The sequence below is a fragment of the Streptomyces sp. NPDC013457 genome, from assembly GCF_043089925.1.
Taxonomy (GTDB): domain Bacteria; phylum Actinomycetota; class Actinomycetes; order Streptomycetales; family Streptomycetaceae; genus Streptomyces.
The window spans coordinates 657998-715668 of sequence record NZ_JBICBL010000001.1 but is presented as its reverse complement, the minus strand read 5'-3'; the positions used below and the strand labels follow the sequence as shown (position 1 = coordinate 715668).

The following is a 57671-nucleotide window of genomic DNA, read 5'->3' as shown; positions in this document are numbered from 1 at the left end:
GCAGCCCTCCTTGTACGCGGGCAGCTTCACCTCCGTCATCGGCACCTTCTCGAACAGCCACTGGGGCTTGTACCAGTAGCTCAGGAAGGGCTTCTTCTCCTTGGCGAACTGCTTGATCTGCGTGATCTGCGCCGCCTCCGAGCCCGCGAACACGACCTGGTAGTCGAGGTCCAGGTTCTTCACGAGGGCCTTGTCGTTCGTGACGTAGGACGGCGAGCCGTCCAGCAACTGGCCCTTGCCGCCGCTCTCCGCGGTACGGAACTCGTCGGCGTACTTGTCCAGGTTCCTCCAGTCGGTGACGTCCGGGTGCTTCTCGGCGAAGTAGGTCGGCACGAACCAGCCGATGTGGCCGGTCACCCCGAGATCGCCACCGCGCTCGATGGTCCCCTTGTCGTCGATGTACCGTTTCTCCTGCTCCGGGTGGCCCCAGTCTTCCAGGATGGCGTCCACCCGGCCCTGGCTGAGCGCGTCCCAGGCGGGCACCTCGTCGATCTGGACGGTGTCCACCCGGTAGCCGAGCTCGTGCTCCAGCAGGTACTGGGCGACGGCGACGTTGGCCTGCGCTCCCACCCACGACTGCACGGACAGGGTCACCGTCCGGGAGCCCTTCGCGTCGGCGTACGGGGAGGCCTGGCGGGTCATGTCGGCGGCGCCGCAGCCGGTGAGCCCGGCCGCCAGGGCGGCGGCGGTCACGAGTGCGGCGATGCGGGTACGAGCCATCTCAGGCCCCCTTTCCGGCGAGTGCGCTGCGTTCCGTCGGCTGGGTGACGCGGTCGAGCATCAGGCCGAGGCAGACGATCGCCGCTCCGGCGACCAGACCGGTCGCGAGGTCGCCCTGGGCGAGGCCGAAGACGGCGTCGTATCCGAGCGCGCCACCGCCCACCAGGCCGCCGATGACGACCACGGCGAGCACGAGCACCACGCCCTGGTTGACGGCCAGCAGCAACGCCGGCCGGGCCAGGGGCAGTTGGACCTGGAACAGCTGCTGACGCCCGGTCGCGCCCAGCGAGCGCGAGGACTCCATCGCGGCCGGGTCCACTCCGCGCACGCCCTGGGCGGTGATCCGTACGACGGCCGGCAGCGCGTAGACCACGGCGGCCGCGACCGCCGGGGCGCGGCCCACGCCGAACAGCGCGACCACCGGGATCAGGTACACGAACTGCGGCATCGTCTGGAAGACGTCCAGCACCGGCCGCAGCGCCCGCCCCAGGCGGTTGCTGCGCGCCGCGGCGACGCCCAGGGCGACACCGAGCAGCAGCGTCACGGCGACGGCGGCCAGCACCTGGGACAGCGTGTCGAGCGCCGGGCCCCAGACTCCGAGCACCCCGATCCCCGCCATGGCGAGGACGGCCGTCGCGGCGGTGCGCCACGTGCCGATGAGCAGGGCGAGCGCGCCGACCGTCAGCAGGACCGCCCACCAGGGGAGCCACTGCAGGCCGTCGCGCAGGGGGTTGAGGACCCATGTGGTGAACCGCGCCGCCCAGTCGGCGGTGCCGCCGACGACCGGCACGCCGGAGTAGAGGTGCGCGGTCATCCAGTCGACCGCCCCGTTGACGGACTCGGCGATGCCGACCGTCCACGCGTCGGGCCAGGAGAGCCGGCCGGACAGCCTGCCCGCGACGGCGACGACGGCGGTCACCGCGAGAGCGACGGCCCAGCCGAGTCCGGCCCGGCGGGCGGGCGCCGCACCGATGCGGTCGCCGGCCGCGGCCGTGACCCTGTCGAGGACGACGGCGAGCATCACGATCGGCACACCGGCAGCGAGCGCGGCGCCGACGTCGACGGAGGCCAGCGCCTGGTAGACCCGGTCTCCGAGCCCGCCGGCGCCGATGACCGAGGCGATCACGGCCATGCCGAGCGCCATCATGATCGACTGGTTGACGCCGAGCATGAGCTCCTTGCGGGCCAGCGGAAGCCGGGCGGTCAGCAGGCGCTGCCGACCGGTGGCACCGAGCGACTCGGCGGCCTCCATGACCCCGGCGTCCGCTCCGCGCAGCCCCAGCGCGGTGAGACGGGCCATGGGCGGGGCCGCGTAGACGACGGTCGCGAGGACGGCCGCGGGCACGCCGATGCCGAAGACCAGGACGACCGGCAGCAGATACGCGAAGGCCGGCAGCACCTGCATGGTGTCGAGCACCGGACGCAGGATCCGGTGCATCCGGTCCGACAGGCCCGCGGCGAGGCCGAGGAGGCCTCCGAGCAGCACGGACGCGGCGACGGCGACCACCATCAGGGCGAGCGTCTGCATCGTGGGCACCCACATGCCGAGCACTCCGCACACGGCGAAGCCGGCGACGGAGGTCAGCGCGAGCCGGACGCCCGCGACACGCCATGCCACCAGACCGGCGGCGGCGGTGACGCCGGCCCAGCCGAGGGCGAGCAGCAGCAGGTACACCGCGCGGACGGACACGACCACGACGTTGCTGACGTGCCCGAGGAAGTAGAGGAACAGCGGGTGGCCGTCGCGGTTGTCGATGATCCAGTCGCTGGTGCGCTCCAGCGGCCCGGACAGGTCGACGGCGAGCGCCGCGGGCCAGCTTCCGCCGCCCAGGAGTACGGCTCCGAGGACGAGCGCGAGGGCCGTGCCGGCGCCGATCAGCCCGCCGCGGTGGCGCGCGAGCGCGCGCAGTGCACCGGACCCGGCGTCGCGGGCGGCCGTGGGACGGGGAGGGACGGGAGTGACGGTGGTGGTCATCGGCCCCACCGCCCGGCGGTCATACCGGCGCGGCGCGCCGCCAGGACCGAGGCGCCGCTCGCGGCGCCCGGCGCGGAGGTCGTGGCACGGCTCGTGGCACCGCTCGTGCCGCTCGGCGCGGAGGTCGTGGCACGGCTGCTGGCACGGCTCGTGCCGCCCGGCGCCGACGTCGTCGCACCGTACGTGCCGCCCGGCGGCGGCCAGGTCGTATGGGCGTACATCAGGCCACCGCCTTCCCCGTCGCGGCCGGCACCCCGGCGACGACACCGAGCAGGCCCGCGTGGTCGACCACGCCCAGGCACCTGCCGTCCTCGACGATCCGCGCGTTCTCGCCCGTACGGGCGACGGCCTCGATGGCCTCGTGCACGGTGGCGCTCGGGGCGAGCGAGGGACCGGCCTCGTGCTCGCCGACGAGCGCCGGGCGCATCGCCGAGCGGACGGTCAGGACCTGCTCGCGCGGCACGTCCCGGACGAAGTCCCGGACGTAGTCGTCGGCGGGGGTGCCCACGATCTCCTCCGGTGTGCCGAGCTGGACGATCCGGCCGTCGCGCATCAGCGCGATGCGGTCGCCCAGCTTGAGCGCCTCGCTCAGATCGTGGGTGATGAAGACCATCGTGCGTCCCTCCTCCCGGTGCAGGCGGACGACCTCCTCCTGCATGTCCCGGCGGATCAGCGGGTCCAGCGCGCTGAACGGCTCGTCGAACAGCAGGACTTCGGGGTCCACGGCGAGCGCGCGGGCCAGCCCGACCCGCTGCTGCTGACCACCGGACAGCTGGCTCGGCCTGCGGTGCTCCATACCGTCCAGGCCCACCTTGGTGACGAACTCCGCTGCCCGCTCGCGCCGTTCGCCTCGCCCCACACCCTGGATCTCCAGGCCGTACGCGATGTTGTCGAGCACCGTGCGGTGCGGCAGCAGCCCGAAGTGCTGGAAGACCATCGCCGCCCGGTGCCGGCGCAGCTCGCGGAGGCGTCCGGTGTCCATGGACAGCACGTCCTCGCCGTCGATGGCGATCGTGCCCGAGGTCGGCTCGATGAGCCGGGTCAGACAGCGGACCAGCGTGGACTTGCCCGAGCCCGAGAGGCCCATGACGACGAAGACCTCGCCCTTGCGGACGTCGAACGAGACGTCGCGGACGGCCGCGGTGCAGCCGGTGCGCTCGCGCAGCTCTGCGGCGTCGAGCGACCCGAGTTCGCGGTCCGCGGGCACGCGGTCGGCCTTCGGACCGAAGACCTTCCACAGGTCGCGTACCGAGAAGACGGGGTCGGCGGGGTTCCGCGGCGGAGTGTGCGGAGTGTGCGGAGTGCTCATCGGACCGTGCCTCCCAGCAGGTCGGCGCATTTCTCGCCGACCATGAGCACACCGATCATCGGGTTGACGGCGGTCATGGTCGGGAAAACGGACGCGTCGGCGATCCGGATGCCGTCGAGGCCCCGGATCCTCAGATCGGGCGCGACGACGGCGAGTTCGTCGTCGACGGCCCCCATCCGGCACGTACCGGCCGGGTGGTAGACGGTGTGGGCGACCTGGCGGGCGTACGCGCTGAGCTCCTCGTCGGAGGTCACCTCGGGCCCCGGGCACACCTCGCGCTTCAGCCATCCGGCCAGCGGCTCGCTCGCCGCGATCTGCCGGGCGATGCGGATGCCGTCGACGAGGGTCCGGCCGTCGTAGTCGTCCTCGTCGGTGAAGTACCGGAAGTCCAGCGCGGGCTTGACCTCGGGGTCGGCGCTCGTGAGGTAGAGCCGGCCGCGGCTGCGCGGCTTGGGGATGTTCGGGGTCATCGACACGCCGTGCGCGGGCCGTTCGTAGCCCAGGCGCTCGGGATTGTCGGTGAAGGGGATCTGGTAGAAGTGGAACATCAGGTCCGGACCCTCGGACTCCGGGTCTCGGCGGACGAACAGACCGGCGTCGGAGTCCATGGCGGAGTTCTCCGGGATCGGGCCGTGCGTCTCCCACACGATGACCGACTCGGGGTGGTCGAGCAGGTTCTCCCCGACGCCCGGCAGGTCGTGCACGACGGGGATGCCGAGCTTCTCCAGGTCGGCACGGGGTCCGACCCCGGAGTGCAGCAGCAGCCGCGGGGTGTCCACGGCGCCCGCGCAGACGAGGACCTCGCGCCGGGCGCGTACGACGTGCTCCTCGCCCTCCTTGGTCCGGATGTGCACGCCGGTGGCCCGGGTGCCCTCGAACTCGAGGCGGAACGCCCAGGTCTCCAGCGCGATGTGCAGGTTCGGCCGGTCCAGGAACGGGTGCAGATAGGCCACCGAGGCGGACGACCGCTTGTTGTTCTCCGGGTGGTACGCGAGGTCGAAGAAGCCGACGCCCTCGTGGAAGGGGCGCCTGTTGAAGCCCTCGACGCGCGGCACACCCAGCGTGGTCCGCGCCGCGTCGACGAAGTCCCGCGCGATCGCGTTCCGGTCGGCCTCGTCGACCGGCACGATGTTGTTGCGCAGCCGGGCGAAGTACGGATCCATCGCCTCCGCGCCCCAGCCCTCGGCGCCGGCCTCGGCCCACTCGTCCCAGTCGGAGGGCAGGGGCTTGAAGGCGATGAGGGTGTTGTGCGAGGAACAGCCGCCGAGCACCCGCGCACGGCTGTGGCGGATGTGCGAGTTGCCGCGGGGCTGTTGGGTCGTGGGGTAGTCGTAGTCCAGCTCGCCGCCGAGCAGGCCCATCCAGCGGCGCAGGGTGAGGACGTCGTCACGGCCGACGTCGCTGGGGCCGCCCTCGATGACGGCGACGCTGACGTCCGGGTCCTCGGTCAGCCGGGAGGCGATGACCGAGCCCGCCGTACCGCCGCCGACGACGACGTAGTCGTACACGTGCTGGTCGTTCATGCCTGGTCCTTCTCCGCCGTGCCCGCGAACCAGCGCACGGGGCGCGGAGCGAGGTTCTGGTAGATGTGCTTGGCCTCGCGGTACTCGGCGAGACCGCTGGGGCCCAGTTCGCGGCCGATGCCGCTCTTTCCGAAGCCGCCCCACTCCGCCTGCGGCAGGTAGGGGTGGAAGTCGTTGATCCAGACGGTGCCGTGGCGCAGCCGGGCCGCGACGCGCCGGGCACGGTCCTCGTCGGCCGTCCACACCGCTCCGGCGAGGCCGTACTCGGTGTCGTTGGCGAGGGTGACGGCCTCATCCTCGGTGCGGAAGGTCTCCACGGTGAGGACGGGTCCGAAGACCTCCTCACGGACGATCCGCATCCGGCGGTGGCACCGGTCGAGGACCGTGGGCCGGTAGAAGTAGCCGGGACCGGCCGGGCGCTCGCCGCCCGCACGGAGGACCGCGCCCTCGCCGAGGGCGGAGGCCACGTACTCCTCGGTCCTCGCGACCTGGGCCGCGGAGACCAGCGGGCCGCACTCGACGCCCGCGTCGGTGCCGCGGCCGAGCCGGATCAGTTCGGCCCGGCGGGCGAGTTCGGCGACGAAGCGCTCGCGCAGGGGCTCCTCGACGATGAGGCGGGAGCCGGCGGAGCAGACCTGCCCGCTGTGGATGAAGGCGGCGTTGAGGGCCTGGTCGACGGCGGTGTCGAACCCCTCGGCCGTCGCGCACGCGTCGGCGAACACGACGTTGGGGTTCTTGCCGCCCAGTTCGAGGGCGACCTTCTTCACGCTGTCGGCGGCCGCGTGGGCCACCTTCGTACCGCTGACGAGACCGCCCGTGAACGAGACGAGGTCGACGTCGGGGTGTTCGGCGAGCCGGGCGCCGACGGTGTGCCCGGGGCCGGTGACGATGTTGGCCGCGCCGAGCGGCAGACCGGCCTCCAGGAGCAGTTCGACGAGGACGACCGTGCTCAGCGGGGTGATCTCGCTGGGCTTGATCACGAAGGTGTTGCCGGCGGCGAGGGCGGGCGCGATCTTCCAGCTGGCCTGGAGCAGCGGGTAGTTCCACGGCGTGATCAGCGCGCAGACGCCGACGGGCTCGTGCACGACGACGCTGCGGATCTCGTCCGATCCGGCGTCGACGACGCGTGCGCCGCTCTCGCTCTCCACGAGGTCGGCGAAGTAGCGGAAGGCGTCGCGGACGCAGTCGACGTCGACGCGGCCCTCCTCCAGCGTCTTGCCCGCGTCCTGGCTCTCCAGGGCACCGATGCGCTCGCGGTCGCGCTCGAGCAGGGCGGCGACCCGCCGCAGCAGGTTCGCCCGCTCGGCGACCGGGGTACGCGGCCAGGCACCGTCGTCGAACGCGGCGCGCGCCGCGGCCACGGCGTCGTCGGTGTCCGCGACATCGCCTTCCGACACGACGGCGAAGGCGGTCGCGTCGACGGGGTCGATGATGTCGCGCGTGGCACCGGAGACGGCGGCTCGCCATTCTCCGCCCACATGGATGGTCTGTTGTTCTGCGGTCACGTCGCGTCTGGCCCTTCGTTCCTTGAATCCCCCTGCCGGTTGCGCCGGCGGTCCGGCCGCCTGCCCCGACCGGGGGGATCCATGCGCAATGCTTCACGGAGAGTGCGTTGTCTCACGCGCGATAGCAGTGCGAAACAGGACATACGACGCAGATCGCAAGCACTGGAAGGTGCGGATGCCCGGCCGGAGGTCCCGGCCGGGCATCCGCGGCGGAGGCTCGGTTACGGAGCGTCCACCAGGACCCGGCCGTCGGCGGGGAGCCGGAGGGCTGCTCCGCCGGCGTAGGCGGACTCCACCCGGCTCCGCTCGGTCGCGTTCGGGACCGCGTTGGTGCAGCTCGTGCCGGCGCTCGACCCGGACATCAGCTGGGAGCACGGGCCGGGCTTGGTGTCCGGCAGGCCCAGGCTGTGACCGAGCTCATGGGCGGCGATGCGGGTCTTGTCGTAGCCCTGCGTCACCGCCTGGCTCCCGAGCTCGACACGGACCTGCCGTCCCGGGCGGACGGGGCCGAGGGTCGCCTGGGGCCATCCGGTCGTGGCCACGATCACGATCTCGGCCCGGGTTCCCGGGGCGGCCTCGACCAGCTTGACGTTGCCGACGTTCGCGTTCCAGGAGGCGACTCCGGCCGCGATGGCCGCCTCCCAGCCGCCGGCCCTGCTGTCGTCGTAGCGAAGTGTCACCGCCGCCGACGCGCTCGCCGTCGACGGTTCAGGCGCGGTCGCCGGCGCCGCGGTCGCCGCCGTCGCGGTGGCCAGGACGACAGCGGCGGTGGTGGTGCCTGCCTTCAGCCATGTGGAGAGGGGCATGCTTCTCCTTCACTCGTGGGGGCTCGGAGCCGGCGCGGAAGACGTGCGGATCCGAGAGTGCGGGAAGTTCGAAGGTATGCCCCCGCACCCCGATCCGTCATGTACCTGTCACTATCTGATCGGCCGTCAACTTCCTTGTCAGGTAGCGGCGTCGAGGGACGCGCGACCCTCGCACCGGGGCGAGGTTCCGAAATCCTCGCGTGTTACTTGGCGGTAAGGAATGATGGCGGGCAACCATCCACACGGTCGGGGGCTGAGGCAGCGGTGACGACTTTCGACGAACGAACCACGGTGCACGCGTTCCGGGACGACTCCCTGGGGGACCACGACGCCGTCGGACTCGCCGCGGCGATCCGGCGCGGCGAGGTCGGCGCCGCCGAGGCGGCACGGGACGCGGCCGGGCGGGTACGGGCCGTCGAGGAACTCCACGCCGTCCAGGTCCACGTCGACCTCCCGGCGCACGCCGCGGGCGGCGACGGCGCCCTCGCCGGGGTGCCGACCTTCGTCAAGGACAACACCGACCACCAGGGGCTGCCGACCGGCCACGGCAGCGCCTCCTTCACCCCGAGGGCCGCCCGCCGGCACGCGCCGTTCGCCCGGCAGTTCCTCAGCAGCGGCGTCACCGTGCTGGGCAAGACCCGGCTGCCCGAGTTCGGGTTCAGCCCCACCACCGAGTACGAGGGCGCCGAGCCCGTCCGCAACCCCTGGAACACCGCCTACTCTGCCGGTGGTTCCTCCGGGGGCAGCGCCGCGCTCGTCGCCGCCGGGGCCGTCCCGATCGCCCACGCCAACGACGGCGGCGGGTCGATCCGGATCCCCGCCGCCTGCTGCGGACTCGTCGGACTCAAGCCGACCCGCGGCCGGGTCGTGGGGAACGCCCAGAGCCGTCAACTGCCGCTCGACATCGTCTCCGACGGGATCGTCAGCCGCTCCGTGCGCGACACCGCCGCGTTCCTCGCCGCCGCCGAGACGCACTGGCGCAACCCGAAGCTGCCGCCCCTGGGCCTGGTCGAAGGCCCCTCGGAACGGCGGCTGCGCATCGGCCTCCTCCTCGACTCGCCGGCCGGCGTCCGCACCGACGCCGCCACCCGCGCGGCGGTCACGGAGACCGCGGCCACCCTCGAACGGCTCGGTCACACCGTGGAGCCGGTGGAGCTGGCCATCGACCCCAGGTTCACCGAGGACTTCCTCACCTACTGGGGGATGCTGTCGTTCCTCCTCGGCATCACCGGCCGGACGCTCGGCACGGACTTCGACCGGCGCCGCATGGACGGCCTCAGCCGCGGCCTGCGCGAGACGTACCTCGCCACCTGGCAGCGCACCCCGGGCATGCTGCGGAGGCTGAAGCGGACGGAACGCGCGTACACGGCGGCCTTCCGCGGTCTCGACCTCCTCCTGTCGCCCGTGCTCGCCCACACCACGCCGCGGATCGGCCACCTCAGCCCGACCGTCCCGTACGCGACACTCATCGAACGGATCCTCGCGTACGTCGCGTTCACCCCGGTCAACAACGTCGTCGGCACGCCCTCGATCTCGGTGCCCGCCGCGAGAGCCACCGAGGACGGACTCCCCATCGGCGTCATGTTCTCCGGCCGGCCGGGCGGTGAACGGACGCTTCTGGAGGTCGCGTTCGCGCTGGAGGCGGAGCAGCCCTTCCGGCGCATCCAGGACGTGTGACGCCACGTCCCCGACGGGGCCCCGCCGGTCTGGCATGCTGCCCGGGTGCGCGTGTTGATCGTGACGGCGGGAAGCTGGGGCGACGTCGCTCCCTACACCGGCCTCGGTGTGCGGCTGCGCGCGGCGGGCCACGACGTGGCGCTCGCCACCCATGAGCGCTTCGAGCAGGCGGTGACGACGCACGGGCTCGGCTTCCGGCCGCTGCCCGTCGACCCCCGGGCAGAGCTGGCGTCGGAGCACGGACAGGGCCTGGCCCGAGCGGCCGCCGCCCCGGTGGAGCTGGCGCGGATCGTACGGATGGCGGCGGCGTTCATGCCCCGGCTGAGCGCCGGTGTCGTGGACGCCGTACGCCAGGGGGCCGACGTCCTGCTCAGCTCCACGGTCACCGAACCCGTCTGCTCCGTTCTCGGCGAAGGCATGCGCCTGCCGGCCATCGGACTTCCCCTCCAGCCGCTCCACCCCACGTCGGCGTTCCCGCCGATGATGACGGGGCTCCGGTCGTTCGGACCGTACGGGAACCGGCTGGCCACCCAGGCCCTGTGGGCCGCGACCGACCGGATCTTCGCGCCCGCCGTCACCCGGCTGCGACGCGAACTCGGCCTGCCGCCGCGACGGTGGGCAGGCCCGCTGGCCCTGCCGCGCGACCGCACGGTCCTGCACGGCTTCAGCACGCGGATCGTCCCCCGGCCCGCCGACTGGCCCGACGGCCACCGGGTCTGCGGCTACTGGTGGCCCCCGACACCCCCCGGCTGGCGGCCCGACCCACGTCTCGTGGACTTCCTCGACTCCGGCCCGCCGCCGGTCTTCGTCGGCTTCGGCAGCTGTGTCACAGCCGAGGCCGACCGGCTGAGCGAGCTGCTCGCCGAGGCCCTGCGCCGGGCCGGGGTACGCGGGATCGTCCAGGCGGGCTGGAGCGGGCTGCACGCCGAAGGAGACGACCTGCTCACCGTCCAGGAGGTCCCGCACGCCTGGCTCTTCCCACGGACCGCCGCCGTCGTCCACCACGCCGGCGCCGGTACGGCAGCGGCCGGCCTGCGCGCCGGGGTCCCGGCCGTAGCGGTCCCGGTCCAGCTGGACCAGCACTTCTGGGCGGCCCGCCTCGCCCGCCTCGGGGTCGCCCCGGCACCCCTGCGCCACCAGCGGATCACGGCCGAGCGCCTGGCGGCCGCGATCACCACCGCGACCCGCGACCCCGCACTGCGCGCACGCTCCCGCCTCCTCGCCGCCGACCTGACCGGGGAGGACGGCGCACAGCCCGTACTGGACACCCTGGCGCGCCTCGCCTGACACCCTCGTCGAACGCCGCGGGACGGACGCCGGGGGCCGTATATCGCGGGCGTATCGAAAATCGCATACGCCACCACAACGGCCCCCGGCTTCCAATGAGGGCATGAACCACGACGCATCCCTGTCGGCACCGCCGCGCCGCACGCGCAGGACCGTGCTCCTCGGCCTGGCGGCCCTCGGACTGGCCGGCGTCCTGTACGTCATCAGAGGGCCGCTCCTGATGTCCGCCCCGAGGTGCGTGGCCGGGCGGTGGCACGGCTGTCTCGACACGTTCAACGGCGTGGTGCTCATGACGCTGGTCACCGTGCCCCTGGCCGTCCTGGTGGCCTGGGCCCTGGCGCGCCGACGCCGGGCCGCGGGTATCGCCGGGGCCTGGCGGACGTCGCTGGCCGAGGTGGGCATGGTCCACGGCACGGTCCCCTTCGTGTGGCTGATCCTGATGCCGGGCGCCGCGCCCGGCACCGCCCCCGCACGGGTGAGCCTGGTGCCGCTGCGGGACCTGGTCACGATGGGCCCGCTCGGGATCACCGGCAACCTGCTCGTCTTCGCGTCCCTGGGCTTCTTCGCCCCGATGCGGTACGCGGCGGTGGCGTCCGTGCCGCGGATCCTGGCGCTCGGGGCGGGCTGCTCGGTCCTGGTCGAGACCGCCCAGTACGTTCTGCGGCTCGACCGGGTCTCCTCGGTGGACGACGTCCTGGTCAACGCGACCGGCGCCGTACTGGCGGGGCTGGCGTCGCGCCGCTGGTGGCGTACGAAGGCGCAGACGCCGTCGGACCGGTCCCGGTCCCGGCCCCTGCCGGCACCGGCCGGCCGAGCCGGGCGTCCGACCTAGGCTTCTCCCATGCGCGTACTGATCGTGGAGGACGAGCCCTACTTGGCCGAGGCCGTCCGTGACGGCCTGCGGCTCGAGGCGATCGCCGCCGACATCGCAGGCGACGGCGACTCCGCCCTGCAACTGCTCAGCGTCCACTCCTACGACCTCGCGGTCCTCGACCGCGACATCCCCGGGCCCTCCGGCGACGAGGTCGCCCGGCGCATCGTGGCCTCCGGCAGCGGCATCCCGATCCTCATGCTCACGGCGGCCGACCGGATCGACGACAAGGCCTCCGGGTTCGAGCTCGGCGCCGACGACTACCTCACGAAGCCGTTCGAGCTGCGGGAGCTCGTCCTGCGGCTGAGGGCCCTCGACCGACGGCGCGCGTACGCCCGGCCCCCGGTCCGCGAGATCGCGGGCCTGCGACTCGACCCCTTCCGCCGGGAGGTCTTCCGCGACGGGCGCTACGTCGCGCTCACCCGTAAACAGTTCGCGGTGCTGGAAGTCCTCGTCGCCGCGGAGGGCGGGGTCGTCGGCGCCGAGGAGCTGCTGGAGAGGGCCTGGGACGAGAACGCCGACCCCCTCACCAACGCCGTACGCATCACGGTCTCCGCACTGCGCAAACGGCTCGGCGAACCGTGGCTCATCGCCACCGTGCCGGGTGTCGGCTACCGCATCGAGACCGGCTCCACCACCACCCGCCAGGGCAGCACGCGTGCCTAGACGCTCCGGGCTCAGCGTCCGGCTGAAGCTCACCCTCAGCTACGCCGGGTTCCTCGCCGTCGCCGGTGCGCTGCTTCTGGCCGTCGTGTGGGGGTACCTGCTGCGCTACGTTCCCGACAACCCGCAGGGCCTGCTCGGGGTCTCGCCCAACCGCTACCTCCTCGTGCGCACCTTCTTCCCCGCCGCGGCCGTGGCGATGGCCTTCCTGCTGCTGTTCGGCCTCGTCGGCGGATGGATCCTCGCGGGCCGGATGCTCGCACCCCTCACGCAGATCACGGACGCGGCACGGATGGCCGGGAACGGGTCGCTGTCCCATCGCATCCGTATGAAGGGCCGCCAGGACGAGTTCCGTGAACTCTCCGACGCGTTCGACTCGATGCTCCGGCGTCTGGAGTCCCACGTCGCCGAGCAGCAGCGGTTCGCCGCGAACGCCTCCCACGAACTGCGCACCCCGCTGGCGATCTCACGGACGCTCCTCGACGTCGCCCGCAAGGACCCGACGCGGGACCGGGACGAGGTGATCGAACGCCTGCACGCGGTCAACGCGCGGGCGATCGACCTCACCGAGGCCCTCCTGCTGCTCAGCCGCGGCGACCGAGGAACCTTCACCCGCGCGCCCGTCGACCTCTCCCTCCTCGCCGAGGAGGCCGCCGAGACGCTGCTGCCCCTCGCCGAACAGCGCGGGATCACGCTCGACGTCACCGGCGGGGAGGCGCGGGCCGACGGCTCCGAGGAGCTCCTGCTGCGGATGGTGACCAACCTCGTCCAGAACGCCGTCGTCCACAACCTCCCCACCGGCGGCACGGTGACGGTCCAGACCGAGTCGCGGGGCGACACCAGCGTGCTCCGGGTCGAGAACACGGGCCGCCGGCTCCCGCCGGAACTGGTGCCGACCCTCACCGAGCCCTTTCAGCGCGGAACGGAACGCGTACGCACCGACGAGCACGCCGGCGTGGGCCTCGGCCTGGCCATCGTGCAGAGCGTCGTCCGCGCACACGACGGAACCCTCGACCTCACCCCGCGCCCCGCCGGCGGCCTCCTCGTCACGGTCCGGCTGCCCGTCACGCCACGTCGGTGATCTCGATCCGGCGTGGCCGCGGCGGCGGCGGCCTCGGCCTCGATGCGTACGGCGTCGGTGAGGGCGGCGCGGCTGCGCCTTCTCGCCCTCACCGGCGAGGCGGCCGCGCTCGGCGGCCGCCTCGGCCTCCTTGACCACCGCGATGCGACGGGAGGAGGCCCGGCACGCGGGCGGGCCCGGCGCAGCCAAACGGGGGAGTTGGCGGCACCGGGCCCTACCCACCACGGTACTAGGCGCGGAGCGGTATGGGGGCCTGATTCGGCCAGGACATGCACGTGATGTGGAGCTCAGGCCGCGTGAGGTGCCCGGCGCTCCTGCTCCATGCTTTCCCGCTCCATGCGTTCCTGCATGTGTCCGAAGAACTCCTCCGGCCGCGTCACACCGGCCGTCACCCGGATGAACTCGTCCTGGGCCGAGCGGCTCCGGGTCACGGCCTGGAGCATCTCCTGCATCTCGGGCGGCGGCGGTTCCATCGTCGCGAAGTCGGCCGTGAACTCGTACATGCTCATGACCGCGGAGTCCCTCTCCTCCTGGCAGGAGCGCATGGCCTCCCCGAAGTCCCGGCGGCCGGCGAACACGTCGTCGAGTGCTCCGGCGCACCGCTCCGCGTCCCGGAAGGCGTCCTGGATGCCCTGGGCGGTGATGGGATCCTTCAGGTACCCCGCGTCCCCGACGAGGATCCAGCCGGGCCCGTAGGGTCTGCGGAAGTAGTTGGGGATGGCCGTGCCGACGAACCGCTCGGTCCGCGTGGCCTTCGAGATCCGCTCGGCGAAGGCCGGCGCGCGGGCCAGCGTGTCGTGGTAGTTGCCTTCGACGTCACCGCGGTTGGCCTCGAAGTCGCGCATGGGCCAGGCACAGATGACCATCGTCAGATCGTCGTTGGTGGGCCAGGCCGCGAAGGCGCGGTCCTCGCGGTCGTACGCCTCGAACGTCCCGTCCATCGGCAGCCCGGACCAGTACGTGTAGTAGTAGGCGTTGATCTTCGGCTTCTCCGCGTAGCCCGTGGTGTCCGTCGCCTTCGCGACGGACGAGTGGAGCCCGTCGGCGCCGACGACGATCCGGGCACGGTCGACGGAGGTCGTGCCGTCCTTGCCGTGCCCTTTGACTCCGGTGACCGTCCCGCCGTCGAACAGGATCTCCTCGACGGTGAAGCCCTCCCGGACCTCGGCACCCGAGGCGGCGGCCGCGTCGACCAGGATCTTGTCCAGCACCGTGCGGCGCGGGGCGTACGAGACCTCGAAGCCCTCGCCGGCGGGGGACCCGGCGATGACGAAGGGACCCAGATCGAACGTGTAGGTGTCGATGGCGGGGCAGCCCGTCCCGATCATGCGGTCCAGCAGCCCCCAGCGTTCGAGCGCGGCCAGCCCGGGCGGATGGATCATGTGGGTGGAGATCGTGTCGCTCGGGAACGTCGCCCGGTCGACCAGGAGGACCCGGTGACCGAGACGGGCCAGGAGCATGGCGGTCGGCGCGCCCGCACACCGTGCGCCGACGACGATCACGTCGTGATCGTGGGTGGTGGCACCGGACGTGCCGGCCGTGCTGGTCATGGACCTCACCTGCCGATCGAGCACACCGCAGGGCGGGACCGGCCATGGGCAGACGCGGGTGTCTGCCGCTGCCGCGGCGCCTCACTTCCACGCTAGACCAGGCCGGCGCCCCGTTCCAGCAGCGTCAGGACGGCGCGGAGACCGGGCGGCCGCCCGCCCCGTCGGCGAGCGCGCGTGCCGGACCCCGCGGGGCGGGCGGGAGTTCCGCAGCACGCCTAGGGGGTGTCTCGCCGGTCATGCCGGGCTCGCGGGGCCTGGCACGCACTCCCCCGTAGCGCTTCGGGCACGGGAGGTGCCCCCCCCGCCGCGTTGTCGTCGGTCGCCGACGCTCCGCGTCGGCTCCCTCCTCCGCCTTGCGATCGCACGCACCAGACTCCGCTCCCTGATCCGGCCTGATCGACGAGACACCCCCTAGCTCCCGCCGGACTCGGCTTAGTGGAGGGTGATCGCGCCGGAGGGGCAGACGCCGGCGGCCATCCGTGCGGCCGCCCGGTCGGCGGCGCGCGGTTCGGTGTCCAGCAGGAGCACGAGGCCGTCGTCGTCCTGGTCGAAGACCTCGGGGGCGGTCATGGCGCACATCCCGGCGCCGATGCAGCGCCCACGGTCCACGCTCAGCTGCGCGGTGCTCACTTCTTGTCCCAGGTGACCGGGAGGCTCTTCACACCGAAGATGTCCGCCGTCTCCGGGCGCAGGCCGACCTCCTCGGCCGGGACGGCGAGACGCAGCGTGGGGAATCGGTCCACCAGCGCGCGGAACGCGACCCGCATCTCGACACGTGCCAGCTGCTGCCCCAGACACTGGTGGATGCCGTGGCTGAAGGCCAGATGCCCGGTGGCCTGCCTCCCGAGGTCGAGCACGTGCGGGTCGGCGAAGCGCTCGGGGTCGCGGTTGGCGGTGTTGTACGACAGGACGACCGTCGTGCCGGCCTCGATCGTCTGCCCGCCGACCTCCACGTCCTCCAGCGCCGTCCGCATGAACGTCTTGGCGACACTGAGATACCGCAGCAGCTCCTCCACCGCCCCGTCGGTGAGTGCGGGGTCGGCACGCAGCGCGGCGAGCTGCTGCGGGTTCCGCAGCAGCGCGAAGGTGCCGAGCGACAGCATGTTCGCGGTGGTGTCGAACCCGGCCGCCAGCAGGATCAGGCTGATCCCCTTCAGCTCCTCGTCGGTCAGGTCGCTGTCGGTGAGTTCGCTGAGCACGTCGTCCGTGGGGTCGGCGCGCTTGGCGGCCACCAGCTGCGCGAGGTACTCCTGGGTCGCGGTGTAGGCCGCGATCAGCTCCTCGTCGCTCACCTCGCCACCCATGAACGTGTCGATCTGCTCCTGGAAGGACGCCCGGTCCTCGTAGGGCACGCCCAGGATCTCGCAGATCACCATGGTGGGGATCGGCTTGGCGAACGCGGTCACCAGGTCGGCCGGCGGCCCCATCTTCTCCATGGCGTCCAGGCAGTCGGCGGTGATCTGCTCGATGCGCTCGGTCAGCATCCGCATGCGCCGAACGGTGAACTTGCCCACCAGCGGCTTCCGGTAGCGGCTGTGCTGCGGCTCGTCCATGAGGAGGAACTCGCCGGGCGGCGCCGGAGGCAGCTCGAAGTCGACGACGTTCAGCAGCTCCTTGCGCGAGCTGAACCGGGGGTCGGCGAGGACCGACCTGACCAGGTCGTACCCGGTGATCAGCCAGCCGGGTTTCCCGCCGGGGTGGGTGTAGCGGCTGATGGGACCGTGTCCGCGGGCCTCGATCAGCTCTGCGGGCGGGTCGAAGGGGCAGCCGGCCGGACGCTCCGTCGGCAGCGTCGCAACGGTGTGGAGGGACTCGCCCATGACCATTCCTCGTCTCGCGATATGACGTGCTTGCCTGTGTCGGAAAGCTACGTTGCATTCATAGTGTGGTCAATCGCATGGTCGCGTAACTGCAGCTAGTTGCAGGTGAATCGATGCAATGGCCTGCAGTCGAATGCAATGCTGCATTGCAATGAATGCAAGCGAAGGCAATGTGGGGGAGGGTGGGTGTATGACGTACGACGAAGGTCTGGCCCAGCGGATCAGGGAGCGGTTCGGGGATCGGCCGGGCATTACCGAGAAGCGGATGTTCGGTGGGCTGCCCTTCCTGCTGGACGGCAACATGAGCGTGGGTGTGGTCGGCGACGAGCTCATCGCCCGGGTGGGTACGGACGCTGCCGAGGAGGCGCTCACCCGGCCCGAGGCCCGGCCGATGGACTTCACCGGCCGGCCGATGCGCGGCTGGGTGACCGTCTCGGGCCCCCTGCTCGCCGAGGACGCGGTCCTGCGGCACTGGGTGGCGGCGTCGGTCGCCTTCGCCGGCACCCTTCCGCCGAAGTAGCCCGTACGTACGGTCCTCGGCCGCCGGGAGATTCGGTCGTCACTCCGAAACCGCGGGCTCCTCCAGCAGCGCTTCGAGGCGGGCGAGATCCTTGCGCTGGGCGCGCCGCATGGCGGCGGCCACCACGGGCGCGGCGACGGAGGTGAAACCGCAGGGCTCCCCGCGGTTGCGCAGCGCCATGCGGGTGTGGTCCCCGGCCGGCGCGTGCGGCTCCCAGGTGTACGTGGTCTCCATCGGGAAGGGCCCCTCGGAGGTTCGCATCACCAGGCGCCGGCCCGGTTCGTACGCGGTGATCACGTGCGTGTAGGCCAGGCGGCGGCCGAGAAAGCGGGCGACGAAGGCCAGCCGCGATCCGATCACGGCGGGTGGCGGGGTCCGCCACTCGACGGACGCGATGTTCTCGGACCACGACCGGCGCGTGTGACGGGTCGGCCGCGTAGGCCGCGACCCGCGCACACGGGGCGGCGATCACGGTCTCGGCCAGGACGTCGACCTTCATCGGTGCCTCAGACGCTGAAGTAGGGGCGGGGCTCACCGGTCTCGGCGAAGTCTTTCAGCCGGGTCATCAGGATGCCCCAGGTCTCGCTGATCATCGGGATCCCGGCCTCACCGTCGGGGAGGCCGGCGCGCGAGGCGGCGCGGGTGCCCTTCGGGGTCTCCGTCAGGCCCCAGGTGATGGTGGCGCCGGCCCAATGGGGCGGGAAGGCGCCGACGTTCACCCTGCGCCTCTTGCAGCGATCCTTGTCGAAGGCGGGCGGTCGGAGACACCCCTGTCCGCCCGGGCCCCGGGCCCGGCGACTGCACCGACCCGGCCCGCGGCGGGGAGCCGGATCGCTCCACGCTCGTGCACCGGATCGCGACGGCCCTCGTGGCGCGAACCGACCGACGCAGCCCGGTACACCGTCGTCGGCTCACCCACCCTCGCCACCCACGCACCCGGTCTGCTGGGAGCCCTCGCCCGACTGTCAGGGGAGCGATCCCGGCCCCTGGCGGGGCCGTCAACCGAGGCCCGCCCCACCAGGCCCGTCGATGAACTGCGCCCCCTTCACGCCCCCCATTCGCGCTAGGAGTGCGCGGGGGGCGTACTCATGTCACCCTATTTGAAGGGGGAGTTGGCGGCTGGTGGCGGTCCGCCGAAACCGACCGCGCCGCCGTTCCCCCGATCGACGGGCAATCGCGGACCACTCGGACCATTGGCTCTTGTCCACGAACAGCGACCGTGCGTCGCTGGTGACGTCAGCGAGACGCGTCGCCGGAGGAGCCGGTCATGGCTGTGGTTCAGGACAAGGCGTTGCGGCAGCTCACCGACGCCACCGCGCTGGCCCAGGCGCTCACCCCGCACGCCCTCCTCCTCGTGACCGGCACGCACGACCTGGAGTACGAGCGCGTCGATTCCGTCCGGCAGCTGCGCGTCGTCCGGACCACCCTCGCCGAGCCGCTCTTCGCCCCCCGCCGACGGCAGGGAGCCTGGAACCAGGTGACGCCGACCCCGACCCGTACCGAGTTCTGCTGGGACGACGAGTCCACCGAGCCCGTGTGGATCGACGTCACCGCCGAGCTGGAGATCGACGTGGTCGCCGAGACCGACCCCGGCGGCCTCGAATCGGTGGTCGCCCGGGCCATCGGCGCCTACCGGACGCTCGACGAGTTCCGGGCGCACTTCACCTACCTGGACCTCGACGCCTTCATGGCCGCCCACGGACTGACCACCGTCGAGGACCTCAGGGAAGCCGGCGAGTACCTCCGCACGGAGGTACGGCTGCGCCGCCCGCCCCCCTTCGACCCCGCCGACCCGGACAACGTCCGCACCGTGGCCGTCACCGCCGCCGTGCTCGTCTCGGACCCCACCGACGTCAAGGCGGCCCTCCGCGCCGCGGGCCTCGTGGCGGCGGCGGCCCGCGACCGACCCCTGCCGCCGAGCACCTTCGGCGTACGCACCGCTCCCTACGCCCTGGTCGCCGCCTTCACCCCGCATCCGCAGGCGGCGAACCAGGCGCTCACCAAGCCGGAGATCACCACTCTGCTCACCGGCGCGGGCATCGCCCCGCTCTTCCTCACCTGAACGCCGGAAGGAAGCACGCTCCATGACCACCCCCGTCCGCTACATCCGCGTCAAATCCACCGTCAACCTCTTCTCGCCCGCCAACCGGCCCACCGGCAACATCGCGATCATCGGCACCGTCACCCCGCCCACGACCGGGGGCGGGACCGTCATCCCCGAGAACGTACCCACGCTCTTCTCCGACCCCGACGACGCCGAGAAGCGCGCCCCCGGGGCGCTGGGCACGGCCGTCGCGCTCGCCATGCGGCAGGAGCCCGGCCCGGGGCTCGTCTTCGGGGTGCGCCTCGCCACCACGGCGGACGTCGCGGACACGCTCTCCAAGATCGCCACCCTGCCGGTCCAGCTCGTGGTCGTCGCGAACACCCCGCTGGAGCCCGGAACCGGCGGAGGGACACCGACCGCCGACATCGTGGCGCTGGCCAACCACGTCAAGGGCCCGTTCGGCGACGGCCTGGAACGCATGGGCGTCGCCATGCTCGGCAAGGGCGACACCGACACCTCGATCATCACGGGTGCCCTCAACAGCGACCGCATGGTCTACGTGGCGCACAAGAGCGACGAGGACGTCGCGGCCGCCGTAGCCGGCACCATCGGCGGCTACGACCCGCATATCTCCCTGCTCCTCAAGAAGGTCGGCGTCACCTCCGCCCCCTTCACCGCGCAGGAACTCTTCACGATCAACGGCTCCGAGGGCGAGAGCTCGCCCCCCGGCGGCCAGAACGTCAACTGGCTGGTGAACCCGGCCCTCATCCCCGGCGAAGGCGTCTACCTCGGCGAGGGATACACCGGGGCCTCGGGCACGACGGACAAGAAGTACATCGACATCGTCCGCACCCTGGACGACATCACCTACCGCCTCAAGGCCTCGCTCATCGCGAGCATCGGCGAACTGCGCATCAGCCGGACCGGCCTGCGCGCCCTCGCCGGAGAGATGGAGGCGGTCCTCGAACCACTGCGCCGCAGCGAGGTGATCGACGACTACCTGGTCGTCGTCCCGGTCCTGGCGCTCTTCGACAAGCCGCAGCCCACCCCCGAGGACCTGGAGCTCATCGCCAAGGCCCGCCGCGAACGGTTCGCCGAGGCCATGGTCCGGATCACCTACGCCGGCGCCATCCACCGTCTCACCATCAACCTGACCTTCGAGTAGGGAGCCCCGCATGTCCGACTGGAACACCCGCCTCGAAGTGAAGCTCGGCGGGCGCACCGTCACCCCCATCAGCAACTTCTCCCCCTCCTTCAACGTGCCGCACACGGTGCTGCACAGCCTGGAGGCGGACGGCGTCGGATACGTGCGCCAGCCGTTCACCTTCACCTTCACGATGACCGTGCCCGCCGTGGCGTCCGCCGTCGCCGACCTCACCGAACTCGCCGTCACCGGCAAGGAGTTCTCCATCGCGGTCGCCGAGAAGCAGGGCAACGACTGGGCCTTCTCCGCCCTCAAGTTCGGCCGCTGCGTCGTCAGCGCCGTACAGCCCAGCACGGTCACCGTGGACGGCGTCCCCCAGGCCAACTTCACCTGCATGGCGCTCAACGTGGGTGTGGAGGAGTGACATGGACGGCGACGACGAGGAGTTCGCGCGCATCGACGCCTTCGCCGCCGGCGGCCGGGTCGACAGGACCGGCCTCGCACTCGTCCACGAGGGCGAGTACATCGTGCCTGCGGCGGGCAGCGAAGCCGTCGTCAGCCACCGGTCCGGCACCGGCACCGTGATCCACTACCACTTTCCCGTCGAGGTCGAGGTGATCGGCGACCTCGGCGACCACCACGTCCAGCGGATCGCCGACCACGTCTTCGCCGAACTCGACCGCGAACTCGGCAGCCGGGGGTGACCCGTGACGGAAAAGGTACTCGTCGGCACGGTCCCCCTGCTGTACGTGCAGAGCGTCACCATGACCGAGGGGTACCGCGTCGAGCGGATCCTGGGCAGCCGCTTCGCGCAGGCCACCCAGCCGTCGACGAAGACGATCGTCATCGAGGCGGTCCTCATCGGCCCGGAGCGGCACGCGACCAAGAAGGCCCTGGAGGTCCTCGCGCTCACCTCGCGGGCGCTGCTCGCCGCCGTCGCGCCGGTGCTCGCCGTCTCCGGGATCCCCGTCGTCTGCGGTCTGACGCTCAGCCTCGACATGCAGATCACCGATCTGCGGTTCACCCAGAGCGTGCAGAAACGGGATGCCTTCGACGTCTCCCTCACGCTCCAGCACGTGCCCCGCTCCAGTCTGACCGCGCTCCTCGGCGAGATCGCCGACCTCGCGATGAGCGCGGGCAGCGCGGGCGTGCCGAGCCTGCCGGTCCCCGGCCCCGTACCCCGATCACCGCTGTAGGCAGAGCCGGAGAGGAGACGCGATGCCCCTGCTGCCCGTCGACCCCGACGAGGGCTTCCCGCAGAGCTTCCGGCTGCGCTTCGGCCCGCACGTGTACCGCATCGGCCTGTACGTGAACGCCGACGAACGGACCGTCGCCGCGAAGGACGTCCTCGACCTCCTGGAGGACGAGGCCTTCCTCGTGGTCGTCGTCGGCCGGGAGGACCCCGACGGCCTCGTGCCGCTCGTGCGCCGCAAGGCGGTGCGCGGGCTGCCCTGCCCCGCTGGGCCGCTGCGGCTGGACTTCCGGGAGGCCCGCGTGCACGTACAGAACCTGAACGGCGCGGGGAGCCACGGTTCGAAGGTCGTCGTGGAGGTGTCGGCGTGAGCATCGCGATCCGCTACGGCGTGACCGTGAACGAGGACAAACCCCCGGAGGACTCCCCGTTCGGCGCGGTGGTCGGCGCGGTCGCCTCCCTGATCGGCCTCGCCGGGCTGCCGCTCACCGTCTCCAACCACATCTTCGACGGCTCCCTCGTCCTCGACGCGGACATCACCGTGACGATGAACGAGGGAGCGGTGGCGGGCACCTTCGACGTCCTCCTCGTCAACGTCCCGGGCAACACCGTCGCCATGCTCCGGTCGAAGATCGTCGACACCCCGCTGAAGGCCACGGTACGGCTCGGCTACTTCGACGAGCCGGGCAGCGTCGACGACCCGGTGATGGAGGGCAGGATCCTCCGGATCACCTCCTGGGTGGGCGAGGACGGGCTCAGCCGGGTCCGCCTCACCGGACAGGACGCCGCCGGATACGCCCTGCGCACCCATGAGGTGGCGCTCCACCGGGCGAAGTCCTGCAACGCCCTGGAGTTCGCCGAGCGGATCGCCAAGGAGGCCGGACTCACGCTCGCCGAGGGCTCGACGCTCCCGGCCGACCTCACCGACCACACGGTGCGCAGCCCGACCGCGCTCGGCGCCCTGCGGGAACTCGCCGCGACCGTACCGGCGCCGGTGGTGATCCGCGACAAGCAGATCCGCCTCGGGCGCGTGGTCGGCTCGCGCGACGACCCCGCGCCCGTACCCTTCGACCCGGCGCTCAACCTCGTCTCGTACGGGGACTCCCAGGGCGAGGAGACGGCGGCGCTCGCACCCGGCGAGGAACGCCAGCCGCCACGCTCCTCGCTCGACCTCGTCGTCCTCGGCCACCCCGGACTGCGCGTCGGACAGGTGGCCACGCTCAAGGGCGTCGAGGCGCCGCGGGGCCCGCTGCGCGTCACCCGCGTCGTCCACCGCTTCGGCGGTCGCACCGGGTACGTGTGCGAGGTCCGGCTCGTAGCCGTGCCCGCCGGCGCCACCGCCGAGGTCACGGACGGCGGGGTCAGCGGCTTTGCCGACCGGCTGGAGGCCCACGCGGACCGGCAGCGCCGGGCCCGCCCCTCCGTCGACGTCGGCGAGGTCACCACGTACCGCGGCCAGGGCCACCAGGTGTCGCTGAAGTACGGGCAGTCCCCGCCGCCCTCGATGGGCTCGCCCAGCGTCCAGGGACAGATCGGCGACGACACCCTGATCGACAAGCCGGTCGCGGCCCCCTTCGCCTTCGGCCCGTGCGGACTCATGACCCCCGTCTACCCCGGGATGCGGGCCCTGCTCGCCCACAACCGCGACCTCGTCACCGACGCGGCCGTCGTGGGATACCTGTGGCCCCGCACCCCCGGCGCCAAGGCCCCCGAACCACACCCCGGCGACTACTGGCTCTCCCTCCCCACCCGGCTCGGCCCCGACGGCCTGCCCACCGGACCCGGGGTCAACGACCTCACCGACGCCGCCGGCGGCCGGGTCATCCAGGCCCGCGGCCTGCACATCCAGGTCGGCACCGGCGGCCTCTCCGCGGTCGGCACCCGCCCCACACCCCCCACGGACGACACCGTGACCATCGAGCACGACAGCGGGACCACCATCACGGTCGGCGCCACGGGCACGGTCACCGTCAGCACTTCAGGAAGGAAGATCATGCTCAGCAACGGGACCGTGAGCCTGTCCCTGGACGGCAACGCGGTACAGGTGACGTGATGCCCTACGTCCTCACCACCGCCGCCGACATCCGCTGCGCCCACCTCGCCCCGCTCCTGGTGGTGCCCTCCCAGACCTCGCTGACCGTCGCAGGGAACCCGGTCCTGCTCGTGAGCGACCTGCTCGCCGCGACCGTGCCCACCTGCCCCAACACGGGCAGTCCCGGCATGGTGGTGTGCGGCAAGGTCACCTCCCTGGCGGACGGCGCCAGCACGGTCCTGACGGTGCGGGGCACCGCCGTCGCCCTGGACACGGCCCGCGGCCTCACCCTGGCCCAGCCCACCCAGCCCGTGCTGTGGAGGGTCATGTCGCCCGGCCAGAACATCCTGAAGGCGAGGTGACGACCGTGGCCGAGCCCCTGGGACACAGCCTGCTCCTCGACAACGGCGACCTGGTCCTCCACAGCGGCGAACTCGTCAAGGTGCGGGGCCTCGCCAACCTCGTCCAGGCCCTGACCCTCTCCCTCCTCACCCCGTACGGCTCCGACCGTTTCGACGCCCGGTACGGACTCAGCGTCACGGAGGCCTTCGGCCGGCCCGGCGGCCCCCGGGTCGTCCAGGAGCTCCTGCGCCTGGAGATCGTCCGCACCCTCGCCGCCGATCCGCGGGTGAACGAGGTGACGGAGGTGACCTTCACCGGCGACCCCGCCTCCCGACGGTGGACCGCCGTGGTCGTCGTGGAGACCGTCGACGGCCGGACCACCGCCGTCACGACTGACCTGGAGGTGTGAGTCATGACGTACGGCGTGACGGACGAGGGCTTCGTCCTCAAGGGAATCGACCAGCTTCTCAGGGAGAGCCGGGAACGCGCCAAGGCCGTCTTCGGGGACGACGTCGACCTGCGGCCCACCAGCCCCCTCGGAAAGGTCCTGGAGGTCGTCGCCGCCGAGGACTCCGAGCTGTGGAAGCGGATGGAGGCCCTCTACTACGCGCAGTTCCCGGCCACCGCGACCGGCGCCGCCCTCGACCTGCTCGGCGAGGACGCGGGGCTCGAACGCCGGGCCGGACGGCGCACGGGCAAGGTGCTGTTCACCCTCGGGAACGGGGTGCCGAACCGCACCTACGTCGTCCCCGAGGGCACCCTGCTGCTCACCACACCGACCGGCACGGACACCCCCGCCCAGTCGTTCGCGACCGAGGAACCCCTGGTGCTCACCGTCGCGGCCCCGACGGCGGAGGTGGCCGTTCGCGCCGTGGAGAGCGGCGGCGACACGGTGCCCGCCGCGATCGTCAACCGGGTCCATCCCGAGCACGCGGAGCAGTACCTCGCGGACTGGGCCGGGGCGACACTCACCCTCTCCAACCCGGCCCCCTTCGCCGGCACCCTGGCCGCTGAGGGCGACGTGTCGTACCGGGCCCGGCTGATCGCCCTGCCGCACGCGCTGTGGACCACGGACAGCGTCCGGCAGGCCGCGCTGAGCGTCGAGGACGTCGTCGACGCCCGGGTCACGGACGAGCTGGGCGGGATCGACGTCTCCCAGGTCTTCTTCGGCGGTTTCGACTTCGGCGAGCGCAGCTTCAGCGCCGAACGGCGCGTCGGCGAACCGTACTTCGCCGAGGTCGCCGTCGCCCGCAGGGGGCCGCGCCCCTGGCTCACGACCACCGTCGGGACCGAGACGGTGGAGGGCGTCTTCGACCGGGTGACGGCGGCCGTCGAGCGGGTGCGGCCCATCGGCGTGCATATCAGGGTCGTGGAGGCGGACCACATCGAGGTCGCCGTCCGCGCCGAGATCGTCCTCGACCCACGCTTCACCGCGGGCGCGGTGCAGGCCGGGATCAAGAAGCGCCTCGCCCACGACATCGGCCGGCTGAAGCTGGGCGACGACGTGCTCTACTCCCGCGTGATGTGCGTGCTCGTCGACGAGCCGGGCGTGACGGACGTGCGCAACCTCCATCTGCGGCGCTGCCCGCCCGCGTTCGGCCGGTTCGGCTTCGGCGCCGTCCCCTACCAGCTCGGCATCGTCGAGGCGGCCGTCGGCGAGAGCCTCGTCATGGGCCTCACGGAGATGGCGCAGTTCAGCCGCGACTCCGCCCTCAGCGACATCCAGGTGGTGCCGCGATGACCACGGCCACCACCGCGGCGCCCCCGATGGCGGCCACCGACATGGCGCTGCGGCTCACCACCCCCTTCGCCCGGGGCGCCGACCACCTGGAACTCGTGGTGCGGGGCGAGCTCATCGAGCGGTACGACTTCGAGCTCCACAAGGCCCTGTTCGGCGTCACACCCGATCCGCTGTACGTCCTCCAGGCCCGGCAGACCGTCGCACCGGGCACGACCGTCACCCTGACCGTCGGCGACGACGGCGCGCACGAGATCACGGTCCCGCTGCCGGAAGGGCTCCTCGCCGGCACCACGGTCAACGTCCCCCGCCCCTCGGGGCTGTTCACCCGCATCCGGTCCACGGGTCTCTCGGGCGCCCAGGAGACCAGGTGGCGACTGACGGCCCTGCTCGGCACGACGGGCAAGATCCTGTGGGCTCTGGGCTGGGAACGGGACCACCTGCGCGCGCAGTTGGACCGCACCGTGGCCGCCCGCTCGCCACGCGACGCCCGGGGGAGGACGCTCGACCTGCTCGGGGCGGGACTGAACGTCGTACGGTCGAGCGGCGAGGACGACGACGCCTACCGCAGGCGCGTCCGGCTCGCCCGCCGCTGGACGCTGCCCACGCCCACGGGACTCGCCGCCGCCCTCAACGCCGGCGTCGGGAAGATCGGCGGCCAATCGGACCCCCTGCGCGTCGACGACACCAACGGCCCGCTGCGCCGCGGGCTGCTCCCCCTACGGGTGGTCCCGGCCGAGCTGCCGCGCGGCCGGTCGATCGACGCGCTCGGCCGCCCTGCCGGCGACCCGCAACCTCCCGTGCCCGAGGGGTACTTCGACGCGTACTACCTGCTCGACCTCGACCCGGCGGTGGTGGACATCGCACCGCCGCCGCCGGGGCCGTACCCGCCGGGCCTCCCGCTCCCCGCGCCCGGTCGCACCCGGCCGGCCGTGGCGGCGGCCCTCGGCCGGCTCGCTCCTCTGCTCGGCGCCACCCGGGCCCGGGTGACCGCCGGATTCGACCCGCGGGCCGAGGACGCGCGCGCCACCGGCCGGGCCGTCCTGCTCACCCACCCCTCGACCGAGCCCGGCCGGCTCGCCGCGCTCGCGCACCGCGCCGGATTCGACCTGGTCGTCCACCGCCCCGACGGGCAGGTGTACGCGGAGGCCGCGCCGGACGAGCAGCTCGTGATGCACACCGGCGCGGGCACGGTCACCGAAGGGCAGCAGCTGGCCCTGAGCGTGACGCCCGCCCCGCCGTCGGGGGCGACGATCCGCTGGTACCTGGTCCACTGCGGGCCAGGCCGGGCGGTGTTCACCGGTCCAGCCGACGAGGCGTCGGTCCAGCTCACCGGCCAGGCGCCGGGGCGGGTCGTCGTCAGCGCCGAGCTCCGCGACGGGCCGCACACCCTCACGGTCACCCGGGACGTGACGGTGCTCCCGGCGCCCCTCGCCGACGGCAAGGCCATCGGCGCCGACGGCACCCGCGACCCGGCGGTGCCCGCCCCCGGCGCCCCGGTCGACCCGGTGTTCCTGGCCGTGCACGACGATCCCTCGCACGTCGACTACGGCACCGATCCGAACCGGCACCGGATGCGGCGCGAGACGGCACGGCGCCTTGACCGCCTCGTCGTCCTGCTCACGGGCCAGTCCGGCAAGCTCGTGGTCGAGGCCGCGTTCGCGCCGACCGGATCGGCGCTCGCGAAGGAGGGCCGGGAGCTGCGGCTGAAGCATCCGGGTGTCACCGCGGGCCTGTTGGCGGCCTTCGCGCACCAGGCCGGCTTCTCCCATGTCAGTGTGGGCAGCGGCTCGGTGACGGTCCGTCAGGACGTTGGCGACCACCCTGTCGAGGTGCGTGCCACGGGACTCACCGACGGCGTCCTGGAGGTCGGGACGGTGGCGAAGCTGTCCGTCACCCCCACCGAGACGGCGGTCGGCACCCTCGGCGTCCTCGTCTGGTCCACCGGCGACGGCGCCGCGTCCCTCCTCACCACCGCACCCGCCGAGATGTCGGTACGGGGCGACCACCCGGGCCTCGCCTGGGTGCAGGCCGCCTACCGGCCGGCCGCGGGCCCGGGGGCGTACCAGGTCACCGTACGGCTGCGACCCGAACTGGCCACTCACGTCCTGACACCCGCCGAGCGGGACCTCATCACCCATCTCCTCGCCGAACTGCATCCGCTGGGCGTGGAAGTGGTCACCAAGGAGCTGACCGGAGGAACGCCATGACCGACGCCATCGTCTTCACCCCCTCGTTCAAGCACACCCCCTGGGTCGACACCCGGGACCGGGTGTCCGCCAGCGGACCGAACGGCTTCAACATCCGCTTCGACACGCTGCAGAAGGACCTGGAGTCGCTGTCGGGGGTGGTGAAGACCATCGACACGGCCATCAAACTGACCGGCCAGCACATCGCGGTCGAGCGGAAGCTGTCGGTGGCACCGGCGTTCGCCCCGCTGGCCGGCGACCCGAACTGGGAGCTGGACACCAACGGAGTCGCGGTCCGCCCCGCCACGGCGGTCAGCGCACGGGGAATCGTCGCCGTCGCACCCCCGGACGGAGCCAAGCTGCTGAAGTTCCGGGCCCTGGGCACCAACAACGGGAGCGGCACCCTGAACGTCCTCCTCGTCCGGTCGCCGATCGCCCAGTCCCCGAACCAGCAGATCCTGTCCCGGGTCGTCGGCGCCGGGACCTATGACCTCTCCGAGGACATCCAACCGGGCATGGAGCGGGTCGACATGAACGGCTTCCGCTACTCCGTGAAGGCGAGCCTCGTCAGCGCCTCGACCTCGGACACGGTCACCATCGCCTCCGTCCAGATCTCCTACATCCTCGACTGAAAGCGAGTTCATCATGGCAGGCAACCTCCTTGTCGGCGTCGACTACGGCCGGAACAACGGCCCGGGCGAGGACAGCGGCTCGCGTCCGTGGGTCCGCGAGGATCCGCCGTTCTGGGCCAACGCCAGCATCTGGCTGGAGCCCGGCATCACCAAGGCGAGGGTCGGCGAGCCCACCTTCATCCGCGTCCGGGTCTCCAACAGGAGCGGCCAGATCATGAAGGCCGTCAGGGTCCAGACGTTCCTCTACCCCGCGTCCATCGGCGTGCCCCCGACGTTCGCGACCTCCATCAAGAACAACGCGAACCCCGTCGACATCCCACCGGGGGCCGGCACCAACGACCCGGACGACGCGCACATCGTCAGGTTCAACGGCTGGACGCCCCAGCCCGGCGACCTCCAGGGCGACGGGCACATGTGCCTCATCGCCAACGTCTACCAGAGCGAGGACGAGGTCGCGTCGCCCGACCCGGGCAGCAAGGAGATCACGGCGACCGACGGCTTCAACCCCAACGGCGAACAGCACCAGGGCCAGCGCAACATCATCCTCGAACAGGCCCGTCAGCCGGCCGTCTCCCACTCCCAGCCGGTGAATGTGAACTACTCGACACGGCCCCCGGTGCACACCGAGCATCCGCGTCAGTACAAGGTCATGGCGGAGCCCTTCGAGTTCGACGGGTTCAGTCCGGACGAGATCCTCGTCCTCTCCCAGGTGCGGGACATCGAGTTGACCAAGCCCAGCACCAAGCCCCCCACCGACCTGGCGACCGGCCCGGGCACCGACCCGAGCATCGACCCGGGCACCGACCCGGCGAGCGTCTTCGGATCCGACTTCGGCGAGCTGGTGCTCAAGACCTCGTACGGCACCGAACGCGTGACCCGGGCCAAGAGCCGGATGTCCTTCGAGCTGAAGGCCGACGGGATCCCCGGCCGCCTCGGCGAATCGTTCCTGAGGGACGAGAAGATGGCGGACGTCGTCACCAGCGAGCTGTCGGTCCTGCTCGACCCCGACGCCCCGGTCGGCAGCCTCCACACCTTCGACCTGTCCCTCCAGGACGAGAAGGAGCGGATCGGCTCCGGGCTGCGCGTCATGATCCTGGTCACCGAGTAGCGGGGGAGCGGCGGCGGCCATGGGCGAGACCCGGGAGATCCACATCCGCGTGCCGGTCCGGATCACCCTCGTCGGTGAACCCGGACCGGAGACGCTGGACGCCCTGCGCCGGCAGCTCACCACGGCCGTCGCCGCCCGCCTCGCCCGGGCCGAACGCATGCTCCCCGGGTACGGAACCGGGCGCGCCGGATACGCGGCCGGTGAGCCCTTCGACGCCGGACGGGCCGGGCGCGGCGGGTACGCGGTCCCCTCGTACGACGCCGAAGGACGCCCGGCCCGGATCCCCGTGCGGGGCAAGGCCGCCACCAAGTCGTGGACCGTGGTCCGCACGGTCCGCACCCGCATGGCCGCCGACAGGTTCCTTGCCTACGTCGGGGGAGTCCTCGGCCACCCCCTGCCCCTCGCGGTGCTCTACGAGGCCCAGGCCGGCGTCGAGTTCCCGCTGGAGGTCTGGCTCGTCCGGGTCGACGCCCCGGCCCTGCCGGAGGAACTCGGCGAGGAACTCGTCGGCCGGGCCATCGCCGGGACGGCCCGGCCGGGCGGCCGACCGGGCACCCCGGCACGTACCGAACCCGCGTGGGTCATGACCGGCTCGTCCGCCGCCCTGCGCGCCCTCCACGCCCTCGAACCCGGCGGACCCGCCGCCGCGAGCATCCCCGCGCTCCAGTCCGGCCACGTCCTGTTCGCGTTCATGCCCCTGCCCCGGATCGACATCACGGACGTCGCCGCGCCCGGCCCCGGCCTCACCTTCACCGTGCCGGTCCGCGAGGCGGGCTTCTGCGTGGACCCCGGCCTCTTCGCCCAGGCGACGGGCGTGCCGTGGGACAGGTACGTGGAGGAGTTCGGCGACGAACCGGTGCCGGTGTGGATCCGGTCCGCCGTCGTCCGCACCACCTCCGGACCGGCGCGCACCGCCGACGGAGGGGTCCGCGAGGACGTCGTCTTCCTGCTGCTCGACCGGCGGCCGGGCGGCGGTACCCGCCAACGCGACCCAGCGGCCCGCCTGTTCGTCCAGGAGGGCGGGGCCTTCCCGGGACTCCCCGAGTCGGTGCGCCGCCAGGCGGAGTGGCCGGACGAGCCAGGAACCCGCGTCCTCTACGCGCGCGCCGACCTGGACCTCGCCCCCGATCGACTCGGCGCCGCGATCTACCGCCCGGTCGCCCGCCACCTCGTCCGCTTCCTCCTCACGCGCCTCCGGGCGGGGGAGGACGCGGGACACACCATGGACGCGGTGCTCGACGAGGTGGGCACCCCCCACGAGCGGGGCCGGCTGGGCAGCCTCTTCACCTACGTCCTCGCCGAGCTGGAACGGGAGCACGCCTGGGACGAGGTCTTCGACGCCGTGGACGCCACCGGCCGCTTCGCGCTCCGCGCCCGGCTCCTCCAGCACTGCGCGGTCACCCCGTACGCCCGCCACGCCAGGGTCCAGCGGCTCCGCGCCGCCCTCGCCGCCGAGCGCGCCGCCACCTCGGCGCACGCATACGTCCCCGGCGGCAGGGGACAGGGTGCGATCCTGCTCGACCACCAGGAGGGCAAGCGCGTGACGGCCGGGGAGGTCCTCGCCAAGGGCGACGGGATCTACTCCCGGCAGGTGCCAGGACTGCGGCCCCGACCGGGCAAGGCGGAGGCGCTGCGCGAACACCTCCTCAGGGAACGGCACCGGCTGGCCGAGGAGATCCTCACCGGGCGCGACACCGAGGTGTACGACGCCAAGACGTTCTCCGTCACGGCGCTCGCCCGCGCCACCAAGGCCGCCGGACTCACCGAGGACGACTTCGAGAAGGTCGACGTCACCTACACCATCCGGCTGCTCGACGTGATCGCCGGCGAACGGGACGGACTCCCCTCGTTCGACATCCGCTTCGAGATCGTCTCGCGGATCGCCGGCAGCGGCGAGGAGTGGCAGCGCAGCGCGGGCCCGATCGTCGAATCCTTCGGCGAGTTCGAGACGCGGCTCGTCGAGTGGGGGATGCTCCGGTCCGGCGAGGCGCTCCAGGTCGTGAACCTGATCGTCGTCGGCGCCGGCGCGATCGTCGTGGGATGGTCCGTCGGCATCGTCGGCATCCTGATCCAGCTCGGCGGCGGCGTCGGCCCCATCATCAGCAGCATCGTCCTGTCCGAGGTCATCTATCTCCTCAAGGTCGTCCTCGGCAGCGAGCACGCGTCCGTCGAAGGGTTCGCGCTCGCCGCGGTGGAGGGCTACCTCGGCGCGGTGGGCTTCCGGTTCGGCAGCGGACTCGGCGGGCTCACCGGGCCCCTCGCCACCCGCAGGCTGGGGAGCGAACTGGCGGGCAAGGTCGCGCAGAAGCTGACCACGGGCGCCGTCACCGGCGCCTCCACGGCGGCCCTCGACCTGTTCGCCCGCGACCTCGTCGACGTCACGCTGCACGGCGGCGGCGGCCACGACACCCAGGCGTACGTGGAAGGAATGGGCTGGGGCGCGCTCGTCGGACTGTTCTTCTCCTTCGTCGGCGAGCCGCTGCTGAAGGGCGCCTACCAGGCCGTCTCCACCCGGCTCGGTCCCACGGTCGCCAAGGCGGCGATCGTCGCACAGCTCTTCGCCGGCCAGGGCGTGACCGCCGAGCAGTGGGCGGTCGCCTCCGCGACGGGACAGCAGCGCATGGAACAGACCCTCGCCGGCACGCTCCGCGAGGCGGAGGCCGGCGCCTGGTCGACGGCCGTGGGCCGCCGCGTGGACGAGGTGGGCGAGGAGCTCGCCAGGCTCCGCCCGGCCGGAAGCCCGGCGGCGCCCGAGGCCGGAGCGACCGCCGGTTCGCCCAAGCCCGCGCCCGCCGCACCGAAGCCGGCCGCCGCGCCGAAGCCCCCGCCCGGCGCGCACTCCGCAGCCCCCCACGGCACCGACGCGCACGCCTCCGAGACACCCGTGCCGCCGGGTACGCCGCCGCCCGCCGAACCGCCGACCCCTCCCCAGCCCCGGCCGGTGCGCGCACCGGGCCCGAAACCGCGCTGGAAGAGCCGCAAGGAGCTGGAGGAGGCCGCCAGGACCGACCCGGAGGCCGGCCAGGACCTGATCTGGTACGAGAACGCCTCGTACGAGCAGTTGCGCGCCCGCGAGCCGGGAGACCCCGTCGCCAAGGAGTTCCTCGACGCGATGCGCGGCGGCAAGCGGCGCACCATGATCCCCGACCGCCCCTCCGACCCCGACGTGCAGGCCCGGCTCCGCGAGGACCTGCGGGAGGCCCGCGAGGCCGCCGAGGCGCGGCGCCGGTACCTGGAGCAGCAGGGGCGTCCCCCCGGGCAGCGGGAGCCCGGCGGCTGGGAGGAGAAGCGCGGGGCGGCCGGCACCCAGAACGTGCCGCCCACCGCCAAGTCGGCCGCCGGGTACGAGGGAACGGTCGGCGTCGCCCGGACCGACATCCCCGCGCTCGCCGGACGGCGGTTCACCGGCGGATCGCCCCGTGCCTTCGGCACGTACGACCCGGCCCACCCCATCCGGCCCCCGGAGAACGTCGTCGTCCCCCAGGCCCACGGGCACGCCGAGCAGGACCTCGCGCAGCAGCTCGACGCGGCACTCGCCGGCCTGACCGATGCCGAACGTGCGGCGGCCCGCGGCCGTACGGTCTCCATCCGCATCGACCAGGAGGTGTGCTCGACCTGCGCGACCGGCCTCGGCGGCAGCCCCCGGCTCGGCGTGCTGGCCCGCCTGAGCTCCCGCCACCCGGACATCGTCTTCGAGGTGACGGCCGACGACACGAGCACGGTGCACCGGCTGCTCGCCGGACGGAGAGTGCGATGACGGCGCGACGCCACTACCACCTGCCCGAACCGCCCGCCCGGCCCGACGGGTTGTCGCCCGCGGCGGCCCGGCGCCTGGAGCGGGTGGTGCGCGAGGCCGTCGAGGCCGCGATCCGACACGTACCGCCGGCCGGAGGCGACGCGCGGGGAACCGGCCGACCGCCCCGCGAGCCGTACGCACCGGAGCGCGCCGCCACCGAGGGCTACCGGGTGCCGAGCTTCGACGGGGAGGGCCGCCCTGTCGTCCTGCCGGTACGGGGGGCAGGCGCGCACGGCGGCGGGACGACCGGCCGGGCCGTGGGCGGCGGGGCGACGCCGCGCGCCGCGGGCGGCGTGGGACCCGGCGGCCGGTCCGGCGCCGGGGCGCTGAACCTGGGCGGTCTCGCGGGCCGCCGCCGCGCCGACCCCTCGCCTGTCGGAAGTGCGGCGTCTCGGGCGGCCCTGGCCGCCGTCCGAGACCGCATGGGGCCCGCCTTCCGCGCCGCGCCCCTCGGCCGCATCACGCTCAACACCCTCTTCTTCGGCGAGACTTCGGCAACCCTCATGCCGGCGCTCGGCGCCGCCGCCCAGGCGAGCCCCGCCACGGTGTCGGCCCGGCTCGGCCCCGGGACGTTCTACCTGGAGCCGGTTCCGCGCGACCGGATGGGCCTCGTCGCGGCGGCGGCCCCGGGCGCCGCGTACGCCGTCCAGCGGGTGGCGGCCGACGGAAACCGCCACGACACCGGACTGCGCGTCCTCACCCGGGACACCGATCCGGTGCCGGCCGGCATCCTCGCGTACACGACGGACACCGCTGCCGCGCCGCCCCCTCCTCCCGCCCCCGCCGGCGGCAAGGGCGGGGATCCGAAGCAGGCCGTGGCCCTCATCGTCGCGGCCCTTCCGCACCTCGGGCCGACGTCACCGGCAAGCGTCGCCACCGGCCTTCTGAAGGCGTATCTGCGCGACCTCGACCACGACGGACTCATGGCGGCCTTCGAGGAGCTGCGCCGCCTCGGCCACCTCGGCACCGTGCTCGCCTTCGCCCGGGTACGCGAGTTCCGGGAGTTCCTGAACACGCGCGGAGTGCCCAGGGCGTACGTGCTCAAGCACTCGGAGCTCGACGCCGCAGACCTCGCCGCCCTGGTCGGCGGGATCGTGTGGGGCGCGGGCGAGAGCTACTACCAGGTCATCGAACTCATCGGGATCCTGGCCGGCTCCTTCACCTCGGAGGAACTCGCGCGGGAGCGCCATCAGTTGTGGCTGGGCATTGTGGCGCTCGTCGAGAACCCGGTCGTCACCGGCACGACCGGCGTGGGCCTGCTGATCGCCACGATCATGGAGAAGTTCGACCAGCGCGAGTTCTTCGACCTCGGCCGGATCGTCGGGCAGATCGCGGTCTTCCTATGGACCGCGTGGACGGCCCTCAAATCGGCGCCCGCCGTCGCCCGGCGCGTGGCGCACCTCGCCATGACCGTGACACGGGTCGGCCTCGCCGTGCTCAAGGACATCGGCGTGACCTTCTGGGAGGTCCTCCGCTTCGTCCTGTCGAAGAAGCACTCCTACGTCACTCCCGAGGGGATCACCTTGATGGTGGTCGGCGAGGACGTCCTGCTCTCGGGGCCGAAGGTCAAGGGCACCTCCGCGCTGGCCAGGGAGGAGATCGCGAACGCCCTGGAGACGGCCAAGGCACCGCTGACCGACGCCGAACTGGACGAGGCCTTCCGCATGTGGGACGAGGCGGCGAAGAAGCCCGCGCCGTCGCCGGGCGAGCCCGGCGCCGCGGCCGCCGCCGCGGCGACGATGGTGACCCCGAGCACTCTGGAACCCCTGGTCGTGGAAGCGATCACCGAGGTGACAGGCATGGAGGGCAGCGCGGGCTTCTCCTCCCGACTGCGGGGTACGTACATGCACAAGGCGCTCAGCGAGCTGGTCAAGAAGCGGTTCGGAGCCATCGCCTTCGAGGCCGTGACCGAGAAGCCGATCCGGGAGTTCGCGAAACTTCCCCCGGCGCTCCTCGACACGCCCATCGAGACCTTCGTCGCCGCCACCCCGGAGGTCGCCGACCACGCGAGCACCCTGAAGTCCCTCTTCCGGAGCCGCGGCAGCGGCGACGTCCGTGTCATCGGCGACCTGAAACCGGACCTCGTCACCCGCTCGCCGCGCGGACTCATCGTCTGGGACCTCGTGTCCGTCCAGCGGCAGGGCCACGTCGCGAAGACCATGCTCTACCGGGCCGTGCTCTCGCAGGGCGGAGAGTTCGTCGAGGCGGCCGAGGTCTACTACAACCACGTCGGCAAGACCGCGGAGGAGATCCAGCAGCTGCGCGCCTACGAGTCGGCCGCTCGCAGGGCGGCGCAGCAGAAGGCCCTCGCCAAGGCGATCAAGGAGGGCCACGGCTCGGGCGGACAGCAGTGACGTACGGAGTTCAGGCGGACGCACTCACCGCCCCGGGGCTCACGCGCGCGGCTCACGTGTGGGGCTCACGCGCGCGGCTCACGTCCGCGGTCGTGCGTCGACCTCGGCGACGAGGCCCTCGATCGGGTCCTTGATCGCGTCGCGGATGAGACGGACGGCCTCGAAACCCTGACCGGCCGGGTCCTCCAGGGCCCAGTCGAGGTAGGTCCTGCCGGGGAAGCCGGGCAGGCGTCGCCGCAGCCCATGGTGATGACGTGTCCGACGCCTGAACGGCCTCGGTGGACAGGACCTTGGGCCGCTGGGCGGAGATGTCGACGCCCTCCGCGAAGCCGCAGCCCCGCTGGCCCGCATCGACGAAGGCCTCGGCGGGGGAGTGGACATGGAAGCAGAGACGGCCCAGCTGCCCCGCACGCTGCTTCCTCGTACGGCAGTAGCCCGGTAGGGGCAGGCTGGACAGAAGCTCGTAGCCTCACCCAAGCGGCAGACCAGGATGGCTGGGGCAACCCGGTCCAGAAGAGGGGGGTTTACGATGCGTCAGGTCTACCGGGCACAGCAGCTCTTGCGGGGCGACTACATACGTACCGGATATGCGCGATTCGGTGCCGACGGCCCACGCGCGGGTGAGTACTACGCACGTATCGAACACGTTGAGCACATTGAGGATCCCGGCTTCGTCCTCTCCGAGGCGGACTTCGGACTACAACGCGTCGTGAAGAGATTGGTGGCGGTTCGCGTACAGGGCATGCCCGGCCCGGTGCTCCTGCGTGCGGGAGATCACCAAGTTGCTCACGCCATCGACGAGGAGCGGCAGCGGTGGGATCGGCTGAACCTGACCTGGCCGGAGGCGCCCACCGCGATGTTCGTCGGAGGTGCGGTGCCGACGGCGCCCGTGCGGGGGCGCGATGGAAATCCAGGGCCGGAGCCGATCCGATCGAGCCCTGGCAGCGAGATCAAACGCAGGCCAATGTCATTCGAGAAACCCGCCGGCGCCCTCTGTGTGGGTGACTACCTGCAGACTCAGGCAAGCAGGTTCCCCGCCGACGACATGGGCTTCGACGAAGGCTTCTGGCGGGTGGAGTGGATCGCCCACGTCGAAGGCGCGGCGCTTCCGACCCTTCTGGCCGACCCCGACTGGGCCCGGGGCCGGGTGACCCTGGCCGGTGTCTACGGCCTCTCGGGAGTACTGGTCCTTCCGGAGACCAGCGTGAGGGTGCTGGTGGTTCCGAACCCCGAACGGCTGCGCAACGATCTGGACGGGCCCTGGGGCGAGAGGCCGTACTTCCAGTTCGTCGGCGCCCGGATGCCGGACCAAAACGATCAACAGCGCAAGGACGCCGCACTGCGCCCATCGGCCCCGGCGGATGAAGCTGACTTGTACCCCAGCAACTTCTCCAACCCCGCCGACCGTGACCTCTTCTTGAACGGAGTGACAGGGATCCGATCCGTGCCAGTCTCGCGCCTGCCATGGCCACACCGCCTCTCCAGGTGCCGTCACTTCCCGCGTGTGGAAGCCATCGAGAAGACCTACCCGGACAACTGGTACGCCGGACAAGTGGCGCATGCAGAGCTCTTCGCTCGCCTGACGCAGGAGGACTTCGCCGCCTGCCCCTACCACGAAGGGAACTGGCCCGCGATCGCCGAAGCCGCGACCGAACTCGCGGCCGCCGAGTTGGACGCCAACGCCGAGCGCGGCCGGGCGGCGCACGCCATGGAGCACCTCGAAGAACGCGACCGCGAATGGGCCCGGGCCCTGGTCCAAGATCCGATCTGCTGGGACGACAACCACGACAGCCTTACGAACGGACAACACCGAACCTGCGCCCTACGAGCAGCCGGCGTCCTCCACCTGCCGGTCGAAGGCCGACACCTGCCCGACACGGCCCCGCCCGACGCTGTGGACGCTCGTACTCACGCCCAGCGGACCGTCCAGGGATTCTGGCGCGACGTCCTCACCGCCGTCCTGGGCCCCTCGCACCCGCTGGTGAACACCGCGCCCCTGCTCGTGCGGTTTCCGGCCCTGAGGCGGCTGCTCTCCTCGGCGCCAAAGCGCCACCCGTAGGAGGCAGGCACCCGAGCTCAGGCCGCAGCACCCCCATCGGCCTGCCGAAGGGCCCCCACAGGCCGATCAGTACGGGTGGTCATCGTCATCCATGCCACTGACAAATCCCTGAAGGGGGCGGCTGCTTGCGGGTATCTGTCAGGTTTTCCCGAATTTCCTGTGGTGCGGCGAGCGTTCGGCGTTCGCTGAACCAAGTGGCCTGGTAAGCAGCCCGGTTCGACGAGGATGCTGAAGATCGAGCTAATGGATCTTCTGCTGCTCCAGCCACTTGAAGACCTCGGCCCTCTTGTGCAGAACCTTGGCGTTCCTGCCCCTGCCGATCTTGTATCCCTTCAGGTCCAGTTTCGACGCTTCCCTGTAGACCCAGCTGGTGGACATGCTGAGTATGCGGCGACCTCGGAAGCCTCCAGGAGGACGGGCTCGACGGGCTGTCGCGTGCGGGGTCGGCTGCTTTCCGAGGGATGCGGCTGCGGTTCCATGGGGGAGACGGCTCCTTCAGGCCGGCCTGAGGCTAGGCAGGGTGATGGGCTGCGCTCTGCCGGTCCGCGGTCGCCTTTCCGGAACCGGGCCCGTGCGGTGTTCCGTTCTCCGATGAGGAGCGCTCGCTCTATGTCCTGGCGGACCTGGGGGCGCGGCCGAGCGCTGAGTCGACACCGGACGCCCTTCACCCCTGTGAGGCGGTCAGGCGCCGTCTCGCCGAGCTCCTCGATCTGATCGTCAAACGGTGAGCATGGCCTGTGGTTGGGCCGGACAGCGGCCGCGAGTGCCGTGGCCGCCGGTGTGGGGCCCGGGCGGGCGGGTGCACGCCTGGCCAGGAGCGCCCTTGGCCCTCAGCTCGAGACGGCCTCGGCCCAGCCGCGGTTGACGGTCTCTCTTGCCTTCTCCGTCTGCGCCTCCGTCGGAAACGTCGGCGTGCCCTCGACCGTCGGCAGTTTCTCCGCGGCGGCCTTGTCGAGGGTGCCGTCCTTCTCCATGGCGTCCACGAGGACGGGGCGTGCATAGGCGCCGAGCCGGATGTTCTGGCCTTCCGGGCTGAAGACGTACTCCTGCCACAGACGTGCCGCCGCGGGGTGGGGAGCGTCTCTGTTCACCCCGTTCGCGTAGTACTGAGCGAAGCTGCCGTCGAAGGGGATGGCGGTCCGCCAGTCGACGTCCGTGCCATTCTCGCGGAATTCGTCGGCGTATCCGAGGTTGAGGAAGTCCCAGTCGATGCTGATCGGGGTCTGGCCCTTCGCGATCGTGGCCGGGGTGGATTCGACCGGGATGAAGTTGCCGTTCTCGCTGAGTTCGGCGAAGAAGTCGATGCCGGGCTGGACGTCGTCGAAGGAACCCCCGTTCGCCAGGGCCGCCGCGTAGACCCCGGCGAAGGCGGAGCCGGACTTGGTGGGGTTGCCGTTGAGCGCGACCTTGCCCCTGTACTCGGGCTTGCGCAGGTCGGCGAAGGTCGCGGGGCAGGTCTTGACGCGCTTGGCGTCACAGCCGATCGAGATGTAACCGCCGTAGTTGTTGTACCAGCGGGCCCGGTCGTCCTTCTGTTCCTTGGGGATCTCGTCGTACGCGGCGACCTCGTACGGAGCGAGCAGGCCCTGCCGTGCCGCGGAGTGCGCGAACGAGCCCCCCACGTCGATCACATCGGGGGCGCGGCCTTCGCCCCTGTGCTCCTTCAGGGCGTTGATCTCGTCCTGGCTGGTACCTTCCGGGTTCTCCACGATGACCTTGATCCCGTACTTCTTCTCGAATCCGTCGATCAGTGCGCCGTAGTTGGCCCAGTCGCTCGGGAGCGCGATCGTGTTGAGCGAGCCCTCCTTCTTCGCCGCTGTGGTCAGTGCTGCCATGCCGCCGGCGTCCGCGGCGGAGGTGGCCACCGCGGGTGCACTGGGCGCGGTGGTGGGCTTGTCTCCGCAGGCGCCGAGGGGCGCCGCGAGGACCAGGCAGGCGGCGACGAAGGCTGTCCGGAGACGAGGTGCGGGCACAAAGGCTCCATAACGGGCGGTCGCGTACTGATCGAGGCCAGCGTACGTTCGGCGGCCTCGGCAGCGCAGTCCCAGACGGTGGTGTCCGCGGTCTTCCCTGCGGCTGCCGTACCGGCGCGTTCTCAGAACCCCTCGTCGTCCCACCCGGCCAGGAGCGCCTCCCCGAGATCCATCGCGGGCGGTGCGGCCCCGTCGTGGAGGGCCTGCTCGCTCCAGATGATCTTGCCGCGGGCGGTGTAGCGGGTGCCCCAGCGCTCGGCGAACTGCGCGACGAGGAACAGGCCGCGACCGCCCTCGTCGGTGGCCTCGGCCCGGCGCAGGTGCGGGGAGGTGCTGGACCCGTCGGAGACCTCGCAGATCAGGCTGCGGTCGTACAGCAGCCTCACCCGGATGGGCTCGGTGCCGTAGCGGATGGCGTTGGTTATCAGCTCGCTGAGGATGAGTTCCGTGGTGAAGGCGATGTCCTCCAGGCCCCAGTCCGCCAGTCGGCGGGCGCAGGCGTTGCGCACCGGGGACACCGCCGCGGGGTCGGGGGGCACGTCCCACTCGGCGATCCGCGCGGGGTCCAGTCGGCGGGTGCGCGCCACCAGCAGCGCGACGTCGTCGCTGGGCCTGGTGGGCAGCATCGCGTCGATCACCACGGTGCAGGTGTCCTCCGGGGTGCGGGCGGGCCCGGCCAGAGCGGCGCGTAGCGCTGCCAGGCCCGCGTCCGGATCGCGGTCGCGGCTCTCGATCAGCCCGTCGGTGAAGAGTGCCAGCCGGGAGCCTTCGGGCAGGGTGACCGTCATGGTCTCCATGGGCAGGCCCTCGCCCAGGCCCAGCGGCGGGGAGACCGGCACCTCGGGGAAGGACACGGTTCCGTCGGGAAGGATCAGAGCGGGGCCCGGATGCCCGGCGGTGGCGGCCGTCACCTGCCCCGAGACGGGATCGTAGAGGGCGCACAGGCAGGTGGCTCCGGTGATCCCCTGCCACTCCTGCTCGTCGGTGTCAATGTGGGCGACGAGCTCGTCCAGGTGGCTCAGGAGTTCGTCCGGGGGCAGGTCGAGGGTGGAGAAGTTGTACACGGCGGTGCGCAGGCGGCCCATGGTGGCGGCGGCGTGGAGACCGTGGCCGACGACGTCGCCGACCACCAGGGCCACTCGGGCGCCGGGCAGCGGGATGACATCGAACCAGTCACCGCCCACACCGGCCTGGGCGGCCAGATAGCGGTGCGCGACCTCAACGGCGGACTGCTCCGGTACGCCCCGGGGCAACAGGCTGCGCTGAAGGGTGACGGCCATGGTGTGCTCGCGGGTGTAGCGGCGGGCATTGTCGACGGACAGCGCCGCCCGGGCGGTCAGCTCCTCGGCGAAGGACACGTCCTCCTCGTCGAAGGGCGGGGAGTCCTGGGTCCGCCAGTAGCCGGCCATCCCCAGCACCACGCCCCGGGCCCGCAGGGGCACGGCGATCAGGGAGTGGATGCCGCGGTCCAGGATCTGCAGGGCGTTGGCCGGGTCCTGGGTCCGCCAGCCGTGGGTGGCGCGCAGGTCCGCCTCCAGGACCGCGCGGCTGCCGGCCAGCCCGGCGGCCATGGGGCTGGTGGGAACGAACCGGATCAGCTGGCCGACGGGGTAGAGGGGGTGGTCGCCCTGAAGGCCGACGCGGGCGGTGCGGCGCATCTCGGTGGTCGCTTCGGGCGGCTCCTCGCCACGCAGCACCGGGTCCAGCAGGTCGACGGTGACGACGTCGGCGAACCGTGGGACCGCCACCTCCGCCAGTTCCTCCGTGGTGCGCTCGACGTTCAGCGTCGTTCCGACCTGCATCCCCGCGTCGTAGAGCAACTTCAGCCGCTCGCGGGCCACCTCGGCCCTGCCGGAGAGTGCCCGCAGCTCGGTGGTGTCCCGCAGCGTGACGACGGTCCCGGCCTGCCCGTAGGGCGCGGTGGGCCGGATGTTCACCGCCAGCAGCCGATCGGCTGCCATGTGCAGCTCGTCGGTCGCGGAACGGCCCGATGCGATCGGATCGGCGATCCCCTCTTCCAGACCGAGGTCCGTGACGGGGAGCCCTTCCGCGTCCACCGGCAGGTCCAGCAGCCGCCGCGCCTCGTCATTGGCCAGCAGCAGCCGTCCGCCGCCGCCGACGATCAGTACGCCCTCTCGCACCGCGTGCAGCACCGCGTCGTGGTGCTCGTACATCCTCGTCATCTCGGCCGGTCCCAGGCCATGCGTCCGGCGCAGCAGCCGACGGCTCACCAGAGCGGTTCCGCCCGCGGACAGGGCGAGCACCGCGGCTGCACTGCCGAGGACGACCGGCAGCTGCCGGTTCACCATGCTCTGCACGTTCTGCACCGTGACCGGGGAGGAGACGATGGCGATGACGCGGCCGTCGGTGTCCTTGACGGGGACCACCGAGACCACGGACTGCCCCAAGGACCCTTCGAAGGTCTCGGTGAAGGATTGGCCGGCCACCGCCTTGGAGAAGGGGCCGACGACGTGCTTCCCGATCTGCCGTGGGTCGCTGTGGGCGAGGGTGACCCCGGAGAGTGTGTACACGTTGATGCCGTCGACCCCGGCGATCTTCCGGGCCGCCTCGGCGCTCGGCTGTAGCACTGCGCTCGGATGGGGGCTGCGCAGGGCCGCGACGATTCCCGGAGATTCCGCGAACGTTCCGGCGGCGGCGAGCGTACGGTGCCGGGCGTCCACCATGCCGGCGCTCCGGGCTTGCACCACGAGCGCCACCACCGCGGCGGCGACGAGCAGCACCACGACGGCCAGCTGCAGGAGGAACACCTCGCCGGCCACGCTGCGCACGCTCAGAAGGGAGGACAGACGCTGCGGCCGCCGCGCCTCTCCCTTGGGGGGCTGGGCGTGCTCCTGACGCTCCTGGTGGCTTCCTGAGCGGGGACGCCGAGAGGGAGAGGAAGAGCTCGTGGTTGAGCCGAGCAGCCGACGTCGGACGCGTCCAAGTAGGTGGCTCATACTCCATCTTCTAACCTCTATGGGCCGTCGGCAGCGGGGAGCGACGGTCGCCGAGCCGGCGATCCGGGCCCTTCCGCGGAGCGAGGGTGTGGCGCGGCGCGTGGGGGCGCGGGCGGGATCCGGGCCGCCGCCGCGCCGATGGGGATCCCGCGCCCACACGCCGTGCGAGAAGTCATGCCGGTTCAGAAAAATGGAGGGGTGGACGGGACGAGTTCAACGACGTGCCGGCCGCCGTTACCGCCCTGCTGCGCTGAGCCGGCCACCGGCGGCCGGGGCGTTTCCCTTGGCTCAATCCTCGCCCCGGTGCACTTCGCGCCGCGGAATGCCCATGGTGTCCGGATAATGGATGGAACGGCGAGTGGAAGGGGACATCTCGTGCCATCGGCTCGGCCGGGGGGCGAGGAGACCCACGGCCCGTTCTGGTCCGAGCCGGGGACGCTGCTCGAGCACGTGCCCGTGGCCGTCTTCGGCCTCGATGACGGGGACCTCGTCTGTTACTGGGGGCCCGGCGCGCGGGACCTCTTCGGATATGACGCCACCGCCGTCCTGTCGAGGCCCGGCGCCGTTCTCTTCGCCGACGGGCCCCGGGGCGCCCCCGATCCGTGCGCCCGGCTGACCGAGCGCGGCCGGACCCAGGGTTACTGGAGGGGGCGGCTGCCGGCCCGGCATCGTGACGGCACCGTCTTCGACTGCGGCTTCCGGGCCTTCTCCGTGACCGGATCCGGCGGACCTTCGGTGGTGATGGTCCTGGCGAGCCGTAGTGACGAGCTCGATCGGGTCAAGACCAACCTCGCCTTCCTCGACGCCCTCTTCGAGACTTGCCCCATCGGTCTGGTCATGCTCGACCAGGACCTCCGGTACGTCCATCTCAACCAGGCGCTCGCCGACATGGACGGTCTGCCGATCGAGGCCCACCTCGGGCGGCGCATGGACGAAATCATGATCATGTCCGACGATGGTGAATACCAGCGCATGCTCCGCGGCGTCGCCCTGGGCGGAGCACCGGTCGTGGGGACCCTGGTGGGCATGCGTCCGCGGGGGCATCCGGACCGTGACCAGGTGCGGTCGGTGAGTTTCTTCCCCCTGAGCGAGGCGGTCGGCTCGCGCCCCGGAGTGGGCGGGCTGATGCTGGACGTGACCGACCGGGAACAGGCCATCCTGGAAGCCACCGCCAGCCGTCGACGGCTGGCTCTGCTGGACGGGGCCTCCACTCGCATCGGGACCACCCTGGACGTGAATGTCACCGCCCAGGAGCTGGTCGACGCTGCAATGCCGGACTTCTGCGACGGCGCCGTGGTCGAAGTCGTGGAGTGGATGGACGAGGCAGAGGTCTTTGACCCGGCGCGACCGCTGTTCACCCGCAGAATCGCCTCCGGGACGATCCTGCCCCCTCCGGCCACCGAACTCGTGAGTGGGGTGGAGACGGTGCGGTATCCGCCCGGCTCCGTCATCCACGACATGCTGAGGACCGGTCGCGCCATCTCCGCCGTGGTGAACGAGGAGTTCCTGGCCCGGACCGTCCTCATCGAGTCACGCGCACGGCTCTTCGCCGAGAGTGGGTTGGCCTGCGTCCTCGTTGCCCCGCTCATCGCCAGGGGTACGGTCCAGGGAATCGCCATGTTCGGCCGGTCCGCGGACCGGCCGGCCTTCACCCGGGACGATGTCAGCCTGGCCAGTGAGCTCGCCTCACGGGCTGCGATCTGCCTGGACAACGCCCGTCTGTACAGCCGCGTCCAGGACATCGCCCTCACTCTGCAGCGGGCGTTGTTGCCCAGCGCGTTGGCGACCAGCCCGTACGTGGACGTGGCCCACCGGTACGTACCCGGCAGTCGGATCACCGAGGTCGGCGGCGACTGGTACGACGTGATCAGCCTGCCCGACGGCCGAGTCGTTCTCGTGGTGGGCGACGTGATGGGGCACGGTGTGTCGGCTGCCGCCGCCATGGGCCGCCTTCGTATCACCACCAAGGCTCTGGCCAGGCACGACAGCGAGCCCGACGACCTCCTCACCGAGCTCGACGCATGCGCCCAGGAGGCCGGCATCGAGCTGGCGACGTGCCTGTACATCGTCTACGACCCGAAGAGCGGAGTAGCCCGCATCGCCAGCGCCGGCCACCCCCCGCCCCTGGTACTCCGGCCGGACGGCACAGTGGAGACCATCGACGACGTCCTGGGAGTCCCTCTCGGCGTCGGCGGCTGTCCTTTCCGGACGATCGAGATCGAACTCCCCGGGAACGCGAGTCTCGCCCTGTACACCGACGGCCTCATCGAGACGCGAGGCGCGGACCTCGAGGTCGGTCTGAAGGCATTGCGCGCCGAACTGGGCAGGACCTCAGGCCCGTTGGAAGCAATGGCGGACCGCATCCTTGCGAGCCTGCTGCCCGCCCCGCCGGCCGACGACGCGGTTCTGGTCCTCGCCCGCGTCCGGCGCGCCCATTGAGGAGGCGTCGAGTCCGGTGTGTCTTGGCAGCCGCTTCATCGCTCGTGTGCAGCTCCGTTCAGGACGGCGAGCCTGGCTCGTCCACCAGCCCGACACCGTTGTGCGCGTCGACCAGCACCGAGCCGCCGTACCGGCCCTTCCGGGGCTGGTCGGCGGCCTTCACCGGCCCACCCCTGGGCCTCGATCGTGCGGCCCGCCGCCTCCAGCTCCCTGGCGATCAAGAGGTGGGTGTGGCCCTTTCGGGGCGCCCGGGCCACGCCCGGCTCACCCAGCACCTACCGGTAGTTGAACAGGTCCGTGTCCGTGGCGTCGTTGGCCGAAGCCGACCCGGCGCTGCGGCAGGCACTGCTCACCTACGTGCAGTGCGGCTTCAGCACCCCCCCCCGGGCGGCCGCCGACCTCTACGCGCACCGCAACACCAGTACCTGTGCGGAGGTTCCGACCCTGGACGTCCGACAGGTCTGTGGTGTGTGGACGTGCAGAGGGGCCCGCTCGGTTGACGGCTCATCAGGTAAGTCGGCATTCGGTCAGCATGAGCCGCAGCGCGTTCCCGGAGAATTGCCCGAACAGCCGCCGGTGACGGCGTGAAAGCCCAGGTGAGAGCCGTATCGCCCGGGCAGAGCGATGTTCCTCACAAACATCGAACGGGCGTGTCGGTGTAAAGTCGAGACCGCCCTTGACCTGCAGAAAGCAGGCAGGGAGCCGTCTTAGAGGAGTCCATAGTGCTGCGCACCATGTTCAAGTCCAAGATCCACCGCGCCACCGTGACCCAGGCCGACCTGCACTACGTCGGTTCCGTCACCGTCGACGCCGAGCTCATGGAGGCGGCCGATCTGCTGCCCGGGGAGCTCGTCCACATCGTCGACATCGACAACGGCGCCCGGCTCGAGACGTACGTCATCGAGGGCGAGCGCGGATCCGGGGTCATCGGGATCAACGGGGCCGCCGCGCATCTCGTGCACCCCGGGGACCTGGTGATCCTCATCAGCTACGCCCAGGTCGAGGACGCCGAGGCGCGGGCGCTCGTGCCGCGGGTGGTGCATGTGGACGCGGACAACCGGATCGTCGAGCTCGGGGCGGACCCCTCCGCGCCGGTGCCCGGCGGCGACACCGAGCGCAGCCCGCACGCCGTGGCCGCACACGCCTGACCGCCCGGACCCAGGGAGACGATTCGCATGGCCGAACGGGAGATCCGCGACGACAGGGAGAAGGGGCGCCTGGAGGCGTTCGAGGACGGCCGCTACGTCGGCGTGGTCGTCTACTTCACCCTGGAAACCGAGCCGCACGCCCTGGTGGCCGTGCACACCGTCGTCGAGGAGGGCAACGAGGGCAAGGGCATCGCAGGCTCCCTCGTCCGGGAGTTCTATGCCATGGCCGCCCGCGAGGGCGTTCCCGTCGTGCCCCTCTGCCCGTACGCCGCCGCGTGGGCCGAGAAGCACCCGGACGAGGCCCCCGTACCCCCGGAGGACGTCGTGCGCGCGGCCAAGGCGCAGCTCAAGGCCACACCCGAGCTGTGGTGACCCTCGCGCTCCTGCACACCTCCGAAGCACACGTCCCCGTCTTCGACGGGCTGCGCGACCGCCATCACCCCGGCCTCGACCTGCGGCATCTCGTCGCCGAGGAACTGCTCGTACGGGCCCGGGCCGAGGGCCCTGACGCCGTGTCCGGCGCCGTGCACGACGTCCTCGCCGAGGCCGTCGCGGACGGCGCCGACGCCGTGCTCTGCACCTGCTCGACCCTCGGAGGGGTCGCCGAGCGGCAGGCCGGAGCGCTCGGTGTGCCCGTGCTCCGGGTGGACCGGCCGATGGCGGCCGAGGCGGTCCGCTCCGAGCACCGTGAGACGGGGGTCCCCCCGGCCGAAGGCCGGGGGAGGATCGTCGTCGTCGCGACCGTCGAGTCCACCCTCGCGCCCACGCTCGACCTGCTCCGGCAGGAGTCGGGGGAGCGGACCCCCCTCGTCACGACCCTGGTCGTCGACGGAGCCTGGGACCGGTTCCTGGCCGGTGACCGCGACGGCTATCTGGACGCCGTCGCGACGGCGGTGGACGGCGTCCCGACGGCCGGCGATCCCGTGATCGTCCTCGCCCAGGCCTCCATGGCCGACGCCGCCGAGCGCACCACGACCCCGCTGGCCGTCCTCTCCAGCCCTCGCCTCGGTCTCGCCGCCGCGGCCACGGCGGCGCGCCGACACGGATGAATGGCCCCGGCGGGCGCGGGCATGCGCTCCGGGAGAGCCTGGGGCCGTACCGCCCCGTCGACCGAGAGGCCCGACATGACCCAGCCACCCGTCCCGGCGCCGCCGTCGCCGATCCCGCCGCCCGGCCCGGTGCCGTCCCCGCCGGCCCCGGTGCCCGAGCCGCCCCCGGTGCCGCCGCCGAACCCGGTCCCGGAGCCGCCGGGCCCCGCTCCCGTACCGGGTCCCGAACCCCAGCCGGAGCCGGGTCCCGCCGGCCGCTGAGCCCTTGTCACGGCCTGTGACCTTCCCCTACCGTGGGCGACTGCTGATGCCTTCAGCCGAGGGGTTCAAGGGGGGGCCATGGCCTTACGGGGACGACACCGCCGGCAGCAGCCGAGCCGGATCAACGCCGCGTCGCTCACCGTCACGGCGAGCGGCGTCGGCATGGCGCTCCCGCTGGTCGGCGCCGGGACGGCCCAGGCGGCCTCCCTCGACGTCTGGGAGAAGGTCGCCGCCTGCGAGTCCTCCTCCAACTGGCGCATCAACACCGGCAACGGCTACTTCGGCGGCCTCCAGTTCAGCCAGTCCACCTGGGAGAGGTACGGCGGCACGCACTACGCGCCGCGCGCCGACCTCGCCTCCAAGGACCAGCAGATCGCCGTCGCCGAGAAGGTCCTGAAGGGACAGGGGCCGGAAGCCTGGCCGACCTGCTCCACACGCGCCGGGCTCGGCGCGGGGAAGACGGGCGTGACGCCCGCCTCCCTCCCCCGGCAGCGGACCGTTCAGGCCAAGGCCCCCGCCGCGCCCGCGCCCGCCACGCCGACGACCGTGCCGACGGTCCGCGAGATGTACACGGTCACCCCCGGCGACTCGCTCTCCCGCATCGCCCGCGAGGAGCGGGTGAAGGGCGGGTGGCAGCGGTTGTACGAGGCGAACCGTACGGTGGTCGGCGACGATCCCGACCTGATCCACCCCGGCCAGAAGCTGACTCTCCGGATCACCGCGCCCGCGAAGCCCGGACCGGCGGCGAAGCCCCCGGCGGCCAGGGCCCCTGCCGCCAAGCCGCCCACCACGAAGCCCCCGGCCGCGAACGCACCTGCCACCAAGGCACCCGCCTCCACCACCAGGCCCGTCTCGAAACCGTCTTCCAAGCCCGCCGCCAAGCCCGCGGCCACGACGAAGCCCGTCAGCAAGCCGGCGAGCAAGCCCACGAGCAAGCCCGCGACCAGACCCGCGGCCGGCGCAGACAGCTTCTCGGCGCCCGTCTCCGCCTCCATCGGCACCCGCTACCGCGTCTCCGGTTCCTCCTGGTCGAGCGGCTACCACACGGGCGTCGACTTCCCGGTCCCGACCGGCACCTCCGTCAAGGCCGTCGCCCCCGGCCGGATCGTCTCCGCCGGGTGGGGCGGCGCGTACGGCTACGAGATCGTCATCCGGCACGACGACGGCCGCTACAGCCAGTACGCCCACCTGTCCGCGCTCTCCGTGCGCGAGGGCCAGCGGGTCAACGGCGGGCAGCGCATCGCCCGTTCAGGATCGACCGGCAACAGCTCGGGGCCGCACCTGCACTTCGAGGTGCGGACGGGTCCCGGGTACGGCTCCGACATCGACCCCCTCGCCTACCTGCGCGCCCGTGGGGTCGCGATCTGACACCTGCCGGACCGCCCCCCGGCGATCCGCCGCCGTCAGGTCGGGGGGCGACGGTCGATCTGACACCGACAGGGAGTCCGACGACGTCGTCAGCCGCTCGACGGTGAGCTGGACGATCCCGAGCGCCGCCACGGCGCCGCAGATCAGCGCGGCGACCGTGCCGGCGGCGCCGTAGCGGAAGGACTCGCCGAAGAGCGTGAGACCGACCGTCGCGGCCACCACCGGGTTGACCACCGTCACGGTCGCCAGCGGGGCCGCGAGCCCGGCACCCCGGTACGAGGCCTGCGAGAGCAGCAGCCCGGTCACGGCCAGCGCCGAGAGGACCAGCACGCTGGGCCACTGGGCGAGCGGCGCGCTCGACGTCCACTCCACCGCCACGGTCTTGGTGAAGACCGAGGCGATCCCGAACGAGACTCCCGCCGCTGCCGCCAGGACGATGCTGCGCAGCACCGGCCGGCCCAGCAGGTGCGCGGCGGCGAACAGCACGCCCACCACGGCGAAGGTCCCGCCGGCGAGCAGCCAGCGCTCGGCGTCGGCCAGGGACTGAGTGTCGGCGCCGCCCGTCAGGCTGAGCAGCCCGGCCAGACCCACCGTGGCCATGAGCGCGCCGCGCCAGGCCGTGCGCCCCGCCTGCCGTCCGACGAAGAGCGCTGCCATGGGCAGAGCGAAGACGATGGTGAGGGCGCCCAGCGGCTGGACCAGACTGAGCGGACCGTAGGCGAGCGCGGCCACGTGCAGCACCGCGCCGAGACCGTTGAGCAGCACGGAACCCCACCAGGCCGGGCTGCGCAGCGGCGCGTACGTGAGGCCTGCGGCGGAGGCCGCGACCCGCTCCTGCACGATCGCCGCTGCCGCGTAGGCGACCGCCGAGACCAGTGACAGGAGCACGGACAGCAGGAGGGGGCTCATACATACAACGATCTCTCTTCCGGGCGTTCACGTCGTCGTACCTGGGAACGCCTTCGGTCGTACTGCCGTCGCAGTACGGCGCCGTCGCGTACGGCCTGAGATGTACGCCCGCGCAGGTCAGGAGGGGTGGAAAGCGGCTTTTCCGGCATCCGGTTCGAGGCGGGCGCCCAAGATCCGCGCCCTGTCGGAGGCCTCAACCCGAGCCGGTCGACGCCGGATCCGGGCCACTTTGGCCTGCGGTGCACCGGGCCGAAGCCGTCCCGGAGCCGTCCCGAAGCCGGGCCGGGGGCGAGGAGGGCGGGTCGAACGGTCAGGGTCCCGAGCGCTACGGTGATCCTCGGTCACCGGCCGCGACGTGGCCCGGGTACGACACGGCCAGGAGGCGGCGCGGTGGATCTCGTCGAGAGCGGACGGGTGGGCGGTTTCTTCGCCCTGCGGACGACCGTGCCGGAGACGGGCGGCGCGCATCTGCCTCTCGCGGACCTGTACGCGGGGGAGGACGGCCCGCTCTCCGCCCGCGTCGACCGCGTGGGCGCCCGCCTCGGGGCGCCCGAGCGGCGGGTCGCCGCCTCCATCGCCCACCTGGGACTCGCTGCCCGGCTCTGGTCGACGGCCCTCGGCCCGGCCGCGCTCTTCGGCCGCTTCCCGGACCTCGACCCGGCCCGGCTGTACTGGGACTCCGCCCTGACCTCGCCCGACGACCTGTGGTGGGCGGGCACGGCCACCCGCCCCGCCACCGTGGCCGACCTCCGTGAGGCCGTTCAGCTCGCCCATCTCGTCCCCCTGCACGAGGCCCTCCGCCGCGACGGACGGATCTCGCCCCGGCTGCTCTGGGGGAACGCGGGTTCGGCCCTCGCAGGGGCGCTGCGGGAGCTCACCCGCTGGGCCCGCGCCCGGGACCGGCCCGAGGTCGCCGCCCGCGCCGGCGCGCTCGTCACCGGCCTGTTCGCCCACCCCGACCTGGCCGGGACCGTCCACGGCCCGGCCCTCCGCCGCAGCAGCTGCTGCCTCTACTACCGCTGTCCCGGCGGCGGGCTCTGCGGAGACTGTGTGTTCGACCACCCTCCCGGGCGAGGAGGCCCCACGGGTTTGGAGACAGGGCCACAGGCTCCGTAAAGTTCATCTTTTGGAACGACTGGAACGACCCGCGATCGAGGAACGGCAGAGGCCATGACGGTGACCGAAGAAACCCAGGGGTACGGGCCGGGCATCGACCCCGATCGCCTGGCCGTCTGCCTGAGCGTGCTCGACGAGCTCGACAAGCTGGAGGTCGACCACCCCGACGCGATCGCCGTCCGCCGCGCCACCGCCGGTATCTACCGCACGGTGAAGCAGCGTCGCCGCCAGGAGCGCCGGGCCGCGAAGACCGCGCACGACAAGGCGGTCACCGAGGCCACCGCCACCGGCTCCGCCCAGCGGATCGACGACGAGACCGAGGGCCTGCTGCCCTCTTCGGTCACCGAGGCCGGCAGGATCGCCGGAATACTCCAGCGTCCCCGGTCCTGCTACACCTGCAAGACGCGGTACGTCGAGGTCGACTACTTCTACCACCAGCTCTGCCAGGACTGCGCGTCCCTGAACCGCGCCCGTCGCGACGCCCGCACCGACCTCACCGGCAAGCGCGCGCTGCTCACCGGCGGCCGGGCCAAGATCGGCATGTACATCGCCCTGCGCCTGCTGCGCGACGGTGCCCACACCACGATCACGACCCGCTTCCCCAAGGACGCCATCCGCCGCTTCAAGGCCATGGAGGACTCGGCGGAGTGGATGCACCGGCTGGAGGTCGTCGGCATCGACCTGCGCGACCCCGCGCAGGCGGTCGCCCTGGCCGAGCAGGTCGCCGAGCAGGGCCCGCTGGACATCCTCATCAACAACGCGACGCAGACCGTGCGCCGTCTGCCCTCCGCCTACTCGGCCCTGGTCGAGGGCGAGGGCGCGCCGCTGCCCGCCGGGGAACTCCCCGCCCACCACGTGATCGGCGCCTTCAACTCCGGCGCGGTGGACGGTCTGACCGCGCTGCCCGTCGGTGTCAGCGGCCTGGACGCGCAGAAGGTCGCCGACCTCGCCCTGGTCGCGGGCAACGCGAGCGTCGAGCGGCACCGTGACGGCAGCGCCATCGACGCGGGTGGACTGGTTCCTGACGTCGTCGAGACCAACACCTGGGTGCAGACGATCGACCAGATCTCCCCGGTGGAGCTGCTCGAGACCCAGCTCTGCAACTACACCTCGCCGTTCATCCTGATCAGCGCGCTGCGGCCGGTGATGGCCGACGCCGCCAGGAAGGCGGCCAGCGGGCGCGCCTACATCGTCAACGTCTCCGCGATGGAGGGCGTCTTCGGCCGCGGGTACAAGGGCGCCGGCCACCCGAACACCAACGCCGCGAAGGCGGCGATGAACATGGTGACGAGGACCAGCGCCCAGGAGATGTTCCAGAGCGACGGCATCCTCATGACCTCCGTCGACACCGGCTGGATCACCGACGAGCGTCCCCACTTCGACAAGCTGCGGCTGGCCGAGGAGGGCTTCCACGCCCCGCTCGACCTCGTCGACGGCGCCGCCCGCGTCTACGACCCCGTCGTGCGCGGCGAGGCGGGCGAGGACCTGTACGGCTGCTTCCTCAAGGACTACGCGCCCGGCAACTGGTAGCCCACGCGGCCTCTGCCCCGGTTGCACCACCGCGTCAAACCGCTCCGATGTCCGAAATTCACTCGATTGCGTCACACTTCTCAGCCCCATGGAGCGCCGGGGCGCTCATTTGGTTAGTCTGATGCCCACGGTCGACCACCCGGGATTCACCAAATCCTCACGGTCGGCCTGGGGACTGGCCTGCCACCAAGGCCGCGGTCCCGCCCGAAAGCCGGCGCCACCGCGACCGAAACGGCCATGTCCTCATAGGTACGCGACACAAGGGAGTGCGCGGTGACACCAGAACTGACGAAGCAGGAACAGCGACCGGCCGAACGCCCGGAGCGGGCCCACCGCCCCGGTGAGCTGGGAAGCCTCGATGTGTGGGCGCATGCTGCACCGATCCGGCTGGCGGGCTACGAGGACGACCTCGCGGAGCCCCACATCCTGCCCGGTATCGACTGAGTCGTACCGCTTCATTCGTGCCCCCGGACGCCCCCGCGCCCGGGGGCACGGGTATGTACCCCCCGGCCCGCCCCGCCTCGTGGCCGGGGGCGGGTCAGCGTCGGGCCGTGCTCCCCAGTTCCACCGGCGGCAGGTACTCCCGTACCAGCGTGCGGTGCCACCACGCCCCCGTCTCCCTCAGCTCCCGCCAGGTCGTGAAGCGGTAGCGGTAGAGCCGGGCCCGGACGAGGGCCGGCGGCGCGTCGGGGAACGGGTTGTGCCGCAGCAGCCGCAGGGTGTCCCGGTCCCCTTCGAGCAGTCGCTCCACGAACGGCCCGAACCAGTCCCGGGCGTACACGGGGGAGAGCGCCGCGAACCACATCAGCCAGTCGAGGCGCAGATGGTACGGAGCGAACTGGCGCGGCACCCTCCGCGGATCTCCGGGCTTGCCCTTGAAGCCGTACTCCTTCCACACCGTGCCGGCGTGCGGCACGCGCTCGTCGGTGCCCTCCACGACGATCTCGTCCCGGATCCTGCCGACCGTGCCGAAGGCGCCGTACGAGTTGACCAGGTGGAACGGGTCGTACGAGCGGTTCATCGCCTGGCGCCGGGAGAGCAGGTTGCGCGCCGGGCGGTAGCTGCGGACCAGGACCAGGGCGGTCACGGCGGTGACCACGACCACGTACCAGACCGGCGGGTCGGGCTGGGGGTGGTGGCCGCCCACGAGGAGCGAGCCGTCCACCGCGGAGAGCGCGAGGACGATCGTCAGCCAGTTGAGCCACGCGAAGTTCCCCGAGAGCACCAGCCACAGCTGGGTCGCCACCATCAGGCCGGCGGCGACCGTCGCCACCGGCTGCGGGGTGAAGAGCAGCACCGGGACCAGCAGCTGGACGACGTGGTTGGCGGCCACCTCGGCGCGGTGCAGCGGTCGGGGCAGACGGTGGAAGAACCAGCTGAGCGGACCGGGCATCGGCTGGGTCTCGTGGTGGAAGTAGAGGCAGGTCAGGTTCCGCCAGCAGCGGTCACCGCGGATCTTGATGAGCCCCGCGCCGAACTCGACGCGGAACAGCAGCCAGCGCAGCAGCCATAGGACGAGGACCGGTGGTGCGGTCTCGTCGTTCCCGAGGAAGACCGCGAGGAAGCCTGCTTCGAGGAGCAGCGACTCCCAGCCGAAGCCGTACCAGGTCTGACCGACGTTGACGATCGAGAGGTACAGGGCCCAGAGCACCGCCCACCCGAGCATCGAGAGGGCGAGGGGCACGGCGTCGCCCGCGCCCGCCACCAGGGCGAGGGCCAGGGCGGCGCCGGTCCAGGCGACCGTGGCGAACAGCCGGTCCGAGTAGCGCCAGTGGAAGAGGCTGGGGGTCCGGCGCGGCTCCACCCGGCGCAGATACTCCGGTACGGGCAGCATGCCGCGCTCGCCGATGAGGGCACGGAACTGGAGAGCGGCGGACAGGAAGGCCACGACGTAGAGGCCCGCGAGCCCCCGCTGGAAGACGATCCGGCTCAGCCAGTAGTCCGGTGCGGTGAACCACTCCATCGCTTCCAGTATCGGCGCTGGACGGAGCGGGTGTCAGCCCTTCTCGTCCTCGTCCCGGCCGCGCACGCCCTCCGCCTGGGACGGCGTGGTGCGGGCCGTCGCGGGGTGCCGGTGGTCCCGCTGGAGCGCGTCCATGTCCTCTTCCAGTCGCTCGCCCTCGGCCTGCGAGGGAGTGCTGTACATGTCGTACTGGTCCTGGCCCACGGCAAGCCTCCCGGGTCGGAACATCTGCCTACAAGGGGAGCGTAACCCCGGTGTCATCCCGTGGCGCGCCCCGCGACGACCCGTGCGAGCGTGCGGCCGAGACGGCGTGCGTAGGCCCGCTGGAGGGCGGGGACGAGAGGGCCGGCGAGGCGTGTGTACCAGGTGGCGGGGCGGCTGAAGGCGGTGACCGTGAACCAGACCGTGCCGTCGGGGTGGAGGTCGACGACGAAGGACTCCTCGCCGCTCTCGGGGTGTCCGGCGCGGGTGCCGTACGCGAAGCCGATGCGGTCCCGCTCGTACGCCGTCCAGATCACCTCGCAGGGTGCGCCGAGGCGGACGGGACCGACGCCGACCGAGACCTCGACGAAGGCGCCGGGTTCGGCGCGGACGGCCCGGCTGCGGACCTGGGCGCCCGAGGCGCGGTGCATCCGCCAGGTCGTGACGGCGGCCCCGGCGCTCTCGAAGGCGTCCCGGCCCCGGCCGACGCGGACCATGTGGTGGAGGTGGTGGTACCCGCCGGGGAGGACGTCGCGCGCGGTGGCGCCGACCTCGCGGTAGTTCAGGGGAGCGGCGGCCGGAGTGGCGAGGTCGCGTATCAGACGGGCCATGGTGCGGTCTCCTTCGAGGGGGCGGTCGCCCGCAGGCGGCGCCAGGCGAGCAGCGAGCAGAGAGCGAAACCGAGGGCGTTGCCGAGGCCGTGGGTCGCGGCCATCCAGGTCAGGTTCGGGTGGGGAAGTCCGGTGGCCTCGCCGAGCGCCCAGCTGAGCGCGAGCAGCATGGTCGCCACGAGGACGACGGCCGAGACGGCGAGGAGCCCGCGGGTGACGCGGTCGGGGGCGCCGATCCGCAGGTCGCGCCAGGTGGCCAGGGCGACGGCCCACATCCCCGCGGTGAGGACCACCGCCCCGGCGAGCTCGGCCCAGTCGTCGACGAAGTAGCCGGCCAGGACGAGCAGCGTGCCGAGCGGGACGCTGAGCGCGGCGAAGCGCGTGGCGGGTCCGTCGGACGTACGGCAGACCAGGCCGGCCACCAGGGCGGCGGCGAAGCCCGCGAAGTGGAAGTGGGGCACGGTCAGGGCCAGGATGTCGAGGTCGAAGCCCAGCAGCTCGTGGCCCGCCCGTTCGGCGACGAGCGCGAGTCCCGCCACCGACGGGGTCACGAGCGCGGTGAGCACGGCGACCTCCGAGGGGGCGAGGGCCCGGAGACCGCCGGGCCCCCTCCCGGTGGGTGGCGGGCGGAGGAGCACCGAGAGCCGGGCCGGGGCGCAGAGTGCCAGCGCGAGCGTGGCCAACGCGTAGACGGCGGCGAGCGCTGCGGTGGTGGGGGAGCGGGGGAGCCAGAGGGCCACGGCTCCGGGCAGGGCGAGCAGTGGCCAGGCGCGCCGGAGCAGGAGGAGGCCGTGTGGCCGGGGTCCGTCGACCAGTCCGAGGCCGGCCGGGACGACGAACATGCCCAGCATCACGATGAGGCCGACCAGCACGGACATGGGCCGCTCCACCCCCTGATTGAACGTGTTCAAACTTGCTGCACCAGAGACTAGGGCCTCGACTGAACGTGTTCAAGTCTTCTTCTCGGCCGGCTTCCCCCGCTCGGCCCCGCTCCGCTTGCCGCCGAGGCCCCGGTGCGACAGACATGAAGGAATGTCTCGGGGTGGAAGAGGCGGGAGATCCACGTGCGCTCACCCATGCGCCGGTCGTCACGGCCCCACGTCACCGCACCGGCCGTCGGAGTGCTGGCCCTGGCGCTGCTCCTCGCGGGCTGCTCGGCCGGCGACGGCGCGGGCGAGGGCGGCGCCGCCCCGGACCGGACCGCCGCCGCCTCCCCGGAGGTCTTCCTGCAGCCGGTCGCCGACCAGGGGCCCGACCCGTTCACCGCCTCCACGGCCCGGGCCGGCGACCCGTCCCCGGCCGCAACGGCCCCGCCCGGCAGCTCCACGGGCGGAGCGATCCGCGAGGTCACGGGATCCACACCCGGGCTCTACGGCGGAACCCGGGCGGTCGCCAGCTGCGACGTCGAGCGGCAGGCCGGGCTCCTGACCCGCGACGGCGACAGGACCCGTGCCTTCGCCGAGTCGGCGGGCATCCCCGAAGCCGGTGTCGCCGGCTGGCTGCGCGGCCTCACGGCCGTCGTCCTGCGCGCCGACACCCGCGTCACCAACCACGGCTACCGCGACGGAGGCGTCACCGCGTACCAGTCCGTCCTCCAGGCCGGTACGGCGGTCCTCGTCGACCGGTACGGCACGCCGCGCGTGCGCTGCGCCTGCGGAAACCCGTTGCGCTCACCGGTCGCCGCCCAGGGCGCCACCCACCGGGGGCAGCCCTGGTCCGGCTACCACCCCGACCGTGTCGTGGTCATCCGGCCGACGACGACGGTCGTCACCAGCCTGGTCATCGTGAACATCGTCGACAGCACCTGGATCGAGCGGAAGACGGGCACCGGCGGCGAGCGGGACACCCACCCGGCCGTGATCCCGCCCTGCGACCCCGCCGCGTGCGACCTCACCGGAACGCCGACGCCCGTGCCGTCCCCCTCGGTCACGGACGGCTCGCCCGAGCCCGACCGCGGCGAGCCGACGCGCCCCGACGGCTCCACGCCTCCCGGAGACGTGTCCCCGCCGGCGCCGCCGACCACCGAGTGCCCGTCGTACGACCCGTATCCGAACGGCACGCCGGACACGGCGTCCCCGGACACCACCACCCCGGACCCGTCGGTCCCGCCCGGCTGCCCCACCCCGACCTGGTCGGAGCCGCCCGTGGAGCCGCGGCCCGAGCCGGAGCCCGAGTCCGACGCGCCCTCCTTCGAGGACCTGTTCCCGGT

General features: G+C 72.3%; 51 protein-coding genes and 1 pseudogene (2 of these 52 running past the window's edge). 31 read left to right on the top strand and 21 right to left on the bottom strand.

The window, feature by feature from the left end; translation table 11 throughout:
• From ACF1G2_RS03160 to ACF1G2_RS03130, 7 genes are all read right to left on the bottom strand, one after another.
• A protein-coding gene (locus ACF1G2_RS03160) for an ABC transporter substrate-binding protein (protein ID WP_391796572.1) crosses the window boundary here: on the bottom strand, positions 1-720 show its 5' portion. 243 nt of this gene lie to the left of the window's left edge; only the first 720 of its 963 coding nucleotides appear in the window; the start codon lies at positions 718-720; the stop codon falls past the left edge of the window.
• A gap of 1 nt (position 721) precedes the next feature.
• The gene (locus tag ACF1G2_RS03155; RefSeq protein ID WP_391796571.1) at positions 722-2695 is read right to left on the bottom strand and encodes an ABC transporter permease; all 1974 of its coding nucleotides are present in this window, start codon (positions 2693-2695) and stop codon (positions 722-724) included.
• On the bottom strand, positions 2692-2916 hold the full coding sequence (locus ACF1G2_RS03150) for a hypothetical protein (protein ID WP_391796570.1): 225 nt from the start codon (positions 2914-2916) through the stop codon (positions 2692-2694). The genes ACF1G2_RS03155 and ACF1G2_RS03150 overlap by 4 nt, the downstream gene beginning before the upstream one ends.
• On the bottom strand, positions 2916-4004 hold the full coding sequence (locus tag ACF1G2_RS03145) for a glycine betaine/L-proline ABC transporter ATP-binding protein (protein ID WP_391796569.1): 1089 nt from the start codon (positions 4002-4004) through the stop codon (positions 2916-2918). The genes ACF1G2_RS03150 and ACF1G2_RS03145 overlap by 1 nt, the downstream gene beginning before the upstream one ends.
• Positions 4001-5527, bottom strand: coding sequence for a GMC family oxidoreductase (locus ACF1G2_RS03140; protein WP_391796568.1), 1527 nt, complete (start codon positions 5525-5527; stop codon positions 4001-4003). Before ACF1G2_RS03140 ends, ACF1G2_RS03145 begins: the two co-directional genes overlap by 4 nt.
• Positions 5524-7032 (bottom strand): aldehyde dehydrogenase family protein, encoded by a 1509-nt coding sequence (locus tag ACF1G2_RS03135; RefSeq protein WP_391796567.1) that lies wholly within the window; start codon positions 7030-7032, stop codon positions 5524-5526. Before ACF1G2_RS03135 ends, ACF1G2_RS03140 begins: the two co-directional genes overlap by 4 nt.
• 221 nt (positions 7033-7253) lie before the next feature.
• The gene (locus ACF1G2_RS03130) at positions 7254-7838 is read right to left on the bottom strand and encodes a snapalysin family zinc-dependent metalloprotease (protein WP_391796566.1); all 585 of its coding nucleotides are present in this window, start codon (positions 7836-7838) and stop codon (positions 7254-7256) included.
• Between the two features lie 264 nt (positions 7839-8102).
• Here ACF1G2_RS03130 and ACF1G2_RS03125 point away from each other — a divergent pair, with 264 nt between their 5' ends.
• From ACF1G2_RS03125 to ACF1G2_RS03105, 5 genes are all read left to right on the top strand, one after another.
• Positions 8103-9515, top strand: coding sequence for an amidase (locus ACF1G2_RS03125; RefSeq protein ID WP_391796565.1), 1413 nt, complete (start codon positions 8103-8105; stop codon positions 9513-9515).
• Positions 9516-9560: 45 nt separating this feature from the next.
• Complete coding sequence (locus tag ACF1G2_RS03120; protein ID WP_391796564.1) at positions 9561-10802, top strand: glycosyltransferase; 1242 nt, start codon at positions 9561-9563, stop codon at positions 10800-10802.
• Between the two features lie 103 nt (positions 10803-10905).
• Positions 10906-11634, top strand: coding sequence for a VanZ family protein (locus ACF1G2_RS03115; protein WP_391796563.1), 729 nt, complete (start codon positions 10906-10908; stop codon positions 11632-11634).
• A 9-nt stretch (positions 11635-11643) separates the two neighbouring features.
• The gene (locus ACF1G2_RS03110; RefSeq protein ID WP_391796562.1) at positions 11644-12339 is read left to right on the top strand and encodes a response regulator transcription factor; all 696 of its coding nucleotides are present in this window, start codon (positions 11644-11646) and stop codon (positions 12337-12339) included.
• Positions 12332-13417, top strand: a complete 1086-nt coding sequence (locus tag ACF1G2_RS03105; RefSeq protein ID WP_391796561.1) for a sensor histidine kinase — start codon at positions 12332-12334, stop codon at positions 13415-13417. The genes ACF1G2_RS03110 and ACF1G2_RS03105 overlap by 8 nt, the downstream gene beginning before the upstream one ends.
• A gap of 287 nt (positions 13418-13704) precedes the next feature.
• Here the strand turns inward: ACF1G2_RS03105 and ACF1G2_RS03100 are convergent, their stop codons facing one another.
• The 3 genes from ACF1G2_RS03100 to ACF1G2_RS03090 all read right to left on the bottom strand — a co-directional run bounded on the left by ACF1G2_RS03100 (position 13705) and on the right by ACF1G2_RS03090 (position 16787).
• Entirely contained in the window at positions 13705-14967 is a 1263-nt protein-coding gene (locus tag ACF1G2_RS03100) for an NAD(P)/FAD-dependent oxidoreductase (RefSeq protein ID WP_391796560.1), read from the bottom strand.
• Between the two features lie 432 nt (positions 14968-15399).
• Entirely contained in the window at positions 15400-15597 is a 198-nt protein-coding gene (locus ACF1G2_RS03095; RefSeq protein WP_391796559.1) for a ferredoxin, read from the bottom strand.
• Positions 15594-16787 carry a cytochrome P450 gene (locus tag ACF1G2_RS03090; RefSeq protein WP_391796558.1) on the bottom strand — a complete coding sequence of 398 codons (1194 nt, stop codon included), beginning with the start codon at positions 16785-16787 and terminating at the stop codon, positions 15594-15596. The genes ACF1G2_RS03095 and ACF1G2_RS03090 overlap by 4 nt, the downstream gene beginning before the upstream one ends.
• Before the next feature lie 190 nt (positions 16788-16977).
• On the opposite strand from ACF1G2_RS03090, the gene ACF1G2_RS03085 reads away from it, so the two are divergent.
• The gene (locus tag ACF1G2_RS03085) at positions 16978-17307 is read left to right on the top strand and encodes a TfoX/Sxy family protein (RefSeq protein WP_391796557.1); all 330 of its coding nucleotides are present in this window, start codon (positions 16978-16980) and stop codon (positions 17305-17307) included.
• 39 nt (positions 17308-17346) lie between these two features.
• Here ACF1G2_RS03085 and ACF1G2_RS03080 read toward each other — a convergent pair whose 3' ends face one another.
• Both ACF1G2_RS03080 and ACF1G2_RS03075 read right to left on the bottom strand, forming a co-directional pair.
• Entirely contained in the window at positions 17347-17763 is a 417-nt protein-coding gene (locus tag ACF1G2_RS03080; protein ID WP_391796556.1) for an SRPBCC family protein, read from the bottom strand.
• A 50-nt stretch (positions 17764-17813) separates the two neighbouring features.
• A complete protein-coding gene (locus ACF1G2_RS03075; RefSeq protein ID WP_391796555.1) occupies positions 17814-18026 on the bottom strand; it encodes a hypothetical protein in 213 nt (70 codons plus the stop codon).
• 548 nt (positions 18027-18574) lie between these two features.
• Here ACF1G2_RS03075 and ACF1G2_RS03070 point away from each other — a divergent pair.
• Genes ACF1G2_RS03070 through ACF1G2_RS03000 form a run of 15 tightly spaced genes read left to right on the top strand, consistent with a single transcriptional unit; the run spans position 18575 to position 35878 of the window.
• The gene (locus ACF1G2_RS03070; protein ID WP_391796554.1) at positions 18575-19369 is read left to right on the top strand and encodes a hypothetical protein; all 795 of its coding nucleotides are present in this window, start codon (positions 18575-18577) and stop codon (positions 19367-19369) included.
• A gap of 22 nt (positions 19370-19391) precedes the next feature.
• The gene (locus ACF1G2_RS03065) at positions 19392-20516 is read left to right on the top strand and encodes a hypothetical protein (protein ID WP_391796553.1); all 1125 of its coding nucleotides are present in this window, start codon (positions 19392-19394) and stop codon (positions 20514-20516) included.
• Positions 20517-20526: 10 nt separating this feature from the next.
• A complete protein-coding gene (locus ACF1G2_RS03060) occupies positions 20527-20919 on the top strand; it encodes a hypothetical protein (RefSeq protein ID WP_024758200.1) in 393 nt (130 codons plus the stop codon).
• A 1-nt stretch (position 20920) separates the two neighbouring features.
• On the top strand, positions 20921-21199 hold the full coding sequence (locus ACF1G2_RS03055) for a hypothetical protein (protein WP_391796552.1): 279 nt from the start codon (positions 20921-20923) through the stop codon (positions 21197-21199).
• A gap of 3 nt (positions 21200-21202) precedes the next feature.
• On the top strand, positions 21203-21691 hold the full coding sequence (locus ACF1G2_RS03050) for a hypothetical protein (RefSeq protein ID WP_391796551.1): 489 nt from the start codon (positions 21203-21205) through the stop codon (positions 21689-21691).
• Between the two features lie 22 nt (positions 21692-21713).
• Complete coding sequence (locus ACF1G2_RS03045; protein ID WP_391796550.1) at positions 21714-22058, top strand: hypothetical protein; 345 nt, start codon at positions 21714-21716, stop codon at positions 22056-22058.
• A complete protein-coding gene (locus ACF1G2_RS03040; RefSeq protein ID WP_391796549.1) occupies positions 22055-23740 on the top strand; it encodes a hypothetical protein in 1686 nt (561 codons plus the stop codon). The genes ACF1G2_RS03045 and ACF1G2_RS03040 overlap by 4 nt, the downstream gene beginning before the upstream one ends.
• Entirely contained in the window at positions 23740-24081 is a 342-nt protein-coding gene (locus tag ACF1G2_RS03035) for a hypothetical protein (RefSeq protein ID WP_391796548.1), read from the top strand. Before ACF1G2_RS03040 ends, ACF1G2_RS03035 begins: the two co-directional genes overlap by 1 nt.
• A gap of 5 nt (positions 24082-24086) precedes the next feature.
• Complete coding sequence (locus tag ACF1G2_RS03030) at positions 24087-24470, top strand: hypothetical protein (protein ID WP_391796547.1); 384 nt, start codon at positions 24087-24089, stop codon at positions 24468-24470.
• 3 nt (positions 24471-24473) lie between these two features.
• Positions 24474-25802 carry a baseplate J/gp47 family protein gene (locus ACF1G2_RS03025; RefSeq protein WP_391796546.1) on the top strand — a complete coding sequence of 443 codons (1329 nt, stop codon included), beginning with the start codon at positions 24474-24476 and terminating at the stop codon, positions 25800-25802.
• Positions 25799-28009 carry a hypothetical protein gene (locus tag ACF1G2_RS03020; RefSeq protein WP_391796545.1) on the top strand — a complete coding sequence of 737 codons (2211 nt, stop codon included), beginning with the start codon at positions 25799-25801 and terminating at the stop codon, positions 28007-28009. Before ACF1G2_RS03025 ends, ACF1G2_RS03020 begins: the two co-directional genes overlap by 4 nt.
• Positions 28006-28620: a hypothetical protein gene (locus ACF1G2_RS03015; protein WP_391796544.1), complete on the top strand. Its 615-nt coding sequence runs from the start codon at positions 28006-28008 to the stop codon at positions 28618-28620. The genes ACF1G2_RS03020 and ACF1G2_RS03015 overlap by 4 nt, the downstream gene beginning before the upstream one ends.
• 13 nt (positions 28621-28633) lie before the next feature.
• Positions 28634-29728, top strand: coding sequence for a hypothetical protein (locus ACF1G2_RS03010; RefSeq protein ID WP_391796543.1), 1095 nt, complete (start codon positions 28634-28636; stop codon positions 29726-29728).
• A gap of 19 nt (positions 29729-29747) precedes the next feature.
• Positions 29748-33485: a hypothetical protein gene (locus tag ACF1G2_RS03005; RefSeq protein WP_391796542.1), complete on the top strand. Its 3738-nt coding sequence runs from the start codon at positions 29748-29750 to the stop codon at positions 33483-33485.
• Positions 33482-35878, top strand: coding sequence for a hypothetical protein (locus ACF1G2_RS03000; protein WP_391796541.1), 2397 nt, complete (start codon positions 33482-33484; stop codon positions 35876-35878). The genes ACF1G2_RS03005 and ACF1G2_RS03000 overlap by 4 nt, the downstream gene beginning before the upstream one ends.
• Positions 35879-35956: 78 nt before the next feature.
• On the opposite strand, the pseudogene ACF1G2_RS02995 reads toward ACF1G2_RS03000, so the two are convergent.
• Positions 35957-36197, bottom strand: a pseudogene (locus ACF1G2_RS02995) (phosphotyrosine protein phosphatase); the annotation flags it as partial.
• 210 nt (positions 36198-36407) lie between these two features.
• Here ACF1G2_RS02995 and ACF1G2_RS02990 point away from each other — a divergent pair.
• Positions 36408-37937, top strand: a complete 1530-nt coding sequence (locus tag ACF1G2_RS02990) for a hypothetical protein (RefSeq protein WP_391796540.1) — start codon at positions 36408-36410, stop codon at positions 37935-37937.
• 240 nt (positions 37938-38177) lie between these two features.
• Here the strand turns inward: ACF1G2_RS02990 and ACF1G2_RS02985 are convergent, their stop codons facing one another.
• The 3 genes from ACF1G2_RS02985 to ACF1G2_RS02975 form a co-directional block, all read right to left on the bottom strand.
• The gene (locus ACF1G2_RS02985) at positions 38178-38315 is read right to left on the bottom strand and encodes a hypothetical protein (RefSeq protein WP_391796539.1); all 138 of its coding nucleotides are present in this window, start codon (positions 38313-38315) and stop codon (positions 38178-38180) included.
• A gap of 452 nt (positions 38316-38767) precedes the next feature.
• On the bottom strand, positions 38768-39910 hold the full coding sequence (locus tag ACF1G2_RS02980) for an ABC transporter substrate-binding protein (RefSeq protein WP_391796538.1): 1143 nt from the start codon (positions 39908-39910) through the stop codon (positions 38768-38770).
• 122 nt (positions 39911-40032) lie between these two features.
• Entirely contained in the window at positions 40033-42699 is a 2667-nt protein-coding gene (locus ACF1G2_RS02975; RefSeq protein WP_391796537.1) for a SpoIIE family protein phosphatase, read from the bottom strand.
• Between the two features lie 543 nt (positions 42700-43242).
• Here ACF1G2_RS02975 and ACF1G2_RS02970 point away from each other — a divergent pair.
• The 5 genes from ACF1G2_RS02970 (at position 43243) to ACF1G2_RS02950 (ending at position 49132) form a co-directional block, all read left to right on the top strand.
• Positions 43243-45306, top strand: coding sequence for a SpoIIE family protein phosphatase (locus ACF1G2_RS02970; protein WP_391796536.1), 2064 nt, complete (start codon positions 43243-43245; stop codon positions 45304-45306).
• A 722-nt stretch (positions 45307-46028) separates the two neighbouring features.
• A complete protein-coding gene (gene panD / locus ACF1G2_RS02965) occupies positions 46029-46454 on the top strand; it encodes an aspartate 1-decarboxylase (RefSeq protein WP_391796535.1) in 426 nt (141 codons plus the stop codon).
• Positions 46455-46481: 27 nt separating this feature from the next.
• Entirely contained in the window at positions 46482-46826 is a 345-nt protein-coding gene (locus tag ACF1G2_RS02960; protein WP_391796534.1) for a GNAT family N-acetyltransferase, read from the top strand.
• On the top strand, positions 46823-47503 hold the full coding sequence (locus ACF1G2_RS02955) for an arylsulfatase (RefSeq protein ID WP_391796533.1): 681 nt from the start codon (positions 46823-46825) through the stop codon (positions 47501-47503). Before ACF1G2_RS02960 ends, ACF1G2_RS02955 begins: the two co-directional genes overlap by 4 nt.
• 339 nt (positions 47504-47842) lie before the next feature.
• On the top strand, positions 47843-49132 hold the full coding sequence (locus ACF1G2_RS02950; RefSeq protein WP_391796532.1) for a transglycosylase family protein: 1290 nt from the start codon (positions 47843-47845) through the stop codon (positions 49130-49132).
• On the opposite strand, the gene ACF1G2_RS02945 is transcribed toward ACF1G2_RS02950, so the two are convergent.
• The gene (locus tag ACF1G2_RS02945) at positions 49013-50041 is read right to left on the bottom strand and encodes a DMT family transporter (protein WP_391796531.1); all 1029 of its coding nucleotides are present in this window, start codon (positions 50039-50041) and stop codon (positions 49013-49015) included. The genes ACF1G2_RS02950 and ACF1G2_RS02945 overlap by 120 nt on opposite strands.
• Before the next feature lie 390 nt (positions 50042-50431).
• Between ACF1G2_RS02945 and ACF1G2_RS02940 the strand changes: the two genes are divergently transcribed.
• From ACF1G2_RS02940 to ACF1G2_RS02930, 3 genes are all read left to right on the top strand, one after another.
• Complete coding sequence (locus ACF1G2_RS02940; RefSeq protein ID WP_391796530.1) at positions 50432-51157, top strand: (2Fe-2S)-binding protein; 726 nt, start codon at positions 50432-50434, stop codon at positions 51155-51157.
• Between the two features lie 54 nt (positions 51158-51211).
• On the top strand, positions 51212-52687 hold the full coding sequence (locus ACF1G2_RS02935; protein ID WP_391796529.1) for an SDR family NAD(P)-dependent oxidoreductase: 1476 nt from the start codon (positions 51212-51214) through the stop codon (positions 52685-52687).
• Positions 52688-52960: 273 nt separating this feature from the next.
• Positions 52961-53131: a hypothetical protein gene (locus ACF1G2_RS02930; RefSeq protein WP_352189430.1), complete on the top strand. Its 171-nt coding sequence runs from the start codon at positions 52961-52963 to the stop codon at positions 53129-53131.
• A gap of 94 nt (positions 53132-53225) precedes the next feature.
• Here the strand turns inward: ACF1G2_RS02930 and ACF1G2_RS02925 are convergent, their stop codons facing one another.
• Genes ACF1G2_RS02925 through ACF1G2_RS02910 form a run of 4 tightly spaced genes read right to left on the bottom strand, consistent with a single transcriptional unit; the run spans position 53226 to position 56340 of the window.
• Entirely contained in the window at positions 53226-54650 is a 1425-nt protein-coding gene (locus ACF1G2_RS02925) for a lipase maturation factor family protein (protein WP_391796528.1), read from the bottom strand.
• Between the two features lie 33 nt (positions 54651-54683).
• Positions 54684-54854, bottom strand: a complete 171-nt coding sequence (locus ACF1G2_RS02920) for a hypothetical protein (RefSeq protein ID WP_391796527.1) — start codon at positions 54852-54854, stop codon at positions 54684-54686.
• A gap of 53 nt (positions 54855-54907) precedes the next feature.
• Positions 54908-55462 (bottom strand): DUF1990 family protein, encoded by a 555-nt coding sequence (locus ACF1G2_RS02915; RefSeq protein ID WP_391796526.1) that lies wholly within the window; start codon positions 55460-55462, stop codon positions 54908-54910.
• Complete coding sequence (locus ACF1G2_RS02910; protein WP_391796525.1) at positions 55450-56340, bottom strand: YndJ family protein; 891 nt, start codon at positions 56338-56340, stop codon at positions 55450-55452. Before ACF1G2_RS02910 ends, ACF1G2_RS02915 begins: the two co-directional genes overlap by 13 nt.
• Before the next feature lie 186 nt (positions 56341-56526).
• On the opposite strand from ACF1G2_RS02910, the gene ACF1G2_RS02905 reads away from it, so the two are divergent.
• Positions 56527-57671 carry the 5' portion of a DUF6777 domain-containing protein gene (locus ACF1G2_RS02905; RefSeq protein WP_391796524.1) on the top strand. The gene runs 40 nt beyond the window's last position, so the window shows 1145 of its 1185 coding nt (coding positions 1-1145); it begins with the start codon at positions 56527-56529; its stop codon lies beyond the right edge, outside the window.

Bases quoted from the DNA above. Each gene is read 5' to 3' on its own strand.
- ACF1G2_RS03155 (WP_391796571.1), bottom strand. From the start codon at position 2,695: ATGACCACCACCGTCACTCCCGTCCCTCCCCGTCCCACGGCCGCCCGC.
- ACF1G2_RS03150 (WP_391796570.1), bottom strand. From the start codon at position 2,916: ATGTACGCCCATACGACCTGGCCGCCGCCGGGCGGCACGTACGGTGCG.
- ACF1G2_RS03145 (WP_391796569.1), bottom strand. From the start codon at position 4,004: ATGAGCACTCCGCACACTCCGCACACTCCGCCGCGGAACCCCGCCGAC.
- ACF1G2_RS03140 (WP_391796568.1), bottom strand. From the start codon at position 5,527: ATGAACGACCAGCACGTGTACGACTACGTCGTCGTCGGCGGCGGTACG.
- ACF1G2_RS03130 (WP_391796566.1), bottom strand. From the start codon at position 7,838: ATGCCCCTCTCCACATGGCTGAAGGCAGGCACCACCACCGCCGCTGTC.
- ACF1G2_RS03115 (WP_391796563.1), top strand. From the start codon at position 10,906: ATGAACCACGACGCATCCCTGTCGGCACCGCCGCGCCGCACGCGCAGG.
- ACF1G2_RS03110 (WP_391796562.1), top strand. From the start codon at position 11,644: ATGCGCGTACTGATCGTGGAGGACGAGCCCTACTTGGCCGAGGCCGTC.
- ACF1G2_RS03100 (WP_391796560.1), bottom strand. From the start codon at position 14,967: ATGACCAGCACGGCCGGCACGTCCGGTGCCACCACCCACGATCACGAC.
- ACF1G2_RS03090 (WP_391796558.1), bottom strand. From the start codon at position 16,787: ATGGGCGAGTCCCTCCACACCGTTGCGACGCTGCCGACGGAGCGTCCG.
- ACF1G2_RS03085 (WP_391796557.1), top strand. From the start codon at position 16,978: ATGACGTACGACGAAGGTCTGGCCCAGCGGATCAGGGAGCGGTTCGGG.
- ACF1G2_RS03070 (WP_391796554.1), top strand. From the start codon at position 18,575: ATGGCTGTGGTTCAGGACAAGGCGTTGCGGCAGCTCACCGACGCCACC.
- ACF1G2_RS03065 (WP_391796553.1), top strand. From the start codon at position 19,392: ATGACCACCCCCGTCCGCTACATCCGCGTCAAATCCACCGTCAACCTC.
- ACF1G2_RS03060 (WP_024758200.1), top strand. From the start codon at position 20,527: ATGTCCGACTGGAACACCCGCCTCGAAGTGAAGCTCGGCGGGCGCACC.
- ACF1G2_RS03055 (WP_391796552.1), top strand. From the start codon at position 20,921: ATGGACGGCGACGACGAGGAGTTCGCGCGCATCGACGCCTTCGCCGCC.
- ACF1G2_RS03045 (WP_391796550.1), top strand. From the start codon at position 21,714: ATGCCCCTGCTGCCCGTCGACCCCGACGAGGGCTTCCCGCAGAGCTTC.
- ACF1G2_RS03035 (WP_391796548.1), top strand. From the start codon at position 23,740: ATGCCCTACGTCCTCACCACCGCCGCCGACATCCGCTGCGCCCACCTC.
- ACF1G2_RS03025 (WP_391796546.1), top strand. From the start codon at position 24,474: ATGACGTACGGCGTGACGGACGAGGGCTTCGTCCTCAAGGGAATCGAC.
- ACF1G2_RS03020 (WP_391796545.1), top strand. From the start codon at position 25,799: ATGACCACGGCCACCACCGCGGCGCCCCCGATGGCGGCCACCGACATG.
- ACF1G2_RS03015 (WP_391796544.1), top strand. From the start codon at position 28,006: ATGACCGACGCCATCGTCTTCACCCCCTCGTTCAAGCACACCCCCTGG.
- ACF1G2_RS03010 (WP_391796543.1), top strand. From the start codon at position 28,634: ATGGCAGGCAACCTCCTTGTCGGCGTCGACTACGGCCGGAACAACGGC.
- ACF1G2_RS03005 (WP_391796542.1), top strand. From the start codon at position 29,748: ATGGGCGAGACCCGGGAGATCCACATCCGCGTGCCGGTCCGGATCACC.
- ACF1G2_RS03000 (WP_391796541.1), top strand. From the start codon at position 33,482: ATGACGGCGCGACGCCACTACCACCTGCCCGAACCGCCCGCCCGGCCC.
- ACF1G2_RS02990 (WP_391796540.1), top strand. From the start codon at position 36,408: ATGCGTCAGGTCTACCGGGCACAGCAGCTCTTGCGGGGCGACTACATA.
- ACF1G2_RS02985 (WP_391796539.1), bottom strand. From the start codon at position 38,315: ATGTCCACCAGCTGGGTCTACAGGGAAGCGTCGAAACTGGACCTGAAG.
- ACF1G2_RS02960 (WP_391796534.1), top strand. From the start codon at position 46,482: ATGGCCGAACGGGAGATCCGCGACGACAGGGAGAAGGGGCGCCTGGAG.
- ACF1G2_RS02950 (WP_391796532.1), top strand. From the start codon at position 47,843: ATGGCCTTACGGGGACGACACCGCCGGCAGCAGCCGAGCCGGATCAAC.
- ACF1G2_RS02945 (WP_391796531.1), bottom strand. From the start codon at position 50,041: ATGAGCCCCCTCCTGCTGTCCGTGCTCCTGTCACTGGTCTCGGCGGTC.
- ACF1G2_RS02935 (WP_391796529.1), top strand. From the start codon at position 51,212: ATGACGGTGACCGAAGAAACCCAGGGGTACGGGCCGGGCATCGACCCC.
- ACF1G2_RS02925 (WP_391796528.1), bottom strand. From the start codon at position 54,650: ATGGAGTGGTTCACCGCACCGGACTACTGGCTGAGCCGGATCGTCTTC.
- ACF1G2_RS02915 (WP_391796526.1), bottom strand. From the start codon at position 55,462: ATGGCCCGTCTGATACGCGACCTCGCCACTCCGGCCGCCGCTCCCCTG.
- ACF1G2_RS02910 (WP_391796525.1), bottom strand. From the start codon at position 56,340: ATGTCCGTGCTGGTCGGCCTCATCGTGATGCTGGGCATGTTCGTCGTC.